This is a genomic window from Streptomyces sp. NPDC005898, from assembly GCF_040629635.1.
In the GTDB taxonomy this organism is placed as follows: Bacteria; Actinomycetota; Actinomycetes; order Streptomycetales; family Streptomycetaceae; genus Streptomyces.
On the sequence record NZ_JBEXWC010000007.1, the window covers coordinates 1 to 57,671 of the forward strand.

The 57,671-nt window shown below is 71.7% G+C and carries 46 protein-coding genes, 1 tRNA gene and 1 pseudogene (1 of these 48 running past the window's edge); 19 read left to right on the plus strand and 29 right to left on the minus strand.

The window, feature by feature from the left end; genetic code table 11:
* Positions 1–92: 92 nt before the first annotated feature.
* The 5 genes from ABZ385_RS11890 to ABZ385_RS11910 form a co-directional block, all read right to left on the minus strand.
* Positions 93–1,091: a glycoside hydrolase family 6 protein gene (locus tag ABZ385_RS11890; protein ID WP_358911165.1), complete on the minus strand. Its 999-nt coding sequence runs from the start codon at positions 1,089–1,091 to the stop codon at positions 93–95.
* Between the two features lie 542 nt (positions 1,092–1,633).
* Complete coding sequence (gene pip, locus ABZ385_RS11895; protein WP_358911167.1) at positions 1,634–2,587, minus strand: prolyl aminopeptidase; 954 nt, start codon at positions 2,585–2,587, stop codon at positions 1,634–1,636.
* Positions 2,588–2,608: 21 nt separating this feature from the next.
* On the minus strand, positions 2,609–3,796 hold the full coding sequence (locus ABZ385_RS11900; protein WP_358588000.1) for an MFS transporter: 1,188 nt from the start codon (positions 3,794–3,796) through the stop codon (positions 2,609–2,611).
* Positions 3,797–3,829: 33 nt separating this feature from the next.
* Entirely contained in the window at positions 3,830–4,552 is a 723-nt protein-coding gene (locus ABZ385_RS11905; protein WP_358911169.1) for a uracil-DNA glycosylase, read from the minus strand.
* Between the two features lie 106 nt (positions 4,553–4,658).
* Entirely contained in the window at positions 4,659–6,224 is a 1,566-nt protein-coding gene (locus ABZ385_RS11910; RefSeq protein WP_358911170.1) for a YfcC family protein, read from the minus strand.
* Between the two features lie 143 nt (positions 6,225–6,367).
* Between ABZ385_RS11910 and ABZ385_RS11915 the strand changes: the two genes are divergently transcribed.
* Complete coding sequence (locus tag ABZ385_RS11915; protein WP_358911172.1) at positions 6,368–6,865, plus strand: RNA-binding S4 domain-containing protein; 498 nt, start codon at positions 6,368–6,370, stop codon at positions 6,863–6,865.
* Between the two features lie 92 nt (positions 6,866–6,957).
* Here ABZ385_RS11915 and ABZ385_RS11920 read toward each other — a convergent pair whose 3' ends face one another.
* From ABZ385_RS11920 to ABZ385_RS11930, 3 genes are all read right to left on the minus strand, one after another.
* Positions 6,958–7,383 (minus strand): DoxX family protein, encoded by a 426-nt coding sequence (locus tag ABZ385_RS11920; protein ID WP_358911174.1) that lies wholly within the window; start codon positions 7,381–7,383, stop codon positions 6,958–6,960.
* Positions 7,384–7,824: 441 nt separating this feature from the next.
* Positions 7,825–8,484 (minus strand): response regulator transcription factor, encoded by a 660-nt coding sequence (locus ABZ385_RS11925; protein ID WP_358588010.1) that lies wholly within the window; start codon positions 8,482–8,484, stop codon positions 7,825–7,827.
* The gene (locus ABZ385_RS11930) at positions 8,481–9,650 is read right to left on the minus strand and encodes a histidine kinase (protein ID WP_358911176.1); all 1,170 of its coding nucleotides are present in this window, start codon (positions 9,648–9,650) and stop codon (positions 8,481–8,483) included. Before ABZ385_RS11930 ends, ABZ385_RS11925 begins: the two co-directional genes overlap by 4 nt.
* Before the next feature lie 132 nt (positions 9,651–9,782).
* Between ABZ385_RS11930 and ABZ385_RS11935 the strand changes: the two genes are divergently transcribed.
* Together ABZ385_RS11935 and ABZ385_RS11940 are read left to right on the plus strand one after the other, a co-directional pair.
* A complete protein-coding gene (locus ABZ385_RS11935; RefSeq protein ID WP_358697520.1) occupies positions 9,783–10,694 on the plus strand; it encodes an ATP-binding cassette domain-containing protein in 912 nt (303 codons plus the stop codon).
* Positions 10,691–11,554, plus strand: coding sequence for an ABC transporter permease (locus ABZ385_RS11940; protein WP_358697521.1), 864 nt, complete (start codon positions 10,691–10,693; stop codon positions 11,552–11,554). Before ABZ385_RS11935 ends, ABZ385_RS11940 begins: the two co-directional genes overlap by 4 nt.
* 94 nt (positions 11,555–11,648) lie before the next feature.
* On the opposite strand, the gene ABZ385_RS11945 is transcribed toward ABZ385_RS11940, so the two are convergent.
* Both ABZ385_RS11945 and ABZ385_RS11950 read right to left on the minus strand, forming a co-directional pair.
* Positions 11,649–11,795: a Tn3 family transposase gene (locus tag ABZ385_RS11945; RefSeq protein ID WP_358588020.1), complete on the minus strand. Its 147-nt coding sequence runs from the start codon at positions 11,793–11,795 to the stop codon at positions 11,649–11,651.
* Positions 11,792–12,596, minus strand: a pseudogene (locus tag ABZ385_RS11950) (Tn3 family transposase). Before ABZ385_RS11950 ends, ABZ385_RS11945 begins: the two are co-directional and overlap by 4 nt.
* Here ABZ385_RS11950 and ABZ385_RS11955 point away from each other — a divergent pair.
* Positions 12,586–12,858, plus strand: coding sequence for a DUF6343 family protein (locus ABZ385_RS11955; protein ID WP_358911178.1), 273 nt, complete (start codon positions 12,586–12,588; stop codon positions 12,856–12,858). The pseudogene ABZ385_RS11950 and the gene ABZ385_RS11955 sit on opposite strands and share 11 nt — an antisense overlap.
* Before the next feature lie 73 nt (positions 12,859–12,931).
* Here ABZ385_RS11955 and ABZ385_RS11960 read toward each other — a convergent pair whose 3' ends face one another.
* The 4 genes from ABZ385_RS11960 to rpsA all read right to left on the minus strand — a co-directional run bounded on the left by ABZ385_RS11960 (position 12,932) and on the right by rpsA (position 16,707).
* Positions 12,932–13,321, minus strand: coding sequence for a tetratricopeptide repeat protein (locus ABZ385_RS11960; protein WP_358911180.1), 390 nt, complete (start codon positions 13,319–13,321; stop codon positions 12,932–12,934).
* Between the two features lie 124 nt (positions 13,322–13,445).
* A complete protein-coding gene (gene coaE, locus ABZ385_RS11965; RefSeq protein ID WP_358911182.1) occupies positions 13,446–14,045 on the minus strand; it encodes a dephospho-CoA kinase in 600 nt (199 codons plus the stop codon).
* Between the two features lie 23 nt (positions 14,046–14,068).
* The gene (locus ABZ385_RS11970) at positions 14,069–15,007 is read right to left on the minus strand and encodes a PAC2 family protein (protein ID WP_358588029.1); all 939 of its coding nucleotides are present in this window, start codon (positions 15,005–15,007) and stop codon (positions 14,069–14,071) included.
* Positions 15,008–15,195: 188 nt separating this feature from the next.
* A complete protein-coding gene (gene rpsA / locus ABZ385_RS11975; RefSeq protein ID WP_358588030.1) occupies positions 15,196–16,707 on the minus strand; it encodes a 30S ribosomal protein S1 in 1,512 nt (503 codons plus the stop codon).
* 354 nt (positions 16,708–17,061) lie between these two features.
* Between rpsA and ABZ385_RS11980 the strand changes: the two genes are divergently transcribed.
* On the plus strand, positions 17,062–17,883 hold the full coding sequence (locus tag ABZ385_RS11980) for a class I SAM-dependent methyltransferase (RefSeq protein ID WP_358588032.1): 822 nt from the start codon (positions 17,062–17,064) through the stop codon (positions 17,881–17,883).
* Between the two features lie 4 nt (positions 17,884–17,887).
* Positions 17,888–20,458 (plus strand): ATP-dependent helicase HrpB, encoded by a 2,571-nt coding sequence (gene hrpB / locus ABZ385_RS11985; protein WP_358911184.1) that lies wholly within the window; start codon positions 17,888–17,890, stop codon positions 20,456–20,458.
* Between the two features lie 18 nt (positions 20,459–20,476).
* Here hrpB and ABZ385_RS11990 read toward each other — a convergent pair whose 3' ends face one another.
* From ABZ385_RS11990 to polA, 4 genes are all read right to left on the minus strand, one after another.
* Positions 20,477–21,475, minus strand: coding sequence for a DUF3068 domain-containing protein (locus ABZ385_RS11990; protein WP_358584755.1), 999 nt, complete (start codon positions 21,473–21,475; stop codon positions 20,477–20,479).
* Positions 21,476–21,494: 19 nt separating this feature from the next.
* Positions 21,495–21,629, minus strand: coding sequence for an SPW_0924 family protein (locus ABZ385_RS11995; protein ID WP_358584757.1), 135 nt, complete (start codon positions 21,627–21,629; stop codon positions 21,495–21,497).
* Positions 21,630–21,840: 211 nt separating this feature from the next.
* Positions 21,841–23,613, minus strand: a complete 1,773-nt coding sequence (locus tag ABZ385_RS12000; protein ID WP_358584759.1) for a lytic transglycosylase — start codon at positions 23,611–23,613, stop codon at positions 21,841–21,843.
* Between the two features lie 782 nt (positions 23,614–24,395).
* A complete protein-coding gene (polA, locus tag ABZ385_RS12005; RefSeq protein WP_358911186.1) occupies positions 24,396–27,149 on the minus strand; it encodes a DNA polymerase I in 2,754 nt (917 codons plus the stop codon).
* A 124-nt stretch (positions 27,150–27,273) separates the two neighbouring features.
* Between polA and ABZ385_RS12010 the strand changes: the two genes are divergently transcribed.
* The 9 genes from ABZ385_RS12010 to ABZ385_RS12050 all read left to right on the plus strand — a co-directional run bounded on the left by ABZ385_RS12010 (position 27,274) and on the right by ABZ385_RS12050 (position 37,259).
* Positions 27,274–29,553, plus strand: a complete 2,280-nt coding sequence (locus ABZ385_RS12010) for an FdhF/YdeP family oxidoreductase (protein ID WP_358911187.1) — start codon at positions 27,274–27,276, stop codon at positions 29,551–29,553.
* Positions 29,554–29,629: 76 nt separating this feature from the next.
* On the plus strand, positions 29,630–30,121 hold the full coding sequence (locus tag ABZ385_RS12015) for a hotdog fold thioesterase (protein WP_358584765.1): 492 nt from the start codon (positions 29,630–29,632) through the stop codon (positions 30,119–30,121).
* 111 nt (positions 30,122–30,232) lie between these two features.
* Positions 30,233–30,673: a hypothetical protein gene (locus ABZ385_RS12020; RefSeq protein WP_358911189.1), complete on the plus strand. Its 441-nt coding sequence runs from the start codon at positions 30,233–30,235 to the stop codon at positions 30,671–30,673.
* Positions 30,664–31,263 (plus strand): Tat pathway signal sequence domain protein, encoded by a 600-nt coding sequence (locus tag ABZ385_RS12025; RefSeq protein ID WP_358584769.1) that lies wholly within the window; start codon positions 30,664–30,666, stop codon positions 31,261–31,263. The genes ABZ385_RS12020 and ABZ385_RS12025 overlap by 10 nt, the downstream gene beginning before the upstream one ends.
* Before the next feature lie 291 nt (positions 31,264–31,554).
* Positions 31,555–32,802: a branched-chain amino acid ABC transporter substrate-binding protein gene (locus tag ABZ385_RS12030; RefSeq protein ID WP_358584771.1), complete on the plus strand. Its 1,248-nt coding sequence runs from the start codon at positions 31,555–31,557 to the stop codon at positions 32,800–32,802.
* A 136-nt stretch (positions 32,803–32,938) separates the two neighbouring features.
* Positions 32,939–33,868, plus strand: a complete 930-nt coding sequence (locus tag ABZ385_RS12035) for a branched-chain amino acid ABC transporter permease (RefSeq protein ID WP_358584773.1) — start codon at positions 32,939–32,941, stop codon at positions 33,866–33,868.
* Between the two features lie 5 nt (positions 33,869–33,873).
* Entirely contained in the window at positions 33,874–35,718 is a 1,845-nt protein-coding gene (locus ABZ385_RS12040; protein WP_358911190.1) for a branched-chain amino acid ABC transporter permease, read from the plus strand.
* A 3-nt stretch (positions 35,719–35,721) separates the two neighbouring features.
* A complete protein-coding gene (locus ABZ385_RS12045; protein ID WP_358584777.1) occupies positions 35,722–36,543 on the plus strand; it encodes an ABC transporter ATP-binding protein in 822 nt (273 codons plus the stop codon).
* Positions 36,543–37,259 carry an ABC transporter ATP-binding protein gene (locus ABZ385_RS12050; RefSeq protein WP_358584779.1) on the plus strand — a complete coding sequence of 239 codons (717 nt, stop codon included), beginning with the start codon at positions 36,543–36,545 and terminating at the stop codon, positions 37,257–37,259. Before ABZ385_RS12045 ends, ABZ385_RS12050 begins: the two co-directional genes overlap by 1 nt.
* Before the next feature lie 119 nt (positions 37,260–37,378).
* Here the strand turns inward: ABZ385_RS12050 and ABZ385_RS12055 are convergent, their stop codons facing one another.
* Entirely contained in the window at positions 37,379–38,038 is a 660-nt protein-coding gene (locus ABZ385_RS12055) for a response regulator (protein ID WP_358584781.1), read from the minus strand.
* Between the two features lie 101 nt (positions 38,039–38,139).
* Between ABZ385_RS12055 and ABZ385_RS12060 the strand changes: the two genes are divergently transcribed.
* Together ABZ385_RS12060 and ABZ385_RS12065 are read left to right on the plus strand one after the other, a co-directional pair.
* Positions 38,140–38,214: transfer RNA gene (locus ABZ385_RS12060), tRNA-Leu, on the plus strand.
* Positions 38,215–38,320: 106 nt separating this feature from the next.
* A complete protein-coding gene (locus ABZ385_RS12065; RefSeq protein ID WP_358911192.1) occupies positions 38,321–39,100 on the plus strand; it encodes a helix-turn-helix domain-containing protein in 780 nt (259 codons plus the stop codon).
* Between the two features lies 1 nt (position 39,101).
* Here the strand turns inward: ABZ385_RS12065 and pyk are convergent, their stop codons facing one another.
* Entirely contained in the window at positions 39,102–40,538 is a 1,437-nt protein-coding gene (pyk, locus tag ABZ385_RS12070) for a pyruvate kinase (protein WP_358584785.1), read from the minus strand.
* Positions 40,539–40,679: 141 nt separating this feature from the next.
* Entirely contained in the window at positions 40,680–41,402 is a 723-nt protein-coding gene (locus ABZ385_RS12075) for an SIMPL domain-containing protein (RefSeq protein WP_358584787.1), read from the minus strand.
* 128 nt (positions 41,403–41,530) lie between these two features.
* On the opposite strand from ABZ385_RS12075, the gene ABZ385_RS12080 reads away from it, so the two are divergent.
* Entirely contained in the window at positions 41,531–43,333 is a 1,803-nt protein-coding gene (locus tag ABZ385_RS12080; RefSeq protein WP_358911194.1) for a 5'-nucleotidase C-terminal domain-containing protein, read from the plus strand.
* Between the two features lie 15 nt (positions 43,334–43,348).
* Here the strand turns inward: ABZ385_RS12080 and ABZ385_RS12085 are convergent, their stop codons facing one another.
* From ABZ385_RS12085 to ABZ385_RS12110, 6 genes are all read right to left on the minus strand, one after another.
* Positions 43,349–44,530, minus strand: a complete 1,182-nt coding sequence (locus ABZ385_RS12085) for a GDSL-type esterase/lipase family protein (protein WP_358911196.1) — start codon at positions 44,528–44,530, stop codon at positions 43,349–43,351.
* 77 nt (positions 44,531–44,607) lie between these two features.
* Positions 44,608–46,044, minus strand: a complete 1,437-nt coding sequence (locus ABZ385_RS12090; protein ID WP_358584793.1) for a SidA/IucD/PvdA family monooxygenase — start codon at positions 46,042–46,044, stop codon at positions 44,608–44,610.
* Positions 46,041–47,456: an aminotransferase class V-fold PLP-dependent enzyme gene (locus ABZ385_RS12095; RefSeq protein WP_358911198.1), complete on the minus strand. Its 1,416-nt coding sequence runs from the start codon at positions 47,454–47,456 to the stop codon at positions 46,041–46,043. The genes ABZ385_RS12090 and ABZ385_RS12095 overlap by 4 nt, the downstream gene beginning before the upstream one ends.
* 590 nt (positions 47,457–48,046) lie before the next feature.
* Positions 48,047–50,584, minus strand: a complete 2,538-nt coding sequence (pepN, locus tag ABZ385_RS12100; protein ID WP_358911200.1) for an aminopeptidase N — start codon at positions 50,582–50,584, stop codon at positions 48,047–48,049.
* Between the two features lie 75 nt (positions 50,585–50,659).
* A complete protein-coding gene (locus ABZ385_RS12105; protein ID WP_358584800.1) occupies positions 50,660–51,016 on the minus strand; it encodes a chorismate mutase in 357 nt (118 codons plus the stop codon).
* A gap of 116 nt (positions 51,017–51,132) precedes the next feature.
* Positions 51,133–52,041: an AraC family transcriptional regulator gene (locus ABZ385_RS12110; RefSeq protein WP_358911202.1), complete on the minus strand. Its 909-nt coding sequence runs from the start codon at positions 52,039–52,041 to the stop codon at positions 51,133–51,135.
* Between the two features lie 144 nt (positions 52,042–52,185).
* Here ABZ385_RS12110 and ABZ385_RS12115 point away from each other — a divergent pair, with 144 nt between their 5' ends.
* A complete protein-coding gene (locus ABZ385_RS12115; protein ID WP_358911203.1) occupies positions 52,186–53,940 on the plus strand; it encodes a beta-galactosidase family protein in 1,755 nt (584 codons plus the stop codon).
* 43 nt (positions 53,941–53,983) lie between these two features.
* On the opposite strand, the gene ABZ385_RS12120 is transcribed toward ABZ385_RS12115, so the two are convergent.
* Both ABZ385_RS12120 and ABZ385_RS12125 read right to left on the minus strand, forming a co-directional pair.
* On the minus strand, positions 53,984–57,070 hold the full coding sequence (locus tag ABZ385_RS12120; protein ID WP_358911205.1) for an endo-alpha-N-acetylgalactosaminidase family protein: 3,087 nt from the start codon (positions 57,068–57,070) through the stop codon (positions 53,984–53,986).
* A gap of 150 nt (positions 57,071–57,220) precedes the next feature.
* On the minus strand, positions 57,221–57,671 hold the 3' portion of the coding sequence (locus ABZ385_RS12125; RefSeq protein ID WP_358577676.1) for a serine protease. It continues 347 nt past the right edge of the window; the window shows 451 of its 798 coding nt (coding positions 348–798); its start codon lies off the right edge, out of view; its stop codon occupies positions 57,221–57,223.

Sequence of the window (57,671 nt, forward strand, 5' to 3'; positions counted from 1 at the left end):
AGTATCGGGGCGACCCTCCGCCTTGCGATCGCACGCACCAGACGCCGCCAGGCCCGCCCTGCGGGCGGACGACGCTACTTTCGAAACACGCCCTAACTTCGCGCCCGGCGGGCGAGGCCCAGCGCGTACTCCGGCCACCACTGGCCGGCCTGTGGGCCGCCTCGGCAGGTGCCGTCGGACTCGCCGGGGCGTTTGATCCACAGGTACGCGTCGAGGGCGGGGTCGCCGGTCGCGGTGGTGGGCGGGGTGCCGAGCGCGCGGTCCGGCGGATTGCACCAGGCCTCGGTGCCGGTGTAGGGGCCGTTGCCGTTGCGGCTGCTGTCGACGACGAAGTGCTTGCCCCCGCCAAGCGCCGCGGCGACCCGGTGCCCGTACTCCGCGCTGACCTCGTTGGTGTGGAAGTTGGAGACGTTCAGAGCGAAGCCGTCGGCCTCGTCGATACCGGCGCTGCGCAGCGGGGCGACCAGGCGCTGCGCCTCGGGGATCCAGCCGGCGTTGCCCGCGTCGAGGTACACCTTGGTGTGCGGGCGGCTCTTGAGGCGTCGTACGGCATGGGCGAGCAGTTCGTAGCGCTCGGCGGCGTCCGCCCCGGGGCAGCCCGCCACCATGTGGGCGACGGCGTCCGGTTCCACGATGACGTACGCGTCCGAGGTGCCGAGGCCCGAGGCGAACTCCTCGATCCACCGGCGGTAGTGGGCGGCGTCGCGGGCGCCGCCCTTGGAGTAGGCGGCGCAGTCGCGGTGCGGAATGAAATAGGCGACGAAAACGGGGGTGTGCCCGGTCATGGCCGCCGCCTGCGCGTGGGCCAGTACGACGGCGCCGGGCGCGCCCTCGCCCGGCCACACGGCCTGGGGCCGCGTCGCGATGCGGTCGATGAGCAGGGCGTCGTCGAGGCGTCCGGCCGCGCGCCACTGGGCGGCCTGCCGGGCGGCGTAACTGGTCGGGTCGACCCAGAAGACGGGCGCCGCCCCGGGCGGGGCACCCGCCGCCGTGCCGCCGGTGGCGGCCGCGCCGAGGAGGAGGGCGGCGGCGACGATCAGTCGGGAGAGCGGGAATCGGGGGCGTGCGCGGTGAGAGGACGGCAGGGTCACCGGGCGGCTCCAGGCGGTCGGCGCCGGAGCTGCCCGGCGCGGTTCCCCGGAGTCTGCGGGCGCCCCGCCCCCGGCCACGGCCGAACCCCCTCCGGAACCCGAAAAAACCACTCTCCCGGCGGCGTGTCCAACACGCCGCCCGACCCAGACCGGCTCGCCTAGCCCGCCCACCGGACTGACGACCCTCGCCCGGCCGGTCGGCCGGTGGGCCGGTGGGCCGGTGGGCCGGTGGGCTCGTGGGCTGGCCCGCCCGTGGGCTGGCGGCCACATCGGCCTGGCGCCTGTCGGCCCCTGGGCCGGTGGGCTGGTGGGCCGGTGGGCCGGTGGGCCCCTGGGCCGGTGAGCCCATGGGCCGGCGGGCACGTCGGCCGGCGGACTCGTCGGCCTGACGCCTGTCGGCCTGTGGGCCGGTGGACCGGCGGGCTCCTCGGCCTGGCGGTTCGTGGGCCGGTTGGGCCGGTCGGCTAGGTCTTCGGCCGGCCGGGGCTGGTCCGTCAGCCGGCCGGCTGGTCGCGGGCCCGGAGGGCTCGTCGGCGGTGGCGTCAGTTCGGGCGGAATCGGTCCGCCGCCCTCGTCAGTTCCGCCGCGATCCCGCGCGCCCCCGCGTTGTGGCCCGCCTCGTCCACGAGGACCAACTCCGCCTCCGGCCAGTCCCGCTGGAGGCGCCACGGGGTGCCGAGGAGGTTGCCGAAGTCCAGGGTGCCCTGGACGATCACGCCGGGGGTGCCCCGCAGGGAGGCGGTGTCGCGCAGCACGATCCCGTCGCCGCCCAGCCAGTGGTCGTGGGCGAAGTAGTGCGTGACGGTACGGGCGAAACCAGCCCGGAAGGCCGCGTCCTCATAGCGGGGCACGGAACGCGGCGGCGCCGGCACGCACGCCGTCTCCCAGTCCGTCCAGGACCGCGCGGCGGCGGCCCGCACCGCCGGGTCCGGCGACTCCAGGAGCCGGTTGTAGGCGGCGGCGAGATCCCCGTCCCGGTCCTTTTCCGGCACACCCTCGCGAAAGGCCCGCCACGCCTCGGGGAAGATCTTGCCGAGGCCCCGCGTCAGGAGGGCGACCTCTGCGCGGCTGCCCGTGGCGAGCCCGGTGAGGATCAGCTCCGAGACCCGGTCCGGGTGCGTCTGCGCGTACCGCAGTCCGAGCACCGACCCGAACGACACCCCCCACACCAGCCACCGCTCGATGCCCAACTGCCGCCGCAGCAGTTCGAGGTCGGCGATCAGGTGGGGGGTGGTGTTGACGCTCATGTCCGTCGCCGGGTCGCTCGCGCGCGGCGTGGAGCGGCCGCTGCCCCGCTGGTCGAGCAGCACGATCCGGTAGGCGTCGGGGTCGAAGTACCTGCGGAAGAAGGGCGTGCAGCCGGAGCCGGGCCCGCCGTGCAGCACCACCGCCGGTTTGCCGAGCGGATTACCACAGGTCTCCCAGTACACGTGGTTGCCGTCGCCGACGTCGAGCATGCCGTGGTCGTAGGGTTCGAGGTCCGGATAGAGGCCCATCGCGGCACCCTAGGGCATGTTTCAGAGCGCCTTCGTGTTGCGCATCCGCCCGTAGGCGTAGACGCACCCGGCGAGCGCGAGGTCGGACAGCAGCATGAAGCCGATGGAGTACGAGTCCTTGGCGCTGTAGATGGCGCCCATGACCAGCGGCGGGAGGAAGCCGCCGAGGCCGCCCACGGCGCCGACGATGCCGGTGACCGAGCCGACCTGCGGTTGCGGGGTGACCTGGGAGACGAGCGCGAAGACGCTGCCGCTCGCGGTGCCGAGCCCGGCGGCCATGACGAGGAAGCAGATCGTGCCGATCGGGTACAGCTTCGGGTCGAAGGCCTGGACGACGGCGAAGAGCGCGACCACGGCGAGGGCGACCGAGGTGACGGTGGCCGGGTGGATCCGGTCGGAGAGCCAGCCGCCGACGGGCCGGAAGACGACGGTGACGAGCGCGAACCCGGCCGCCTTGGTCCCCGCGTCGGTGGGCGAGAGGTCGTACCAGGTCTTCAGATACGTCGGCAGGTACACCCCGAAGGCGACGATGCCGCCGAAGCCGATGGCGTACAGCGCCGACAGCTCCCAGGTGACCCGCAGCCTGCCTGCCTGCCCGAGCCGGGTGGTGAGCGCGCTGGTGGGCACGGGCCGGTCAGGGCGGTCGGTGATGAGCAGAGCGGCGAGCACCGCGAAGGCGGCCAGGGCGATCGCCACGACGACGAAGGGCAGGTTGTCGCCGTGCTCGGCGATGCGCGGCGTGAAGTAGCCGGAGAGCGCCACGCCGCCCATGCCCATGCCGAAGACGCCGAGCGCGAAGCCCCTGCGGGCGGGCGGGAACCAGGAGTTGACGAGCGGGATGCCGATGGCGAACGTCGTCCCGCCGAGGCCCAGCAGGAAGCCGACGCCGAGCATCGCGAGGTAGCTGTTCCGGGCGGGGATGATCAGCAGGACCGGCACGATGGTCAGCGCCGAGACGAGCGGGAACATCAGCCGGGCCCCGTAGCGGTCGGTGAGGGCGCCGACCGGCACGCGGCCCAGCGAGCCGACGATCACCGGCACGGCGACCAGCAGCGACTGCTCGAAGGAACTCAGCGCGAGGCGGTCCTTGAAGTCGCTGCCGAGCGGCGCCACGAGGTCCCACGCCCAGAAGGTGAGCGTGAAACCGACGGTCGCCACGGCGAGGTTGCGGTAGGCGGCCGGTGAGGGCTTCGCGAGAGTCTCGTCCACGTCCTCACGCTAGGAATCACCGCCCGGCACGGCTCACTGTGCTGGGCCATCCGGGTGCAGCCCCGCCTCGACGGCGGCCGAGCGCAGCACGTCGCGCAGCATCGCGGGCGTGAGCCTGCCCGTGAAGGTGTTGCGCTGGCTGACGTGGAAGCAGCCGAACAGGTCGAGGCCCTCCCCGGTGGGGCCGCCGGGCAGGACGACGTGCGCCCCGTGGCCGAACGCCGGCCGGGGCCGCGGCACCTCCCAGCCCGCCGCCGTGAAGGCGGGCAGCGCGGCCTGCCAGCCGAAGCCGCCGAGGACCACGACCGCCTTGAGCGTCGGCGCGAGCAGCTTCAGCTCGCTCACCAGCCAGGGGCGGCAGGTGTCGCGCTCCTGCGTGGTGGGCTTGTTCTCGGGCGGGGCGCAGTGCACGGGCGAGGTGATGCGGGTGCCGTGCAGCGTCAGGCCGTCGTCGGCGCTCTCGGCGGTGGGGCGCGAGGCCAGGCCGACGTCGTACAGCGCCGGGTAGAGGAACTCGCCCGAGCGGTCGCCGGTGAACATCCGGCCCGTGCGGTTGGCGCCGTGCGCGGCGGGCGCGAGGCCGATGATCAGGAGCGAGGCGTCGTGCGGACCGAAGCCGGGCACCGGGCGGCCCCAGTACGTCCAGTCCGCGAAGGCGGCGCGTTTGGTGCGCGCGACCTCCTCGCGCCAGTCGACGAGGCGGGGGCAGGCGCGGCAGCCGGTGATCCGCTCGTCCAGTTCGCTCAGGCCGTCCATGCCCTCCACCGTACGTAACGTACGTACGGTCAAGTCACGGCGCCCCCGGTGCCGGACGTACGTACGGCCAAGTCAGGGCGGCCCCCAGTGCCGGACGCACGCAGAATCAGGACAGCACGGCCCCCAACGCCAGGAATCCGCAGATCAGTACGGCCAGTACGGCGAGCAGCGGCCACACGAACCGCAGGTACCGGTCGTAGCCGACCTTCGCGAGCGCGACGCCGCCGATGGTCACCGCGGTCGTCGGCACCCACAGGTTCATCCAGCCGCTCGCCGACTGCCAGGCCGTGACGACGACGGCGCGGGGGACGCCGGCGAAGTCGGCGAGCGGGGCGAGGATCGGCATGGCCAGCGTGGCGTGACCGGAGGTGGAGGGGATCAGGAAGGCCAGCGGCAGGTTCACGAGGAAGACGATGACCGCGAACAGCCCGGACGAGGTGCCCTTGACGACACCCTCGATGGAGTGCAGCACGGTGTCCGTGATCTTCGAGTTGTTCATGATCGTCGTGACGCCGCGGGCCAGCAGGATGACCAGGGCGGGAGAGACGAAGTCGGCCGCGCCCTGGACGATCGTCGAGCTGAGCCGCTGCTCCCCCATCCGCGCGACGAGCCCGACGAGGACGGCCGCACACAGGAACAGGGCCGCCAACTGGGGGAAGGACCAGCCCAGTTCGAACCCGTACGGGGTGGCGTCCGCGTCGCCGGTGAGCGCGCTCGACCAGGGCACCACCGAGAAGATCATGAAGGCGAAGACGAGCGCGGTGACGACGAGCACGGCCTTGTGCAGCCCGGTCAGCCGCGGCACCTCGGCCGTGCCGGCGGCGCCCCGCTCGCGGTCGCGGGCGTCGTGGTCGCCCGGCAGGAAGCCGGACAGGGACCGCTCCGGGTCGCGCTGGACGCGCCGCGCGTAGCGGATGACGTACGCGACCGTGACGCCGGTCAGGACGAGCCACATGGCGCAGCGCAGCACGATGCCGTCACCGAGGGAGATGTCGGCGGCGGAGGAGGCGACGCCCGTGGCGAAGGGGTTCACCGTCGAGCACAGGACTCCGACGCCCGCGCCGAGGATGATGACGCCGACGGCGGTCATACGGTCGTAGCCGAGGGCGAGCATCAGCGGCACGATCAGCCCGTAGAAGCCGAGCGTCTCCTCGGCGAAGCCCTCGACGGTGCCGAGGACGGAGAAGACGACCATGACGCCGGCGATGAGCAGCGCCCCGCGCTCGCGCAGCCGGTGCGCGAGCCGGCCGATGCCGCGGTCCAGCGCCCCGGTCGCGAACACGACGGTGATGAAGGCGCCGATGGCGAGCACGAAGAGGAACACGCCCGCGCTGCCGTACAGCGAGCCGGCGTTGTCCGGCGCGACCAGCGAGGTCTTCTCGTCCTGGATGCCGTAGAGGCCGTTGACGGGAGAGAGGAACAGGTCGTTCAGGCGGTCGACGAAGGACTGCCCGGAGCCCACCCGGTGATAGGTGCCCTGTACCGGGGCGCCGGAGTCGCCCCGGTCGTACTGCCCGGACGGGACGAGGAAGGCGAGCAGCCACACGGCGACGGTGACGACGGCGAGGACGGTCAGCGCGCTGGGGAAGGTGAACTTCCGCCGCCCGCGCCTCCCCGAGGGGCCTTCGGCCGGGTCCCCGCCGACCGGCGTCTTGGCTTCGAAGGACGGCATGGGCAGCACCCCTGGGAGTCGTACGACACATCCGGACCGTTTTGTCGCTGTTGGTCCGGATTATCGACGGCGGTGCTCAGCGGTTTCCGGACGGCTCGCCGGGAGCCGGCCATGGCGCGCGGAAGCCGGACTAAGGTCGGGGCATGGCTTCGGAGACTTCAGGAGGCGGCACGGACCGCACGCCGGACGACGCCGGTGCGGGCAGCGCCACGGCGCCGAGCGCCCACGCGGAAGAGTCGGGCGCCCGCGCGAAGGAGCCGCCGGCGGGCGGGGGCTCGGTGCGCGTGGACAGCTGGATCTGGTCGGTCCGCCTCGTCAAGACGCGCTCGATGGGCGCCGCCGCCTGCAAGGGCGGCCATGTGCGGGTCAACGGCGACCGCGTCAAGCCCGCGTACGGCGTGCGTGTGGGCGACGAGGTACGGCTGCGGCAGGCGGGCGGCCGGGAGCGGGTCGTCGTGGTCAAGCGCCTCATCCGCAAGCGCGTGGGCGCGCCCGTCGCCGCCGAGGCGTACGTCGACAACAGCCCGCCGCCCCCGCCGCGCGAGGCCGTCGCCCCGGCCGGCATCCGCGACCGGGGCGCGGGCCGCCCCACGAAGCGGGACCGCCGCGAGATGGAACGCCTGCGGGGCGTGGAGGGCTGACAGCTCGGGCCTGGAGGGCCGGCAGCGCGGGCCCGGCGGGCCGGCAGCGCAAGCGCGGTGGGCCGGCTTCTCAGGCGCGAGGGCCGGCACCTTCAGGCGCGGAGCCGGGTGACCAGCTTCGTCGTCTCCTCGCGCCGCGCCCACGCGATCCAGGCGAGCGGCACGATCAGGACCAGCGGCGTGGCCGCGTTCTCCCCGCCGAACGCCGTCACCGTCACGATGAACGCGCCGATCATCAGGCCGATGAACGCCGTCGCGGCGAGCGAGGACAGCAGCGGGAGCAGGAGCGCGATACCGCCGAGCAGTTCGAGGGCGCCGATGGTGTACATGCCGGGCGCGCCCCAGCCGAGCTTGTCGAAGCCCTCGACGGCGGTGGGGTGCGCGATCAGCTTGGGCACGCCGCTCGCCACGGCGAAGAACACGCCGAGTACCACTTGCAGGGTGCGCAGCGTGATGCGGGCGGCGCGGCCCCGGGGAGCGGTACGGACGGCGGGGGCGGCGGTGGCTGTGGCGGCCATGGGGTCTCCTCGGTGAGCGGTCGGGCGGGCCGGCACCCCGAAAGGCCGCGGCCCGCCGCGCTGTGCTGCTGTCACCGGTATAGACAGGCCGCCCACCGGGAACTCATCGCTCTCGCACGGACTTTCGCGAAAATGTCGATCAGTCCGTGCCGCCGCCCGTCCTAGTCCCTCGCCCTTCGCCCCCCTCCGCCCCCGTCCTGGGCTCCAGCCACGGTGAGCCCAAAAGGGGCAGTGGGATGATCTTGGCGAATCAGCAGTGCGGTTCGACGAAAGCGTCCTCGGCCGGGTCGTGCTCGTCTTCGCGGCCGTCCTGATCGGTCGAGGCTCCGAAGGGTCCAGGCAGGCCGGGCTCGGCGCCGAGCAGGGGCCCCGCCCTTGAGCCGGTGCTCGCCGGGGATCAGCGGCTGCCCGCTTCGACCTGGGCCGGAATGCAACTGGCCCTCAGCGGGGCGCGACCAGGCCGATCTCGTAGGCGAGGATGACGAGCTGCACCCGGTCACGTGCGTCGAGTTTCGTGAAGAGCCGTGCGAGGTGAGCCTTGGCGGTTGCCACGCTGATGGTGAGCTCTTCGGCGATCTCGGCGTTGGACAGGCCGCGGCCGACGAGGGTCAGGACCTCTCGTTCCCGGTCGGTGATGCCGTCGACCACCGCCCGGCGGGTAGTGGCGGTGGGTTCGGGCCGTGCCGCGAACTCCTCGATGAGACGACGGGTGACGCTCGGAGCTATGAGGGCATCTCCGGCGGCGACGACCCTGACCCCGTCGAGGATGGTCTTCAGCGGCATGTCCTTGACGAGGAAGCCGCTCGCTCCGGCGCGAAGCGCGCCATAGACGTACTCGTCGTCGTCGAAGGTAGTGAGGATGAGGACGCGGGTCTTCGACTCCGGATCCGCGTTGATCCGGCGGGTCGCCCCGATGCCGTCCGTACCGGGCATGCGGATGTCCATGATGGCGACGTCCGGCCGGAGCCGTTGGACCAGCTCCACCGCCTCGGCACCGTCCCCGGCCTCCCCTGCTACCTCCAGGTCGGGGGTGTCTGCGATGAGAACGCGCAAGCCGGAACGGATCAGGGGCTGGTCATCGACCAGAACGACACGGATCATCGGCCTGCCTCCACAGACACCGGAAGCCGAGCTGCCACGCGGAAGCCGCCTTCCGGACGCGGCCCGGCGCTGAACTCGCCGTGCAGCAGACTGACCCGCTCGCGCATTCCGGCGATGCCGTATCCGGATTCTGCGACGGTGCCGCCCGAGCCGAGGTCGACGATATCGACGGCCAGTTCGTCAGGGCGGTAGTCGACCGTGACGCTGCAGTCCCGGGTGCCGGAATGCCGCACGACGTTGGTGACCGCCTCCTGGACAATACGGAAGGCCGCCAGGTCGACATCGGAGGGCAGGTCGCGACGTTCCCCCCGCCACCGGACGTCGACCCGGACCCCGGCGGCCGCGGTCTTCCCGACCAGCTCACCGAGGGCGGCCAGACCAGGGAGCGGATCCAGCGGCGCGGACTCCTGGTCGCTCCGGCGCAGCGCGCCGAGCATCCGCCGCAGGCCGGCGAGAGTCTCCCTGCTGGTGGCCTCGATGGCATCCAGCGCCTTGCGCGTCTCGGCGGGCTGGGTGTCCATGACCAGGCTGCCCACGCCGGCCTGGATTGCGATGATGCCGATGTTGTGGGCGACCATGTCGTGCAGCTCCCGGGCGATCCGCAGCCGCTCGGCCGTGACCGCCTGCTGCGTGGCCTGGGCGCGAACCGTGTCCGCGTGTGCCCGGTTCTGATGGATCGTGTTGCCTATCAGCCAGGCGATGACGACGGTCGGCGCCAGGGCGGCCGGCACCGAGAGGTTGAAGGCGTACCCGCTTCCCAGCCGCCAGACCGTATACGCGGCCAGCACGCCGACCGGGAGCAGGGCCGCGAGGACCGAGACCCGCCGTGAGCAGGTCGCCGCGGTGTAGCCCACGGTCGCGTCGGCCAACAGGAAGAGCACGACCGGCGTCGCCCGCACCTCCATCCCGAGCGAGAACACGACGCCCGCGAGCGCGATGGCCACGCCCGCCAGCGGTGCGCGGGACAGCAGCATCGCGCCCAGGGTCGTGACGACGGCGGTGACCAGCAGCGGTGCGTCCTCGATGTTGCCGTTGTACCGGAGCAGACGCTGCAGTTCGTCCGGCCGTTGGAGCGTGCGTACCAGGATGAGGGTCGACCAGAAGGCCGCCACCCACACACCCGGTGGCACACGTTTGAGCAGGGGTGGATGGGGGGTGGCGATCATCAGTCGATCCTATCGACGCGCTCCCATCGGGGCATTGGCCCACGGGCTTAGTCCCCCGGGCTACCAGCAGGGCTCACAAGTGTGATCCACCGGCCGATGCCCGCTCCTTGCCCTCCCCGGCAGCCTGGACCCATGATCGAATCCACCCGGCTGACCAAGCGGTACGGCGACACCGTCGCCGTAGACAACCTGACCTTCACTGTGGAACCGGGCAAGGTCACCGGCTTCCTCGGCCCGAACGGCGCAGGCAAGTCCACCACACTGCGGATGATCCTGGGCCTGAACGCCCCCACCAGCGGGGCCGTCACCGTGGACGGGGTTCCCTTCTCGCACCGCCCGCGCGGACTGCGTCACGTCGGCGCACTGTTGGACGCCCAGGATGTCCACGGCGGACGCACCGCACAGGCACACCTGTCCGCCCTGGCCCGCAGCAACCGCATCCCGCCGGCCCGCGTGGACGAGGTCCTCCAGGAGGTCGGGCTGGCCAAGGCGGCGCGGCGCCGGATCGGAGGGTTCTCTCTCGGGATGAAGCAGCGTCTGGGCATCGCGGGCGCCCTGCTCGGCGATCCGCCGGTGCTGCTGTTCGACGAGCCTCTGAATGGTCTGGACCCCGAGGGCGTGCTGTGGGTGCGTGGCCTCTTTCACCGGCTGGCGTCCGAGGGCCGCACCGTGTTCGTCTCCAGTCACATGATGGCCGAGATGGAGCACACCGCCGACCGGCTCATCGTCATCGGCCAGGGCCGGCTGATCGCCGACGAGAGCCTGGAGGACTTCTCAGCCCGCCATGCCTCCCTGGGCGTGACCGTGCACACACCCGACCTGGCGGCCCTGGAGGCCCTGCTGATCGCCGAGGGAGCATCGGTGCGCCGCGAGAGCGACCAGGCGGGCCGGATCACCGGTCTGACCGCAGCCCGGATCGGCGACCTCGCCCACCGGCACCGCATCGTGATGCACGAGCTCGCCACCCACACCTCGTCCCTGGAGACGGCGTTCATGTCCCTCACCGCCGACAGCGTCGAATACCTCGCAGGAGAAGCCCGATGAGCACCATGACGTTCTCCGGCACCCGGCCGTCCGCGAGCGCCACCGAACCGGTGGCCAGGTTCGTCGACCTGCTCTCCGCCGAGTGGATCAAGATGCGGTCCCTACGGTCGACCTATTGGGTGCTCGCCCTCAGCGCCGTCGTCGCCATCGCCATCAACGTGAACTCTGTCCACTCCGACCTGCCGTACATCGACCAGCCGCATCCCCCAATGTCCGGCCTCCCGCCCTTCACGTACGACCCGCTGTTCCACGGCCTGGGCAGCATCGCCGCCGACGTCATGGCACTGGCCGCGGCCAGCTTCGGCGCCATCACAGTCTTCGGCGAGTACGCCACGGGAATGATCCGCACCACGCTCGCCGCCGTCCCCGACCGGCGCGCGGTGATCACGGCCAAGGTCGCTCTCGTCACGGCGCTCACCCTCGTCCTCGGTGTGACCGTCTCCGTGACGTCGTTCTTCACCACCAACGCGATGCTCGCCTCCCGCCACGTCGGACTCTCCATCCACGACCCCGGCTGCCTGCGGGCCGTCACGGCATACGCACTGGTCATCCCGGTCTGCGCGCTCATCGGCATGGCGTTCGGCGCCGTTCTGAGACACGCCACGGCCTCCATCGTCGCCGTCATGGGGATGCTCTTCATCCTGCCCCTGCTCTTCGGTGGCGAGAGGTACCGGCTCTTGAAGGAGATCGGCAACCACCTGCCGCTGGCCGCGCAGGCCCGGCTGTCGCTGAACCCAGACGGCCACACCAGCCTGGGCGAATATCCGGCCACGATCACGGGTTCCTGGATAGCGCTCGCGGCCTGGACGCTCGTCTCGGTGGCCGTTGCTGTGATGGTCGTGCGGCACCGGGATGTCTGAGACCGGCTCAGCGGGCGGCCTCCGCCACGTCTTTGCCGAGCGCACTGAAGTCGACGTCGAGGCGGGCGTCGTAGTCGTCCGGGGTGATGCCGAGTTAGTGGGCGGAGTACTCGCCGAAACGCATGATGTGCCCGGTCAGGTACGGGGAGATCTGGGCCAGGTCGAGCGGGTCGATGACCTCGCCCTCAGCCTGCCGCTCGCGGACCACGTCCGCGATGTCCAGGGTGTTGTGGAAGATCACCAGCCGCGCTGTCCGAAGCGGACCCAGTCCGAGAAGCCGTTGAACGCCTCGACCTTGTTGGTCGCGGCCGTCACCCGGCCGACCTCGCGGAAGGCGGTGTAAGTGGCGTTGCGGCGTGAGACGGAACGAAGCCGCTTGAGCAGCAGGGTGGAGGAGATGGTGCCCTCGCGGACCGAGACCGTGGCCCGCATGAGGTCCTTGAAGTGGGTCTCGATCAGGCTCCAGTCGATGACGTTGCGGCCCACCTCGCCGAACAGCGCGTCGATGTGCTCGTAACCCGTGGTACGGCTCGGGCGGAAGAACAGCAGGTCCTTCCAGTCGCGGATTCTGGGCATCAGGTCGATGCCCAGCAAGTAGGCCAGGGAGAAGACTGGGTGTCGGCGTGGACCGTGGTCGGCTGCACCTCGGAGGTGTTCTTCAGCAGGCCCTCGATGATGTAGACGGCCTCCCAGACACCGCACGGCACGAAGTGCGTGAACAGCGCGATGTACAGGTCCGAGACGTGGTGGTACGCGATGCCGCCCACCTCCCGTACCGCACGGACGTCTCGGCGAGCAGGTTGTCCAGGTAGGTGTGCAAGTGGGTGCCGTCGGCCGCGGCGGTGGTGCCGCTGCCCCACGCACGGGACATGTCGAGCTGGGCGTGCGCGTTCACCACGTCGGTGATCGCCTCGTTGTGCCGCCGGGCGGCGATCGAAAGCTCATGGCCGGCCACCCCTGCGTTCAAAATCATCTCGCTGCCCCTTTTGGGCTCACCTTGGCTGGACCCCTCCTTATCCTGGGAGGAGGAGATGACGCTCATGATGCGCACGGGCAGTGAACCCTCGACCGCACGCAGTCCCCTGCGGATGCGTTTCTGGTTCAGCGTATGGGGCCTGGTGTGGGCCGCCTTCGGAACGGTCGCCTTCGCGCTGGCCGGGCGGGCCGGCTGGGCCGTGGCGTGCGGGGTGCTGCTGGTGGTGGTCGCGGCCGACCTGGCCTGGGTGGTGCACCGCATCCGCCAGGGCCCGCACTACCAGCCGGGCCGCGACATCCCCCCGTACGACCCGCCGGACGCTTCCTGACCCGGCCGACGGGCGCGGGCGGCCGGACCGGGCCGAGCCACGGAAGGTCCCCCAGGCCGCTCCGCGAGGCCGGTCAGCCCCGCTCCTCGAAGCGGGCCGCCGCCAGATAGTCGGGCTGGGGGTCCAGGGCCGCCGCCAGACGGAAGTGGCGCCGCGCCTGATCGGGCCGGGCGCCGCGCTCATAGGTGCGGGCCAGCGCGAAGTGCGCGAAGGCGTTGTCCGGCTCGCGCTCCAGCACGATGCTGAACTCCAGCTCGGCGGCGCGCAGCTGCGCGGCGGCGAAGAAGGCGCGCGCCCGCAGCAGCCGGGCCGCCGTGTTCTCCGGGTGGGCGGCGATGACCGTGTCGAGCAGCTTCACCGCGCCCCGGGGGTCCCGGGCGGCCAGGAGCTGCTCCGCCGCGCGGAAGTCGATGACATGGGTCTCGGGGGTCGTGTCGGGCACGCTGGGCTCCTTCCCTCGCATCCCTGTCTCAACGCCCGCCGCAGCCGCCTCTATTCCGCGCCGGGGCGGCCGCGCGGACACCCCGGGCAGGGGCCGTGCGGACACCCCGGCAGAGCGGTACGTTCTACGGCCCTACGCCCGCGCCCTACGCCCGCGCCCTGCGCACGAGGTCCGCCCAGACCGCCTCGACGCGCTCCCGCAGCCCCTCCAGCGGGCCGTCGTTGTCGATCACGACGTCCGCGATCTCCAGCCGCTTCTCCCGGGTGGCCTGCGCGGCCATGCGCGCGCGGGCGTCCTCCTCGCTCATGCCGCGCAGCCGCACGAGGCGGTCCAGCTGCGTCTCGGGGCTCGCGTCCACCACGACCACGACGTCGTACAGCGGCGCGAGGCCGTTCTCCGTGAGCAGCGGCACGTCGTGGACGACGACCGCGTCCGGCGGCGCGGAGCGTTCCAGCTCGGCGGAGCGGGCGCCGACCAGGGGATGCACGATCGAATTGAGGACGGCCAGCTGCTGCGGATCGGCGAAGACGAGCGCGCCGAGCGCGGGCCGGTCCAGGGAGCCGTCCGGCGCGAGGATCCCGCGTCCGAAGGCCTCGACCACGGCCGCCAGGCCGGGCGTGCCGGGCGCCACGACCTCGCGCGCGATCTTGTCGGCGTCGATCAGCACCGCGCCGGACGCGACGAGCAGCCGCGAGACTTCACTCTTGCCGGCGCCGATTCCGCCGGTCAGACCCACTTTCAGCATGACCGGCAGCTTAGGCCCCGCACCTACGCGTCGCCCTCCCGCTCGGCGAGAAAGCGTTCGAATTCACGGCCGATCTCGTCGGCGGACGGGATGTCGGCCGGTTCGGCGAGCATGTTGCCCCGCTCCTGGGCGCCCGCCGCCGCGTCGTACTGGTGCTCGAGGCCCTGGATGAGGGCGACCAGCTCCTCGTCGCCCTCCTGGATCTGCCGGTCGATCTCGGTCTGCGTGCGGTGCGCCTCGGTGCGCAGGCCGTGCGCGACGCCGGGCAGCACCAGGCCGGTGGCGGCGGTGATCGCCTCCAGGACCGTGAGGGCCGCGTCGGGGTAGGCGGAGCGCGCGATGTAGTGCGGCACGTGCGCGGCGACACCCAGCACGTCGTGACCGGCCTCCAGCAGGCGGTACTCGACCAGGGAGGCCGCGCTGCCGGGCACCTGCGCCTCGTCGAACGGGCTGCGGTGGCCCGGGACCAGGTCCGTGCGGTTGCCGTGCGGGGTCAGGCCGACGGGGCGGGTGTGCGGCACGCCCATGGGGATGCCGTGGAAGTTCACCGAGAGGCGCACGCCGAGCCGTTCCACGATCTGCTGCACGGCGGCCGCGAAGCGCTCCCACTCGACGTCCGGCTCGGGGCCCGACAGCAGCAGGAAGGGCGCGCCGGTGGCGTCCTGGACGAGGCGGACGTCGAGCGTCGGCACCTCGTAGTCCGTCCAGCGGTCGCGGCGGAAGGTGAGCAGGGGGCGGCGGGCGCGGTAGTCCACGAGCCGGTCGTGGTCGAACCGGGCCACCACCTGCCCGGGGAGGCTGTCCGTGAGCCGCTCGACGATCTGCTCGCCGGTCTCGCCCGCGTCGATGTATCCGTCGAAGTGGTAGAGCATGACCAGTCCGGCCGACTCCTGGGCGAGCGCCATGTCGACGACGGCGAGGCCCTTCGGCTCCCATGCGTACAAACCCTGCGGATCAAGCACTGTGACCGCTCCTCCTCGTGTTCGTAACGGAGAACGCACACAGGGCCACGGGCATTCCCGCGTTCAAACTCCTTCACGGGAGCGCCCGTCAGGGGCACTGCCGGCACCCGCCGCACAGCACTGCGGGCCCGCACTCCCGAAGGAGTGCGGGCCCGCAGTGTTCAGCTACTACCGCCTGGAGGCGAGCCTCAGCTCTGGCCGCCGGCGAGCTTCTCGCGCAGCGCGGCGAGCGCCTCGTCCGAAGCCAGCGCGCCGGAGTTGTCGTCCGACTCCGAGGAGTACGAACCGCCGCCGCCACCGCTGGACGCGGCCGGAGCGGCGCCGGCCGGAGCCGCCGCACCCTCGGCCTCGGCCTGGGCGTCGGCCTCGCGGGACTTGATGACCTGAGCCTGGTGCTGCTCGAAGCGCTGCTGCGCCTCGGCGTACTGGGTCTCCCAGGCCTCGCGCTGGGTCTCGTAGCCCTCGAGCCAGTCGTTGGTCTCGGGGTCGAAGCCCTCGGGGTAGATGTAGTTGCCCTGGTCGTCGTAGGACGCGGCCATGCCGTACAGGGTCGGGTCGAACTCGACGGCCGACGGGTCGGCGCCGAAGGACTCGTTGGCCTGCTTCAGCGACAGCGAGATCCGGCGACGCTCGAGGTCGATGTCGATGACCTTGACGAAGATCTCGTCGTTGACCTGGACGACCTGCTCCGGGATCTCCACGTGGCGCTCGGCCAGCTCGGAGATGTGGACCAGGCCCTCGATGCCCTCGTCGACGCGCACGAACGCACCGAACGGAACGAGCTTGGTGACCTTACCGGGAACGACCTGCCCGATCTGGTGCGTGCGGGCGAACTGCTGCCACGGGTCTTCCTGCGTCGCCTTGAGCGACAGGGAGACACGCTCGCGGTCCATGTCCACGTCGAGAACCTCGACGGTGACTTCCTGACCGACCTCGACGACCTCGGAGGGGTGGTCGATGTGCTTCCAGGAGAGCTCGGAGACGTGGACGAGACCGTCGACGCCGCCGAGGTCCACGAACGCACCGAAGTTGACGATCGAGGAGACGACGCCGGAGCGGACCTGGCCCTTCTGCAGGGTCGTGAGGAAGGTCTGGCGGACCTCGCTCTGGGTCTGCTCCAGCCAGGCACGGCGGGACAGGACCACGTTGTTGCGGTTCTTGTCCAGCTCGATGATCTTGGCCTCGAGCTCCTTGCCCACGTAGGGCTGGAGGTCGCGGACGCGACGCATCTCGACCAGGGAGGCCGGCAGGAAGCCACGGAGGCCGATGTCGAGGATGAGACCACCCTTGACGACCTCGATGACGGTACCGGTGACGATCCCGTCCTCTTCCTTGATCTTCTCGATCGTGCCCCAGGCACGCTCGTACTGAGCGCGCTTCTTGGACAGGATGAGACGGCCTTCCTTGTCCTCCTTCTGGAGAACAAGGGCCTCGATCTCGTCGCCGACCTTGACGACCTCGTTCGGGTCGACGTCGTGCTTGATCGAGAGCTCGCGGCTCGGGATAACGCCTTCGGTCTTGTAACCGATGTCGAGCAGGACCTCGTCCCGGTCGACCTTCACGATGACGCCGTCGACGATGTCGCCGTCGTTGAAGTACTTGATCGTCTCGTCGATCGCGGCGAGGAAGGCTTCCTCGTTACCGATGTCGTTGACCGCTACCTGCGGGGTGGTGGCGGTGGTCTCGGTGCTGCTCGTCATGTGGGTTAGGGCTCCGGTACGGACATTGAAGTCGTAGGTACTGCAACGCCGGGAGCCGATTTCGCTCTGCAGAAGCCGGACAGCCAAGGAAGCGCGGCTTCCGGCAAGGGAAGGCGCCTCGACAACCGAGGGGACATACAACAGACGCGAGCGCAGCCTGCTAGGTCTGAGGAGCGCAGGCTCGCAGCGCAACTTGTAGCATACGGGGGCGGCCGGACAGGGTCAATGCGCGAAGGCGTACACCCGGGGCGGAACGCCGCATACCCGGCACAAAACCTGTCGCCTGAGGCCACAGCGGCCGCACGGCGCCCCCTTCGCGACGAGACGCGACGCGGGATACGGAAGATTACGACGATGGAGCCGATCATCCAAGAGTCCGAGCTGCCCGAACCCGAGGCCACCCGCCGTGACGCGAATGTCACCGAGAGCAGTCGCGCCAACCGCTCCTGGTGGGACCGGAACGCCGACGAGTACCAGAATGAGCACGGCACCTTCCTCGGGGACGACCGCTTCGTGTGGGGACCCGAGGGACTGGACGAGGTGGAGGCCGAGCTGCTCGGTCCGCCGGAGGACCTCAAGGACAAGGACGTCCTGGAGATCGGCGCCGGCGCAGCCCAGTGCTCGCGCTGGCTGGTGTCGCAGGGCGCGCGGCCCGTCGCCCTCGACCTCTCGCACCGCCAGCTCCAGCACGCGCTGCGGATCGGCGGCTCGGTGCCGCTCGTACAGGCCGACGCGGGAGTGCTGCCCTTCAAGGACGCCTCCTTCGACCTGGCCTGCTCCGCCTACGGAGCGATGCCTTTCGTCGCCGACCCGGTACTGGTCCTCAAGGAGGTGCACCGGGTGCTGCGGCCCGGCGGCCGTTTCGTCTTCTCCGCGACCCACCCCATCCGCTGGGCGTTCCCGGACGAGCCCGGCCCGGAGGGGCTCACCGTGGCGGCCTCCTACTTCGACCGCACTCCCTATGTGGAGCAGGACGAGGAGGGCAACGCCGTCTACGTGGAGCACCACAGGACGATCGGCGACCGGGTGCGGGACATCGTGGCGGGCGGTTTCCGCCTCGTGGACATCGTGGAGCCGCAGTGGCCCGCCTGGAACACCCAGGAGTGGGGCGGCTGGTCCCCGCTGCGCGGAAACCTGATCCCGGGGACGGCCATCTACGTCTGCGTACGAGACTGAGCGGGTGATCCACGACCCCGCCGGCCCCGCCGCCCTGGACCTGCCCGTACGCGACGCGCTGCCCCGCCTCTCCTCCGCCCTGGAGGGGCCGGGCAGCGCCGTGCTGTGCGCACCGCCCGGCACGGGCAAGACGACGCTGGTGCCGCTGGCGCTCGCGGGCCTGATCGACGTGCCGGGCGCCTTCGAGGGCGTACGCCGGGTCGTCGTCGCCGAGCCGCGGCGCATCGCCGCGCGGGCCGCCGCCCGGCGGATGGCGTGGCTGCTCGGCGAGAAGGTGGGGCAGAGCGTCGGCTACACGGTGCGCGGGGAGCGGGTGGTGGGCCCACGCGCGCGCGTGGAGGTCGTCACGACCGGTGTCCTGCTCCAGCGGTTGCAGCGGGACCAGGAGCTGGCCGGCGTGGACGTGGTGATCCTGGACGAGTGCCATGAGCGGCACCTCGACGCGGACACCGTGGCCGCCTTCCTGGTGGACGTGCGGGCGGCCCTGCGGCCCGAGCTGCGGCTGGTGGCCGCGTCCGCGACGACCGACGCCGAGGGGTGGGCGCGGGTTCTCGGGGACGCGCCGGTGGTGGAGGCGCGCGGGACCGCGCACCCCGTGGAGGTCGTGTGGGCGCCGCCCGCCCGGCCGGTGCGGCCGCCGCACGGGATGCGGGTCGACCCGGCGCTCCTCACGCATGTGGCGTCGGTGGTGCGGCGAGCGCTGGCCGAACGGGACGGGGACGTCCTGTGCTTCCTGCCCGGCGTCGGGGAGATCGCACGCGTGGCCGGGCAGTTGGGCGCCCTCGGGGACGTGGAGGTGCTCCAGGTGCACGGGCGGGCGCCGGCCGCCGTGCAGGACGCGGTCCTCGCCGGGTCGCCGGGGCGGCGGGTCGTGCTCGCCACGTCCGTGGCCGAGTCGTCGTTGACGGTGCCCGGGGTGCGGGTGGTCGTGGACGCGGGCCTCGCGCGCGAGCCGCGGGTCGACCACGCGCGCGGGCTGAGCGCGCTGGCGACCGTGCGGGCCTCGCAGGCCGCGGGGCGGCAGCGCGCGGGCCGGGCCGGGCGTGAGGCGCCGGGGGCCGTCTACCGGTGCTGGACGGAGGCCGAGGACCGGCGGCTGCCCCGCTTCCCCGCTCCGGAGATCAAGCTGGCGGACCTCGCCGCGTTCGCCCTTCAGGTGGCGTGCTGGGGCGATCCGGACGCCTCCGGGCTCGCCCTCCTCGATCCTCCGCCGGGTGGCGCGATGGCGGCGGCGCGCGAAGTCCTGACGGCGGTCGGCGCGGTGGACGGGGCCACGGGCCGGGTGAGCGCGCGGGGCACACGGATGGCGCGGGTGGGCCTGCATCCCCGGCTGGCGCGGGCGCTGCTGGACGCGGTGCCGCGGGTGGGCGCGCGGCGGGCCGCCGAGGTCGTGGCCCTCCTGAGCGAGGAGCCGCCCCGCGAGTACGGCGACGACCTCGCCGCCGCGTGGCGCTCCGCGCGGCAAGGCGGCGACGGGTACGCGGCGCGCTGGCGCACCGAGACGCGGCGCCTGGCTTCGGCGGCGGAGGCCTCCGCCGGGCGGAGCGCTCCGGAGGCCGGGGGCGTGTCCGACGAGAAGGCGGCCGGGATCGTCGCGGCCCTGGCGTTCCCCGAACGGGTGGCCCGGGCGGTGGGCGGCGGGGTCTGCCTCATGGCCAACGGCACCCGCGCCGAGCTGCGGCCGGGCTCGTCGCTCGCGGGGGCCGAGTGGATCGCCGTGGCCGTGGCCGACCGGCCCGTGGACGCCGGGCACGCGCGCGTGCTGCTGGGCGCGCAGATCGACGAGGAGACGGCACGCGCCGCCGCCGCGCCGCTGCACTCGGAGCGGGACGAGGTGGCCTGGTCCGGCGGCGATCTGGTGGCGCGGCACGTGGAGCGCCTGGGGGCGCTGGAACTGGTGGTGCGGCCCCTGCGGAACCCGGACCCCTACCTCGTACGCGAAGGACTGCTCGCCGGGCTGCGCGAGGAGGGCACCGGGCTGCTGAAGTGGTCGCGGGGCGCCCAGGAGCTGCGGGAGCGGCTGGCGTTCCTGCACCGGCACCTCGGTGCGCCCTGGCCCGACGTGGCCGAGGACGCCCTGCACGCGCGCGTGGACGAGTGGCTGGAACCCGAGCTGTCCAAGGCGCGGCGCCGGTCCGATCTGGGCCGGATCGACGCCGGTCAGGCGCTCTCGCGGCTGCTGCCGTGGGCGACCGGCGAGGCGGCCCGTCTCGACGAGCTGGCGCCGGAGCGCCTCGAGGTGCCGAGCGGGTCCCGCATCCGGCTCGACTACTGCGACCCGGACCGGCCCGTGCTGGCGGTGAAGCTGCAGGAGATGTTCGGGCTGGCCGAGACCCCGCGGATCGCGGGCGGCCGGGTGCCGGTGCTCGTCCATCTGCTGTCCCCGGCGGGGCGCCCGGCCGCCGTCACGGCCGATCTCGCCTCCTTCTGGCGCGAGGGTTACCGCGCGGTGCGGGCGGAGCTGCGCGGCCGCTATCCGAAGCATCCGTGGCCGGAGGACCCGGCGGCGGCCGAGCCGACCCGCTACACCAAGGCCCGCCAGGCGCGCCGGGACGCGGACGCCCGGAGCGCCTGAGGCGTGGGGCCCAGGTACTCAGGGCGTGTTGGGCCGCGGGTCGGGGTCGCTCGCCGCTGTCGGGCGCGGGGTGCCCGGCCTGCGCCCGTGTGCTTCCAGCCACAGGGAGAGCGCGAGCAGGAGGAGGCCGAGGGCGAGGAAGCCCCAGGGGAGGTAGGAGGTCAGCAGGAGGACGAGGACGCGCTGGGACCTGACCTGGTCGACGGTGCTCTCGACGTAGTCCTCGCGCATCTTCACGTGCCCGGCGAAGACCGTGAGCCTGTCGCGTCCGCCGAGGAGCGAGCCGCCGCGCAGTTCGTTCTTCTGGATCTCCTCGCCGTAGACGGGGGCCCCGGTGGTCGGCTCGACCCAGAACCTGCGGACCGTGGTGTACCAGCGGGTGGTGCCGGTTTCGGCGAGGGCCTCGGGGGTGATGCCCTTGACCGGCATCGTCTTGGGGAAGGGGACCTTCGTCCAGGGGATGGTCTGCTCGAAGTAGTAGACCCGCACGCCCCGGAAGGTCCGTTCTCCTTTGTAGTGGATGGGTCGGGTGACGCGGGCCTGCGCGTCGAAGTACGCGTAGTCCCGTTTCTCCGTCAGGAAGGGCCACTTGAACTCGATGCCCTCGCGCTGGACGGGGTCCCCGTCGACGGATTCGCCGGGGGCGTGCACCGGTTGCTGGCTGTGCGCGTCGAAGATGTAGCGCTCGGGGATCTTGGAGACCATCTTGCCGTCGGAGTCCTGGACGTAGGAGAGCGCGTCCCAGACGACGACGTCGCGGTCGGTGCTCTTCTCGATCTTCTCCGAGGCCTCCACGTTGCCCTTGAGGGTCTGCACGATGGTCACTTTGTCGACCTTCTCGGCCTTCATCGAGCCGTAGTCGATGAGGGTGGGGTTCCGCGCCTCCAGGACGGCTTCCTGGTACTGGTTCGGCGGGACCTTCGTCAGGCGCGGGAAGGCGTACCAGCGCACGAGCGGGGACATGGCCGCGCAGAACACGGCGAGGGCGAGCAGGACGAGGCTGGCCTTGCGGCGCATCGCGGCGGCCTCCCTCCGTCTATGGGTGTGCGGGGACGGTGGTGAGCAGCGGCTCGGGCGACGTCTCGCCGGACGGGGCGCCGATCGCGGTGATCGTCAGGACGAGGGCGAGCGCGACGGCGAGACCTGCGGCGGCGGCGATGAGGGCGCGCATGCGGGGCCTTTCGGGTCGCTCGGCGGCGGCCGGAACTGATAGGCCGTCAGGTCGGGCACGGTAGCAACGCGCGGGCGAGATGAGAACACGTCGCGCGGCGGGCGATCGGGCCGCCCGCCGCGCACCGTCGCGGCGCACGACAGCAAACCGCCCCCGCGCCATGGTTGGCGCGGGGGCGGTCCTGGGGAGCCCTGGAGGGCTCCGGGGCCGGTCAGGCGGCCGGAGTGCTCGGCGTGGCCGGGGTGGTGGGGGTCGCGGGGGTGGTGGGGGTCGTCGGGGTGGTCGGGGTCGTCGGCGTGGTGGCCGCGGCGGTCACCTTCAGCTCGACGGTGAGGGTGGCCCCGCCGACCGTGACGACGCGCAGCAGATACGTGCCCTCCGCGTCACCCGCGTACAGCCTCGGCAGGGTCAGCCGGCCGTTCGCGTCGGTCTTCAGGCCCTTGAGGGTGCGGACCGGATTGCCGTTCGCGTCCTTGAAGAAGGGGCCCTTGTCGTTGGCCGTCGTGTCCGTCGCGGACTTGACCAGGGTGGCGCCGGCCACGACACCGGCGGCGGCCCGGCCCTTGTACGTGGCCTTGACCGCGACCCGGTCGGCGAACTCCTTGCCCTGCTCGCAGACCAGCGGCTCGTCGCCGATCCTGGCCAGCGCGTCGGCCTGGCGCTCGGTGACCTTCGCGCCGAAGTCCAGGCCGGTCAGCGTGCGGCCCACGACGGTGGCGCGCACGGTGAACTGGCCTGTCTTCTCGCCCGCCTTGATGACCGGGGCGGTGGCGCGGCCGGTGGCGGACGTCGTCACGACGACGCTCCTCGCGCCGCCGTCGAAGCGGGCGTCCGTGTCACCGGCGATCCTGAACTTCACCTTGACCTTGGCGACGGCCGAGCCCGACTTGGCCTCCGCGCGCACCTGGACGCGCTGGGCGAAGGTCTCGCCGGCCGTCGTGGCCAGTGTGCCGGTGCCGGCATCCTTCAGGCGGGCGACCCGCTCGGTGGGCGTGGGGGGCTCGGGGTCGGGCTTGTGGCCGCCGTTGCCCGGCCTGCCGCCACCGCCGTTGTCCGGCTTGTCGCCGTTGCCGGGCCGGTAGGTGCCCGTCATGTCCCTGTTGCCGGACGGGTCCTTGGCGGAACCGGTGCTGCCGGGCGTCAGGACCGGGTTGAGACCCGGGCCGCGGCCGTCGCTGCGGTCGTCCGGCAGGACGCCCTTGCCGTCGGGGACCTCGTGGGTGCCCTGGCGGTAGTACTCCAGCCACGACAGGACCGTGTTCAGGTACTCCGTGGAGTGGTTGTAGCTGAGGATCGCCTGGTGGAGGTCGTCCTCGACCGCGAGGTCACGGTCCGTGCCGCAGAGGTAGTGGCCGGCGGCGAGCGCCGCGTCGTAGATGTTGTTGGGGTCCTTCTCGCCGTCGTTGTTGCCGTCCTGCCCCGAGGTGGCCCACGTCGAGGGGATGAACTGCATCGGGCCGACCGCGCGGTCGTGCGTGCGGTCGCCGTCGTAGGCGCCCTGGTCCGTGTCGGTGATCTTCGCGAAGCCGTTGCCGTTCAGGACCGGGCCGAGGATCGGCTTGAGCGTCGTGCCGTTCGCGTCGACGCGGCCGCCGCGGGCCTGGCCCGACTCCACCTTGCCGATGGCGGCGAGCAGTTGCCAGGGGAGGTTGCAGCCGGGTCTGGTCTCGGCCAGCGCCGACTCGGCCTTCTTGTAGGCGTCCAGGACGGTGGCCGGCAGACCCGCCTCCACGTCCTTGTCGCCGCCGTTGGGGGCGAACGGCGGCACGGGGCTCTTGAGGGACGGCAGATCGGTGTAGTACGGCGAGTCGCCGGTGGCGGACTCACCCGCGGGCGGGGTGTCCGACGCACCCGCCGTCTGCCCGTCGCGCGGTACGTCCGTCACGCCCGGGGCCTGCGATGCGGCCAGCGCCGCGACGGCCGCCGCGGCCACCGCGCTGGTCACCGCCCCTCTGCGCAGTCGCCTGCCGATTACCGGTGCCATGACCGAGCCACCCCTCCCCTTATGCAGCTTATGCAGCTTATGCAGCCTGTTGCGAGCCGTCTCCGCCTCCGTACGCGGTCGCTTTCGTACGCGCGTACTCCCCGGCGGGATGGCTCTGGCGACACTACGACAACTTGCGGTGCCCGGGCACCTGTTCGTGCCCGGTTTTTACCGGTTGGCCAACAGGCCGCGACAGGGCTGTTACGCCAGGGGCCTCCGGCCGGGCGTCCGGCCCCTCGAAGTCGCCCTGGGGCGGGGCGCACCGTCCGCTGTGCGGGTGCGTCGTGGTTGCTCGCGCCGTTCCCCGCGCCCCTTCAGGGGGTCTGCCGTGCGGCGGGCGGCTTCGCTCAGGGCGCTTGCCGTGCGGCGGCCCTCGTTCCGGATGTCTCCGCGGGTGCGACGTGGTTGCTCGCGCAGTTCCCCGCGCCCCTTCAGGGGGTCTGCCGTGCGACGGGCGGCTTCGCTCAGGGCGCTTGCCGTGCGGCGGCCCTCGTTCCGGATGTCTCCGCGGGTGCGACGTGGTTGCTCGCGCCGTTCCCCGCGCCCCTTCAGGGCGCGCCCCCGACCCCGGGTCAGGGGCGCGAGGAACTGCGCGCCCAGCCCCCACCCAGCCGCACGAAGCGAAATCCCCCAGCCCCCCGGGGGCGCGAGGAACTGCGCGACCAGCCACGTCCGACCCGCACGAGACCCGAGACCCGAACCGACACCCCCCAAGGGGCGCGGGGAACTGCGCGGCTAGCCCCCACCCAGCCGCACGAACACCGATCCCCGGCCCGGGAGGGCTAGTGCGCGGCGGATTCCCAGTTCGGGCCCACGCCTACCGAGACGTCCAGCGGGGCCCGCAAGGCCACCGCGCCGGCCATCTCCCGGCGGACCAGCTCCTCCACCTTCGCCCGCTCCCCCGGAGCGATCTCCAGGACGATTTCGTCGTGCACCTGGAGCAGCATCCGGGAGTCGAGCCCCGCCTCGGTCAGCGCGCGGTGCACGTTCAGCATGGCGATCTTGACGATGTCGGCGGCCGTGCCCTGGATCGGGGCGTTCAGCGCCATCCGCTCGGCCATCTCGCGGCGCTGGCGGTTGTCGCTGTTGAGGTCGGGGAGGTAACGCCGGCGGCCCAGCATCGTCTCCGTGTACCCCGTGGCACGCGCCTCGTCGACCGCGCGGCGCAGATAGTCCCGCACCCCGCCGAACCGCTCGAAGTACGTGTCCATCAGGGCCCGCGCCTCGCCCGCGTCGATGTTCAGCTGCTGGGAGAGGCCGAACGCGGACAGGCCGTAGGCCAGGCCGTACGACATCGCCTTGATCTTGCGCCGCATCTCCGCGTCCACGGCGTCGCGCGCCACGGAGAAGACCTGCGAGGCGACGGTGGTGTGCAGGTCCTCGCCGGAGGTGAACGCCTCCAGGAGGCCCTCGTCCTCGGAGAGGTGCGCCATCACGCGCAGCTCGATCTGGCTGTAGTCCGCCGTCATCAGCGACTCGAAGCCCTCGCCGACGACGAACCCGCGGCGGATCGCCCGGCCCTCGTCGGTGCGGACCGGGATGTTCTGGAGGTTGGGGTCGGTCGAGGAGAGCCGGCCCGTGGCGGCCACCGTCTGGTTGAACGTGGTGTGGATGCGGCCGTCCGCGGCGATCGACTTGATCAGGCCCTCGACGGTGACGCGCAGCTTCGCCTGCTCGCGGTGGCGGAGCATGATGACGGGCAGTTCGTTCTCCGTCTGGGCGGCGAGCCAGGCCAGCGCGTCGGCGTCCGTGGTGTAGCCGGTCTTGGTCTTCTTCGTCTTGGGGAGGTTCAGCTCGCCGAAGAGGACTTCCTGGAGCTGCTTGGGTGAGCCGAGGTTGAACTCGTGGCCCGCCGCCGCGTGCGCCGCCTTCACGGCCTGCTGCACGGCGCCCGCGAACTGCTGCTCCATCGCCTCCAGATGGGCGCGGTCGGCCGCGATGCCGTGCCGCTCCAGGCGGGCCAGGAGCGTGGACGTCGGCAGTTCGACGTCCGTCAACAGGTCGCTCGCGCCGACCTCCTGGAGCTTCTCGCCGAAGGCGGCGCCCAGGTCGAGGACGGTGCGGGCCTGCGACATCAGGTGGTCGGCCTCGGCCCGGTCGTCCTCCTCCGTGCCGAAGGCGAGCTGGCCGTCCCCGGCGGAGGCGGGCGCCAGCTCGCGGCCCAGGTACTCCAGGGAGAGCGCGTCCAGGGCGAAGGAGCGGCGGCCCGGCTTGACCAGGTACGCGGCCAGGGCGGTGTCCATGGTGACGCCGGCCACGCTCCAGCCGTGCTCGGGGAAGACCCGCATCACGGACTTGGCGTTGTGCAGGACCTTCGGCTTGTCGGCGTCGGCGATCCACGCCGCGAACGCGTTCTCGTCGGCCTCGTCCAGGGTGGTCGGGTCGAACCAGGCGGCCGCTCCGCCGGCCGCGGCGAGCGCGACCTCGGTGACGGTGCCCGAACCGAGCCGCCAGGTGTCGACCGTGGCCATGCCGAGGACCGCCTTGCCGTGCTCGGCGAGCCAGGGGGCCAGCTCGCCCGCGCCGAGCACCGCGCCGTCCAGCTCGACACCGGGCGCCGCCGGGGCCTGCTCGGCCTCCTCGGCTCCCGGGTCGACGGCGAGGAGCCGCTCGCGCAGCGAGGGGTTACGGATCTCCAGGGTGTCCAGGACCATGGCGAGCGCCGTGCGGTCGTAGGGAGCGCGCGCCAGGTCGGCGACCGTCTTGGGCAGCTCGACGTCGCGGACCATCTCCGTGAGGCGGCGGTTGAGCTTGACCGACTCCAGGTGATCGCGGAAGTTCTGCCCGGCCTTGCCCTTGACCTCGTCGGCGCGCTCGACCAGGTCGGCGAACGAACCGAACTGGTTGATCCACTTCGCGGCGGTCTTCTCGCCGACGCCGGGGATGCCCGGGAGGTTGTCCGACGGGTCGCCGCGCAACGCCGCGAAGTCGGGGTACTGGGCGGGGGTGAGGCCGTACTTCTCCGTGACCTTCTCCGGCGTGAAACGCGTCAGCTCCGAGACGCCCTTCGTCGGATAGAGCACCGTCACGTGGTCGGTGATCAGCTGGAAGGAGTCGCGGTCACCCGTGACGATCAGCACGTCGAAGCCGGCCGCCTCCGCCTGTGTGGCGAGCGTGGCGATGACGTCGTCCGCCTCGAAGCCGTCGACGGCGAAGCGCACCGCGTGCATCGCGTCGAGCAGCTCGCCGATCAGCTCGACCTGGCCCTTGAACTCGTCCGGGGTCTTGGAGCGGTTCGCCTTGTAGTCCGGGAACTCCTGGGAGCGCCACGTCTTGCGGGAGACGTCGAACGCCACCGCGAAGTGCGTGGGCGCCTCGTCACGCAGGGTGTTCGCCAGCATCGAGGCGAAGCCGTAGATCGCGTTCGTCGGCTGGCCCGTCGCGGTCGTGAAATTCTCCGCGGGCAGCGCGAAGAACGCCCGGTAGGCCAGGGAGTGCCCGTCCATGAGGAGCAGGCGCGGGCGCTGCTCGCCTCCCGCCCCGCCGGCCTGGGTCGCCGCGGACTCGGACTTCTTCTTCGATGCTGTTTCTGCCACGTCCCCGATCCTGCCACGCCGCACCGACAGTCCCGCCCCGTCCCGGCCCACGGCCGGGCATTGTCACCGGCGCGTGGGAGGATCGATGACGTAGCTCACGTACGTGCTCGAAGGGGAGCCGACCATGGCAAGCAAGCCGCCCAAGGGCGATCCGGTCCAGGACGCGCCGCAGGTCGCCGAGGCCCGGCACGCGGCGGCGGGGCTGCCCGCCATCGGTCACACGCTGCGGATGGCACAGCAGCAGATGGGGGTGCGCCGCACCGCGCTGACCCTGCTGCGGGTCAATCAGAAGGACGGCTTCGACTGCCCCGGCTGTGCCTGGCCGGAGCCGGAGCACCGCCACAAGGCGGAGTTCTGCGAGAACGGCGCGAAGGCGGTCGCCGAGGAGGCCACGCTGCGCCGCGTGACGCCCGACTTCTTCGCCGCGCACCCCGTCGCCGACCTCGCCACCCGCAGTGGTTACTGGCTGGGGCAGCAGGGCCGCCTCACCCACCCCATGTATCTGGCGGAGGGCGCCGAGCGCTACGAGCCGGTCAGCTGGGAGCGGGCCTTCGACATCGTCGCCGAGGAGCTGGCGGCCCTGGAGAGCCCCGACGAGTCCGTGTTCTACACCTCGGGCCGCACCAGCAACGAAGCGGCGTTCCTCTACCAGCTCTTCGCCCGCGAGCTGGGCACGAACAACCTCCCCGACTGTTCGAACATGTGCCATGAGTCGTCCGGCTCCGCGCTGACCGAGACGATCGGCGTCGGCAAGGGCAGCGTCCTCCTGGAGGACCTGTACCAGTCGGACCTGATCATCGTCGCCGGGCAGAACCCCGGCACGAACCACCCGCGCATGCTCTCCGCCCTGGAGAAGGCCAAGAACAACGGCGCGAGGATCATCACGGTCAATCCGCTGCCCGAAGCGGGCATGGAGCGCTTCAAGAACCCGCAGACCCCCCAGGGCATGCTCAAGGGCACCGCCCTCACCGACCTCTTCCTGCAGATCCGCCTCGGCGGCGACCAGGCCCTCTTCCGCCTCCTCAACAAGCTGATCCTCCAGACCGAGGGCGCGGTCGACGAGACGTTCGTACGCGAACACACCCACGGGTACGAGGAGTTCGCCGCCGCCGCTCGCGACGCCGACTGGGACGACACCCTCCGGGCCACCGGCCTGGACCGGGCCCGCATCGAGGAGGCCCTCGCCATGGTCCTCGCCTCGAAGCGCACCGTCGTGTGCTGGGCGATGGGCCTGACCCAGCACAAGCACTCCGTGCCGACCATCCGCGAAGTCGTCAACTTCCTTCTGCTGCGCGGCAACATCGGCCGCCCCGGCGCCGGCGTCTGCCCCGTGCGCGGCCACTCGAACGTGCAGGGCGACCGCACGATGGGCATCTTCGAGCGGCCCGCGCCCGCCTTCCTCGACGCCCTGGAGAAGGAGTTCGGCTTCGCGCCGCCCCGCCGGCACGGCCTGGACGTCGTGCGCGCCATCCGCGCCCTGCGCGACGGCGAGGCGAAGGTGTTCTTCGCCATGGGCGGCAACTTCGTGTCGGCCTCCCCCGACACCGAGGTCACCGAGGCGGCCATGCGCAAGGCGCGCCTGACCGTGCACGTCTCCACCAAGCTGAACCGCTCGCACGCCGTCACCGGCGCGCGCGCCCTGATCCTGCCCACCCTCGGGCGCACCGAGCGCGATGTGCGGGCCGGCGGCGAGCAGTTCGTCACCGTCGAGGACTCCATGGGCATGGTGCACGCCTCCCGGGGCCGCCTGGAGCCCGCGAGCGAGCAGCTGCTGTCCGAGCCCGCCATCGTGTGCCGCCTCGCGCGCCGCGTCCTCGGCCCCGGCTCGCGCACCCCCTGGGAGGAGTTCGAGAGGGACTACGCCTCCGTCCGCGACCGCATCGCCCGCGTCATCCCCGGCTTCGAGGACTTCAACGCGCGCGTGGCGCACCCCGGCGGCTTCGCCCTGCCGCACGCCCCGCGCGACGAGCGCCGCTTCCCCACCGCCACCGGCAAGGCCAACTTCACGGCCGCGCCCGTCGAGTACCCGGCCCTGCCCGAGGGGCGGCTGCTGCTGCAGACCCTGCGCTCCCACGACCAGTACAACACCACCATCTACGGCCTGGACGACCGCTACCGCGGCATCAAGAACGGCCGCCGCGTCGTCCTGGTCAACCCCGAGGACGCCGGGAGGCTGGGCTTCGCCGACGGGACGTACGCCGACCTGGTCGGCGAGTGGCAGGACGGCGTGGAGCGCCGCGCCCCCGGCTTCCGCGTCGTGCACTACCCGACGGCCCGCGGGTGCGCCGCCGCCTACTACCCCGAGACCAACGTGCTGGTGCCGCTGGACGCCACCGCCGACACCAGCAACACCCCTGCCAGCAAGTCCGTCGTCGTACGCCTGGAACAATCGGCGCTCGACTGAGCGTTCGCTCAGCGACAGGTCGAGCAACAGCAGTCGAGCGACACCGGGTGTCGACGAACGAACGGAGCCGGGCCCCATGGGTGAGCAGCACAGCGTGAAGTTCCCGCAGGAGGTCATCGACGAGTACGCCTCGCTCGGTGTCGACCTGCCCTCCCTGTTCTCGGCGGGCCACCTCGGCACCCGCATGGGGGTCCAGATCCTGGAGGCCTCGGCGGAGCGAGTCGTCGCCACCATGCCGGTCGAGGGCAACACCCAGCCGTACGGCCTGCTGCACGGCGGCGCCTCCGCGGTCCTCGCCGAGACCCTCGGCTCGGTCGGCGCGATGCTGCACGGCGGCAGCAAGAAGCTCGCCGTCGGCGTCGACCTGAACTGCACGCACCACCGCGGTGCCCGCTCCGGTCTGGTCACCGGCGTGGCGACGCCCGTGCACCGCGGCCGCTCCACGGCCACGTACGAGATCGTGATCAGCGACGAGCAGGGCAGGCGGGTGTGCAGCGCGCGGCTGACCTGCATGCTGCGGGACGTCCCCGCCGAAGGCGCGCCGGAGCCGGCCGGCGCCGACGGCTGATTCCCCGACGGGCGGACCCGCACGGGCCGTCGGGATGTGCGCCGTCGGGATGTGCGCGGTCGGCGCGGCGGCGGTCTGGCGCGGGCGCGGGCCGCGGTCTAGCGTCGGCGCATGCGGCACCGGATGCGGCTCAGCGCGCTCGCCCTCGCGCTCCCGTTGACCCTCGGCACGGGCTGCGGCGGCCCCGCCGCGGAAGGCGCCGGGAGCACGGGGAGCGCCGGGAGCACCACCAGTTCCGTCGGCGGCGGCCCCTCCCCCGGCGCCACCTCCCCCGCCGCGTTGTGCACCGCGCTCGTCACCGAGTGGGCCCGGCAGCTCTACGCCGCGGACGGCTCGGGCGGCCCGAGTGGCTCGGGGGGCTACGGCGACTACCAGTCGATGGGCCTGTCGAACGGGCAGTACGCGATCCTGCGCGACGTCCTGGACGCCGCCCGCGCCGAGCGCCGACGGCAATCCGCCGCCGCGGGACGGAAGTTGATCGACCGGCAGGCGCGGAAGCGGTGTGCCGAGCGCCACCGCGACGGCGGGCCGAGCGGCGGGCCGTGGACGTGAACGCCATCGGCCCGGTCGAGCCGGGCGAGGACACCTACGACCACGAGACGGTCGCCCCCGAGCCGGCGCCGCCCGATCCGCGCCGGCGCCGCAACCGCCGCCGGGCGTTCGCCGCCACCGCGGCCGTGGCCCTCACCGGGGTCGGGATCGGCCTCTACGTGACACGTCCGCAGCCGCCGCCCGCCCCGCCCCCGCCCTGGCCGTCGCAGAGCGTGTCGGTGACGTACACCGACGAGATGTCCCGCCCCCGGGCCGGTGAGCGGGCCTTCACCTTCGCCGTCCGGGTCACCCAGTGGTCCGGGCCCCCGGTGTCCCTGCTGAGGGTCGCCCAGCCCTCGGCGGCGCTTTCGGTACGCACATCGCCCGGCACCCCATTCACGGTGAAAACGGGAACACCCCGGAAGTTGATCATCACGGTGCACATTCGCGAATGCGGAGAAGTGCCACGGAATGTCAGGCTCCCTTTCCTGGAGGTAACGCTGCGTAATGCGCGGGCAAAGCAGCGGCAGAGTTACATCCTGGGTCCGGAATACGCCAATGATCTTTCCGGGGCGCTGAGTGCCGCATGCCCGCGAACACGCACGTCATGAGCCAAACACCTTTACGGTCCTGCCGCCTGTCCTGGAGATTCTCACCATGTGGATACGCCGAGATCCACCGAACAGGGTCGTATTCGTCCTCAACCGCCCCCTGCGTTCCAGCCCGGAATACTCCGTGGCATAACAAGAGCGTCACAGCCTGGGTCCGACCACTCCACTGGGCACAAAGGCGCCCTTAGAGTCACGGCCAGTCACCGCGCCCACCGGATTCCCGTCAGTTCGGTTCCGCGCTCGACTCGGCGTTCCAGCAAGGGACAGCCGTGCCAGGGGAAAGGACTGATCGTGCGTCAACGTTCGCTCATAGCCATCACCGCTGCACTCACCGCCGGGGCTCTGACCCTGACCGCCTGTGGCTCGCGCGACGACAAGGACAAGGAGAGCGCCGGAGGCGGCGGCACCACCGTGGTCATCGGCGTCGACGCGCCGCTGACCGGTGACCTCTCCGCGCTGGGCCTCGGCATCCGCAACTCCGTCGAGCTCGCCGCCAAGCAGGCCAACGCCAAGAAGTACGTCGATGGCATCACCTTCAAGGTGCAGTCCGCGGACGACCAGGGCCAGCCCTCGTCCGGCCAGACGAACGCCACCAAGTTCGTCGCCAACAAGGAGCTCCTCGGCGCCGTCGGCCCGCTGAACTCCTCCGTCGGCGAGTCCATGCAGAAGGTCTTCGACGACGCCAAACTCGTCCAGGTCTCCCCCGCCAACACCAACCCGGCCATGACCCAGGGCCAGGACTGGAACGGCGGCAAGAAGGTCCGCCCGTACAAGGCCTACTTCCGCACCGCCACCACGGACGCCATCCAGGGTCCCTTCGCGGCGCAGTACCTGTACAACAAGGCCAAGAAGAAGCGGGTCTACGTCATCGACGACAAGAAGACCTACGGCGCCGGCCTCGCCGCCACCTTCAAGGACGAGTTCACCAAGCTCGGCGGCAAGGTCGCCGGCACCGAGCACGTCAACCCGGACACCAAGGACTTCGGCGCCGTCGCCACCAAGATCAAGAACTCGAACGCCGACGTCGTCTACTACGGCGGCGAGTACCCGGCCGCCGGCCCGCTCAGCAAGCAGATGAAGAAGGCCGGGGCCAAGATCCCGCTCGTCGGCGGCGACGGCCTCTACAGCGCCGACTACATCAAGCTCGCCGGCAAGGACGGCAAGGGCGACTACGCCACCTCCGTCGGCCAGCCCGTCGAGCAGCTGCCCTCCGCCAAGGAGTTCATCGCCAACTACAAGAAGGCCGGCTACAAGGAGGCCTACGAGGCCTACGGCGGCTACTCCTACGACAGCGCCTGGGCCATCATCGAGGCCGTCAAGAAGGTCGTCGAGGACAACGACGGCAAGCTGCCCTCCGACGCCCGCGCCAAGATCGTCGACGCCATGCAGGACGTCTCCTTCGACGGCGTGACCGGCAAGGTCGCCTTCGACGAGTACGGCGACGCCACCAACAAGCAGCTCACGGTCTACCAGGTCAAGGACACCGCCGACCCGGCCAAGGGCTGGAAGCCCGTCGAGTCCGGCACCTACACCGGCTGACCCACCCCCGCAGCACGACACCGCCGCGCGGAGCGCTGCCCGACAGCGCCCCGCGCGGCGTCGCATCCGACGCCGCGACGACGACCGTCGCAGCGGTGCCGTACCCGTCGCTTTCGAAAGACTCGGAGGACCTGCGGTGCACGAACTGCCGCAACAGCTGGTCAATGGCCTGCTACTGGGATCCATGTACGGCCTGATCGCCATCGGCTACACAATGGTCTACGGCATCGTCCAGCTCATCAACTTCGCCCACGGCGAGATCTTCATGGTCGGCGGCTTCGGCGCCCTCACCGTCTGGCTCTGGCTCCCCGGCTCCACGACCATGTGGGTGGCCATCCCCCTCATGCTCCTGGGCGCCGTCATCGTCTCCACCACCATCGCCATCGGAGCCGAACGCTTCGCCTACCGGCCCCTGCGCGGCGCCCCGCGGCTCGCCCCGCTCATCACCGCCATCGGCCTCTCGCTCGCCCTCCAGCAAGCCGTCTGGGCCTGGTACCCGAACGCCAAGTCCTCCCGCACGTTCCCCGAGATCCCCGGCGACTCCATCCACCTCGGCAGCGTCACCATCCAGCCCGGCGACCTCTTCCTCGTCGCCGCCGCACCGATCTGCATGTTCGCCCTCGGCTGGTTCGTCATGAAGACCCGCGTCGGCCGCGGCATGCAGGCCACCGCCCAGGACCCCGACACCGCCAAACTCATGGGCGTCAACACCGACCGCGTCATCGTCGTCGCCTTCGCCCTCGGCGCCGCCTTCGCCGGCATCGCCGCCGTCGCCTACGGCTTCCGCTACGGCGAGGTCAACTTCCGCATGGGCTTCCTGTGGGGCCTCAAGGCCTTCACCGCCGCCGTCCTCGGCGGCATCGGCAACATCTACGGCGCCATGATCGGCGGACTCGTCCTCGGCGTCGCCGAAGCCCTCGCCACCGCCTACATGAACAACATCCCCGGAATGGACAAGCTCGGCGGCCAGTCCTGGGCCGACGTCTGGGCGTTCGTACTCCTCATCGTCGTCCTCCTCGTCAGACCCCAGGGCCTGCTCGGCGAGCGCGTCGCGGACAGGGCGTGACCACCATGACCACACAGACCACAGCGGCCGGCGCCCCCCGCCCCCGCGAGGAGAACGCCCCCACGGGCCTCATCCCGCTGCCCGCCGGACCCGCCCGCGCCATGGCCACCGGCGGCGGCGCCCTCACCGTCGTCTCCGCCTTCCTCGCCTGGACGTGGACCGCCGCCTTCCCCGGCGACCTCACCGTCTACGGCTACCCCGGCGGCCTCCAGTGGCTCGTCCTCATCACGGGCGCCCTCACCACCCTCATCGGCCTCGCCTCCTACGGGATCAGGGGCGTCCGCGCCCTCACCCCCGGCAACGCCGACGCCGCGCTCAAATACGCGGCCCTCGCCGCCTTCACCACCGCCTGGTACACGGTCCTCGCCATCAGCACCAAGCTCGGCGGACTCGCCAACCTCGAACCCGGCGGCTGGATCGTGGCCCTCGCCACCCTCACCGCCCTCACCGGCGCCCTCGCCCTGCCCTTCGAACGGCCCCAGACCTACCCGGTCGACCCCGAGGACACCGGCTGGGTCCAGTTCAAGCACCGCCTGCGCAACGGCCTGACCATCGCCAAGGGAGCCTTCGCCGCCGAAGCGCCCCCCACCCCGCGCAAGCTCCCCTCGTACCTCGAGATCCTGGTCATCGTCGCCGCCCTCGCCACCGGCCTCCTGGTCTTCACCTACGGCATCGGCACCGAGTACGACGAACTCTTCATCGGCTTCCTCCTCTCGGTCGCCCTCGGCTTCGCCGCCCTCACCAAGGCCGGCCTCGTCGCCCAGGTCTCCGTGTACACCGCGCGCCACCGCAACGTCACCATGATCGGCGCGTTCCTCGCCGCCGCCGCCTTCCCGTTCACACAGAACGACGACCAGTACGCCACCATCGGCGTCTACATCCTCATCTTCGCCACCGTCGCCCTCGGCCTGAACATCGTCGTCGGCCTCGCCGGCCTCCTCGACCTCGGATACGTCGCCTTCCTCGGCGTCGGCGCCTACGCCGCCTCCATGGTCTCCGGAGCCCCCAGCTCCCCCTTCGGCATCCACCTCCCCTTCTGGGGAGCGATCCTCGTCGGCGCCGCCGCCTCCCTCGTCTTCGGCGTCCTCATCGGCGCCCCCACCCTGCGGCTGCGCGGCGACTACCTCGCCATCGTCACCCTCGGCTTCGGCGAGATCTTCCGCATCGTCGCCATGAACAGCGACGGCACCTCCGGACCCGACATCACCAACGGGTCCAACGGCATCTCCTCCATCCCGAACCTGAAGATCCTCGGCTTCGACCTCGGCCTGGAACACAGCATCGGCGGCTTCACCATCGGCCGCTTCGCCAACTACTTCTTCCTGATGCTGCTCATCACCCTCGTCGTCGTCCTCGTCTTCCGGCGCAGCGGCGACTCCCGCATCGGACGGGCCTGGGTCGCCATCCGCGAGGACGAGACCGCCGCCCTCGCCATGGGCATCAACGGCTTCCGCGTCAAGCTCATCGCCTTCGCCCTCGGCGCCTCGCTCGCCGGCCTCGCCGGCACCGTCCAGGCCCACGTGACCTACACCGTCACCCCCGAGCAGTACCAGTTCGCCAACACCGTGCCGCCCAACTCCGCCTTCCTGCTCGCCGCCGTCGTCCTCGGCGGCATGGGCACCATCAGCGGACCCCTGGTCGGCGCGGCACTGCTCTACCTCATCCCCAACAAGCTCGCCTTCCTCGGCGACTACCAGCTCTTCGCCTTCGGCCTCGCCCTCGTGCTCCTCATGCGCTTCCGCCCCGAAGGCCTCATCCCCAACCGCCGCCGCCAACTCGAGTTCCACGAAGCCGAACTCGCGCCCGGCGAGACGCCGCCGCCCGCAGTCCTCAGCAAGACAGGGGCCTGAGCCATGACCACCGACACCACCGAAAAGGGCCAGGCCCCCGACACCCCGGCCGGCCGGACCGTCCTCGACGCCCGCGGCGTCACCATGCGCTTCGGCGGCCTCACCGCCGTACGCTCCGTCGACCTCACCGTCAACAGCGGCGAGATCGTCGGCCTCATCGGCCCCAACGGCGCCGGCAAGACCACCTTCTTCAACTGCCTCACCGGCCTCTACGTCCCCACCGAGGGCGAGGTCCGCTACCAGGGCCGGGTCCTGCCCGCCAAGTCCTTCAAGGTCACCGCCGCCGGCATCGCCCGCACCTTCCAGAACATCCGGCTCTTCGCCAACATGACCGTCCTGGAGAACGTCCTCGTCGGCCGGCACACCCGTACGAAGGAAGGCCTCTGGTCGGCGCTCCTGCGCGGCCCCGGCTTCCACCGGGCCGAAGCCGCCTCCAAGGCCCGCGCCATGGAACTCCTCGACTTCGTCGGCCTCGCCGACAAGGCCGAACACCTCTCGCGCAACCTCCCCTACGGCGAGCAGCGCAAGCTGGAGATCGCGCGGGCGCTGGCCAGCGAACCCGGCCTGCTCCTCCTGGACGAGCCCACCGCCGGCATGAACCCCCAGGAGACCCGCGCGACCGAAGAGCTCGTCTTCGCCATCCGCGACATGGGCATCGCCGTCCTCGTCATCGAGCACGACATGCGCTTCATCTTCAACCTCTGCGACCGCGTAGCCGTCCTCGTGCAGGGCGAGAAACTCATCGAAGGAAGCAGCGAAACGGTCCGCCAGGACGACCGCGTCATCGCCGCCTACCTCGGCGAACCCTTCGAGGAGAACAACTGATGACCGCACTCCTTGAGGTCGAGGACCTCCGCGTCGCCTACGGCAAGATCGAAGCCGTCAAAGGCATCTCCTTCACCGTCGAGGCCGGCAAAGTCGTCACCCTCATCGGCACCAACGGCGCCGGAAAGACCACGACGCTGCGCACGCTCTCCGGACTGCTCAAGCCGGTCGGCGGCACCATCAAATTCGACGGTAAAACACTGCGGAAATACCGGGCGGACCAAATCGTCTCCCTGGGCCTCGCCCACTCCCCCGAGGGCCGGCACATTTTCCCCCGCATGACCATCGAGAACAATCTCCGCCTCGGCGCCTACCTCCGCTCCGACAAACCGGGCATCGAAAAGGACATCGCCCGCGCCTACGACCTCTTCCCCATCCTCGGGGAACGCCGGAAGCAGGCCGCGGGCACCCTCTCCGGCGGCGAACAGCAAATGCTCGCCATGGGGCGCGCCCTCATGTCCCAGCCGAAACTCCTCATGCTCGACGAGCCCTCCATGGGCCTCTCGCCGATCATGATGCAGAAGATCATGGCGACCATCGCCGAGCTGAAGGCCGGCGGCACGACGATCCTCCTCGTCGAGCAGAACGCGCAGGCCGCGCTCTCTCTGGCCGACGAGGGCCACGTCATGGAGGTCGGAAAGATCGTCCTGTCCGGCACAGGCGCCGACCTCCTGCACGACGAGTCCGTACGAAAGGCCTACCTGGGCGAGGACTGACCCCGCCCTCCCCCCCGTGGGGGGAGATCCACGAGGAGAGGCCCGCACCCCCGATCCGGGGCGCGGGCCTCTCCTCACACCTTCATGCGTGCGCACTCTCGTGCGTCCGCCGCTGCGGGCTAGCCCTTCGCCGCCTTCTTCTCCTCGGCGTCCTCGATGACCGCCTCCGCGACCTGCTGCATCGAGAGCCTGCGGTCCATCGACGTCTTCTGGATCCAGCGGAACGCGGCGGGCTCGGTCAGGCCGTACTCCGTCTGGAGGATCGACTTCGCCCGGTCCACCAGCTTCCGCGTCTCCAGCCGCTGGGAGAGGTCGGCGACCTCCTTCTCCAGCGTCTTCAGCTCCGCGAAGCGCGAGACGGCCATCTCGATCGCCGGCACGACGTCGCTCTTGCTGAACGGCTTCACCAGGTACGCCATCGCGCCCGCGTCCCTCGCCCGCTCGACGAGGTCGCGCTGCGAGAACGCGGTCAGCATCAGCACCGGGGCGATGGACTCCTCGGCGATCTTCTCGGCCGCGGAGATGCCGTCGAGGACGGGCATCTTCACGTCCAGGATCACGAGGTCCGGCCGGTGCTCGCGGGCCAGCTCGACGGCCTTCTCGCCGTCACCGGCCTCGCCCACGACGCTGTACCCCTCTTCCTCCAGCATCTCTTTGAGGTCGAGCCGGATCAGGGCCTCGTCCTCGGCGATGACGACGCGGGTCGTCAGCGGAGGCACGTGCGACTTGTCGTCGTCGGACACGTCGTCTACGGGCTGGGGCGACTCGGGGGCGGTCACGGGGGGCTCCTTGATCAGGGCAGGGGTACAGCTCCCAAGAGCCTACCTAGCTGCGGTATGGTGGTTGGGCAGCGGGTCGGGGGGAACCTTTGATTCGTTGGGCCCCGGTAGTCCAATTGGCAGCAGACGAAGGTCTCAAACACCTTACAGTGTGGGTTCGAGTCCCACCCGGGGCACTTTTCCTTCGTTCTCAAGGTCACTATCAACAAGCGGATGTTCTCGTTCTCGTGAATATCCGCTTTTTGCTGCTTGCACGCATTCGCGCATATGGACAGTGTGCGTATGAACTTCCATGGCACAGAGGTACGCCGGCGAGCACTCGCCCTGCTACGTGACGGCGCCAAGAACGCGGATGTCGCCCGTCGCCTGAGTGTCCCTCTGGGCACCATCAGCTATTGGAAGCATGAAGATCGCGTCAGGCGCGGAGAACCGGTGTCGAAGCGGCCATCGCTTCTCTGTCCTCGGTGCGACAGATGCCCGCTCGACGAAGCGGCGTACTCCTACCTGCTCGGTCTCTACCTCGGAGACGGCCACATCAGCCACTACGCCAAGCACAAGGCTCCCAGCCTCATGATCGCTCTGGATGACAGCTGGCCCGGCATCCAGGACCAAACCGAGTCCGCGCTCAGGGCGGTCTTTCCGCACAATGCCACGTGCCGCGTACGCGCGAAGGGCGCCCACAGCATCAAGGTCTACTCCAAGCATCTGCCCTGCCTCTTCCCCCAGCACGGCCCCGGCAAGAAGCACGACCGCGAGATCGCCCTCGAACCCTGGCAACAGGAGATCGTCGACGCCTATCCCTGGGATTTCGTCCGAGGGCTCATCCACTCCGACGGGTGCCGCGTCACCAACTGGACGACGCGGCTCATCGGCGGTGAGCGCAAGCGGTACGAATACCCCCGGTACTTCTTCACCAATGTCTCGCAGGACATCGTCCGGCTCTACACCGACACCCTGGACCGACTCGGCGTCCAGTGGACGCAGGCGAACGCACGGAACATCTCCGTGGCCCGCAAGGCGTCCGTGGCCCTCATGGACGCCCACGTCGGCCCCAAGCACTGAGCTATTCGTGGTCGTCGCTCTCGCCGATGCGGTGGACCCGGACCAGGTTGGTGGAGCCGGAGACGCCGGGTGGGGAGCCCGCCGTGATGACGACGACGTCGCCCTTCTCGCAGCGGCCGATCTTCAGGAGCAGCTCGTCGACCTGTTCGACCATCGCGTCGGTGGAGTCGACGTGCGGGCCGAGGAAGGTCTCCACGCCCCAGGTGAGGTTCAGCTGGGAGCGCGTCGCCGTGTCGGGGGTGAAGGCGAGGAGCGGGATGGGCGAGCGGTAGCGGGAGAGGCGGCGGACGGTGTCGCCGGACTGGGTGAAGGCGACGAGGAACTTGGCGCCGAGGAAGTCGCCCATCTCGGCGGCGGCGCGGGCGACGGCGCCGCCCTGGGTGCGGGGCTTGTTCCGCTCGGTGAGGGGCGGCAGGCCCTTGGCGAGGATGTCCTCCTCCGCGGCCTCGACGATGCGGCCCATGGTGCGGACCGTCTCGACGGGGTATTTGCCGACGCTGGTCTCGCCGGAGAGCATCACGGCGTCGGTGCCGTCGATGACGGCGTTGGCGACGTCGGACGCCTCGGCGCGCGTGGGCCGGGAGTTGTCGATCATCGAGTCGAGCATCTGGGTGGCGACGATGACCGGCTTGGCGTTGCGCTTGGCGAGTTTGACGGCGCGCTTTTGGACGATCGGGACCTGTTCGAGGGGCATTTCGACGCCGAGGTCGCCGCGGGCGACCATGATGCCGTCGAAGGCGGCGACGATGTCCTCGATGTTGTCGACCGCCTGCGGCTTCTCGATCTTGGCGATGACGGGGAGGCGGCGGCCCTCTTCGTCCATGATGCGGTGGACGTCCTCGATGTCGCGTCCGCTGCGGACGAAGGAGAGGGCGATGACGTCGCATCCGGTGCGCAGGGCCCAGCGGAGGTCTTCCTCGTCCTTGTCGGACAGGGCGGGGACGGAGACGGCGACGCCGGGGAGGTTGAGGCCCTTGTGGTCGGAGACCATGCCGCCTTCGACGACGGTGGTGGTGACGCGGGGGCCGTCGACGGCGGTGACCTCGAGGGTGACCTTGCCGTCGTCGACGAGGATGCGTTCGCCGGTGGTGACGTCCTGGGCGAGGCCGCCGTAGGTGGTGCCGCAGTGCTGGCGGTCGCCCTGGACGTCCTCTTCGACGGTGATGGTGAAGGTGTCACCGCGTTCAAGGAGTACAGGGCCTTCGCGGAAGCGGCCGAGGCGGATCTTCGGACCTTGAAGGTCGGCGAGGATGCCGATGCTGCGACCGCTCTCCTCGGAGGCCTTGCGCACGCGCTGGTAGCGCTCCTCGTGTGCGGCGTGGGTGCCGTGGCTGAGGTTGAAGCGGGCCACGTCCATTCCGGCGTGGACCAGGGCTTTGATCTGCTCGTACGAGTCGGTGGCGGGACCCAGGGTGCAGACGATTTTCGCTCGGCGCATGGTTCGAGCCTAGGGCTTACCGGCGAGTAGGGAATTGGTCGGGCGTGACTACTCAACAACCTTTGGGTGAAGGGGTGTTGACAAGCGTTGAAGTGTGCGGGCGTTCGCTCCGATGAGCGGTTTACGGGGGCGGGCGGTGCCTCAGGCGCCCAGTTCGGGCGGGACCATGGTGAAGCGGGCGTTGACCTGTGCGTAGACGTGCTGGCGTTGCGGTTCGAGGTCGAGGGGCGCGGCTTCGGGGGTGAAATCGGCGGCGCCGCCGTAGGCGATGGAGCGCATGGCGCCGGCGGGGGCGCCGCCGTAGCCGGGGAGGGGGGTGTTCTCCGCGCCGATGTCGGCGAGTTCGATGAGGGCGGCGAGGCGGGTGCCGAGCGCTTCGGCGTACTCGCGGGCGCGTTGGACGGCTTCGTGGACGGCCTGCCGGCGGGCCGTGCCGTGGGTGGGCGAGTCGGGGCGCAGGGCCCACCAGGGGCCTTCGACGTGGGTGAGGTCGAGGTCGGCGAGGCGGGTGGTGAGTTCGCCGAGGGCGGTGAAGTCGGTGAGTTCGGCGGTGAGGTGGACGCGGCCGTGGTAGGCGCGGATGCGTTCGCCGCGGCCGTGCCTGGTGAGTTCGGGGGTGATGGAGAAGGCGCCGGTCTCCAGTTTCTCGACGGCGTCGCCGTAGGTCTTGATGAGGTCGAGGGCGGTGGTGTTGCGTTGGGTGAGGTCGTTCAGGGCGTCGCGGCGGTCGGTGCCGCGGGCGGTGAGGGTGATGCCGATGCGGGCGATCTCGGGGTCGACTTCGAGGTGGGCTTCGCCGCGGACGGCGACGCGGGGGGCGTCGGGGGTGCCGTAGGGGGTGTGCGGGGGCGGTGTGGTTTCCATGCGGCCACTCTCCCAGCAGGTGGGGGCACCGGACAGTCACCGGATCGCAACCTGTGGGGTCTGTTGCGGGTGTGGCTCGCGGGGTCAGAATCTACGCGCGTTACCACGGTCGACCGAGGAGTACAGAAATGCCGCTGAACCGCAGGAAGTTCCTGGGCACGTCCGCCGTCACCGGCGCGGGTGTGGCCCTGACCGGGGCGGCCGTGGCGCCGTCCGCCGCGCAGGCGAAGGGGGAGCCCGGTCGGCGGGAGAAGCGGTACTCCTTCACGGTGCTGGGCACGACGGACCTGCACGGCAATGTCTTCAACTGGGACTACTTCACGGACAAGGAGTTCGACGACAAGGACCACAACGACGTGGGCCTGGCGAAGATCTCTACGCTGGTGAACGAGGTCCGCGCGGCGAAGGGCCGCCACAACACGCTGCTCATCGACGCGGGCGACACCATTCAGGGCACGCAGCTGTCGTATTACTACGCGAAGGTGGATCCGATCACCGCCGCGCGCGGCCCGGTGCATCCGATGGCTCAGGCGATGAACGCGATCGGGTACGACGCGGCGGCGCTCGGCAACCACGAGTTCAACTACGGGATTCCGGTGCTGCGCAAGTTCGAGGAGCAGTGCGACTTTCCGCTGCTCGGGGCGAACGCGCTGGACGCGAAGACGCAGCGGCCCGCTTTTGCGCCCTATGTCATGAAGCGGCTGCGGACCCCGCACGGCCGTGATGTGAAGGTGGCGGTGCTCGGGCTGACCAATCCGGGGATCGCGATCTGGGACAAGGCGAATGTGCAGGGGAAGATGACGTTCCCGGGCCTTGAGGAGCAGGCCGCGAAGTGGGTGCCGAGGCTGCGCTCGATGGGCGCGGACGTGGTGATCGTGTCGGCGCACTCGGGTTCCAGTGGCACGTCGTCGTACGGTGATCAGCTGCCGTACGTGGAGAACGCGGCGGGGCTCGTGGCCGAGCAGGTGCCGGGGATCGACGCGATCCTGGTGGGGCACGCGCACACGGAGATCCCCGAGTACTTCGTGGAGAACAAGGCGACCGGCAAGAAGGTCGTGCTGTCGGAGCCGCTGAAGTGGGGGCAGCGGCTGACGCTGTTCGACTTCGATCTGGTGTGGGCCAAGGGCCGGTGGACGGTGGCGAAGGTCGGCGCGAAGGTCCTGAACTCCAACACGGCGGCCGAGGACAGGAAGATCACGGGGCTGCTGGCCGACGAGCACAGGAAGGTCGTCGCCTACGTCAATCAGGTCATCGGCACCTCGACGGCGGCGATGAGCACGGCCGAGGGCCCGTACAAGGACGTGCCGATCATCGATCTGATCAATGAGGTGCAGCGGGAGACGGTGACGCAGGCGCTGCGGGGCGGGGCGTACGCGGCGCTGCCGGTGCTGTCGCAGGCGTCGTGTTTCTCGCGGACGGCGCGGATTCCGGCGGGTGAGGTGACGATCAAGGACGCGGCGGGGCTGTATCCGTTCGAGAACACGCTGGAGGCGCGGCTGCTCACGGGTGCGCAGCTCAAGGACTATCTGGAGTTCTCCGCGCGCTATTACGTGCAGACGCCGGCGGGGGCGCCGGTCGATCCGGCGAAGCTGACGAACGCCGACAAGATCCCGGATTACAACTATGACGCGGTGTACGGGGTGACGTACGAGATCGACGTCGCGAAGCCGGTGGGCTCGCGCATCGTGAAGTTGTCGTTCGAGGGCAAGGACATCGATCCGCGGGCCCAGTTCGTGCTGGCGGTGAACAATTACCGGGCGAGCGGCGGCGGCAATTTCCCGCACGTGGCGGGCGCGAAGCAGGTGTGGGCGAATTCGGAGGAGATCCGGAACACGATCATCGGCTGGGTGAAGGCGAAGGGGACGATCGACCCGGGCCAGTTCGCGTCGGTGGACTGGCGGCTGACCCGGGACGGGGTGCCGGTGTTCTGAGGGGGTGCCGGTGTTCTAGAGGTCCAGGGCGGCGAGGTCGACGGAGTCGGCGAGGGCCTGGGCGCCCGCGTCGTTGACGTGCAGGCCGTCGCCGCAGTCGTAGTCGTCGCGGATGCGGTCGGGGTCGGCCGGGTCCGCGACGGCGGCGGCGAAGTCGGCGTAGCTGTCGAAGGGGCTGTCGGCGCCGCGGATCCAGTCGTTGACCTCGCGGGCGACGGCGACGCCTTCGGGGGTGGAGTAGCCCTCGTACACAGTGTCCTTGTAGGGGCCGACGGTGGTGGCGACGGCGGTGAGGCCGGCGGCGTGGATGCGGTCGGCGAGTGTGGTGAGGCCCGTGATGAGGTCGGCGGCCGTGGGGATGGGCGCGGTGGCCGGATAGGCCTCCTGGCCCGGGAGGCCGAGGTCGTTGAGGCCGAAGTGGATCAGTACGTGGGTGACGCCGGGCACGTCGAGGGCGTCGCGTTGGAGGCGGGCCAGGGCGTGTTCGCCGATCTCGTCGGTGAGCAGGCGGTTGGCGGAGATGCCCTGGTTGACGACCCAGCCGCGGCGGCCGGCGTCCCGCAGGCGCCGGTTGAGCAGGTCGGGGAAGCGGTGGTCGGTGTCGGTCGTGGTGCCGGCGCCCTCGAACCAGGAGTCGCCGAAGGCGACCGCGACGGCGGTGCCGGCGGGGGCGAGGACGTCGGCGCCGGTGAGGAAGTGCCGGGTGGCGAGTTCCTCCAGGCCTTCGGTGCCGGCGAGGGTGGGTGCGGTGAGGGCGTTGCCGGGGACGGCGTAGCCGGTGCGCAGGGGGACGGCGGAGTAGGTGGCGGGGCCGGTGTGCTCGGGGAGCCAGAGGGTGATCGCCAGTTCGTCGCCGGCGGCGACGGGCCGTTCGAGGGGGTCGGTGATGACTTCCTCGCCGGCGGGGACGGTGAAGTCCGTCGCGCCGTCGAGGCGCAGGGGAGTGTCGCTGTCGGGGTCGATGGCGCTGTCTTGGGTGCGTATGGCGAGGTGGGCGCCGCCGACGCGGAGGGGTTCCTTGCCGTAGCGGTTGCTCAGGCGCACGCGCAGGGCGCTGCCGCCGCCGTCGAGGCGGATGACCTGGCGGAGGGTCTGCGCGGCGAAGGAGCGCGGCTCGAAGAGGTCGAGGCTCTCGTGGGGGCTGACGACGGCGGAGCGGAAGGCTGCGGTCCAGGAGGCCTGCGAGTCGATGGTCATGATCGTCTGAACGGGCCGGGAGGGGCGGGTATTTCGTCGTGGGGTGGTTTTCTCGGCCAATGTGCGGCGGCCGGGGGTCAGTTCTTGAGGGGTACGAGGTGTGAGCGCTGTTCCTGGTCGCGGCCGGCCGGGTGGGAGCGGTCCTCGGGGGTGTGGAGGCCGAAGCTGGTGAAGGCGGTGCGCCGCGGCAGCGGGTAGGGGTTTTTGCCGGTGAGGCTGTTGAGGATGGTGGCGCTGCGCCAGGCGGCGAGGCCGAGGTCGGGGGCGCCGACGCCGTGGGTGTGGCGTTCGGCGTTCTGTACGTAGATGTTGCTGCCGGTGCCGGTGATGGAGGGGTCGAGGACGAGGCGGTACTGCTCGTCGACGCGGGGGCGGGCGGAGGAGTCCTTGCGGATGTAGGGGTCGAGGCCGGCGAGGAGCTGGTCGAGGGGGCGTTCGCGGTAGCCGGTGGCGAGGACGACGGCGTCGGTGGTGAGGCGGGAGCGGGTGCCTTGCTGGAGGTGTTCGAGGTGGAGTTCGACGCGGGTGGTGGCGACGCGTCCGGCGGTGCGCACGCGGACGCCGGGGGTCAGTACGGCGTCGGGCCAGCCGCCGTGCAGGGTGCGCTGGTACAGCTCGTCGTGGATGGCGGCGATGGTGTCGGCGTCGATGCCCTTGTGCAGTTGCCACTGGTGGGGGACGAGGCCGTCGCGGACGGCTTCGGGCAGGGCGTGGAAGTAGCGGGTGTAGTCGGGGGTGAAGTGTTCGAGGCCGAGCTTGGAGTACTCCATGGGGGCGAAGGCCTCGGTGCGGGCGAGCCAGTGGATCTTCTCGTGTCCGGTGGGGCGGGCGCGCAGCAGGTCGAGGAAGATCTCGGCGCCTGACTGGCCGGAGCCGATGACGGTGATGTGTTCGGCGGCGAGTAGCCGTTCGCGGTGGTCGAGGTAGTGGGCGGAGTGGATGACGGGGACGCCGGGGGCTTCGGCGAGGGGTTTGAGGGGGTCGGGGACGTAGGGGGCGGTGCCGACGCCGAGGGCGATGTTCCTGGTGTGGGTGCGGCCGAGGGCCTCGGCTTCGCCGTCGGCGTCGAGTTGGGTGTAGTCGACCTCGAAGAGGTCGTGTTCGGGGTTCCAGCGCACGGCGTCGACCTGGTGGCCGAAGTGGAGTCCGGTGAGGTTGTCGCTGACCCAGCGGCAGTAGGCGTCGTATTCGGCGCGGCGGATGTGGAAGCGCTCGGCGAAGTAGAAGGGGAAGAGGCGTTCGCGTGCCTTGAGGTAGTTGAGGAAGGTCCAGGGGCTCGCGGGGTCGGCGAGGGTGACGAGGTCGGCGAGGAAGGGGACTTGGAGGGTGGCGCCGTCGATGAGGAGGCCGGGGTGCCAGTGGAAGGCGGGCCGCTGGTCGTAGAAGGCGGTGTCGAGTTCGCCGAGGGGCTGGGCGAGGGCGGCGAGGGAGAGGTTGAAGGGGCCGATGCCGATGCCGACGAGGTCGCGGGGGTCTTCGGGGGTGGTGCGTGCGGGTTCGGGGGTGGCGGTCATCGGGGGGTGGTTCCTTCCGGGCGTTCGGGTGCGGGGGTGGCGAGGTCGAGGAGCGCGGCGAGGTCGTCGGCCCGGGTGTGCGGGTTGAGGAGGGTGGCCTTGAGCCATCTGCGGCCGCCGAGGTCGGCGCGGCCGAGGACGGCGGTGCCGTCGGTGAGCAGCTTCCTGCGCAGGTGGGCGATGTCGGTGTCGTCGGCGTCGCGGGGGCGGAACAGGACGGTGCTGATGGCGGGTGTGTCGTACAGCTGGAAGCGGGGGTGGGCCCGGACGAGGTCGGCGAACCGCCGCGCCTGGTCGCAGACCTGGTCGACGAGGGCGCCGATGCCGTGGCGGCCGAGGGCCTTGAGGGTGACGGCGATCTTCAGGACGTCGGGGCGCCGTGTGGTGCGCAGGGAGCGGCCGAGGAGGTCGGGCAGGCCCGCGTCGGTGTCGTCGTCGGCGTTGAGGTAGTCGGCGCGGTGGGTGAGGGCGGCGAGGTCGCGGGGGTCGCGGACGGCGAGCAGTCCGGCGGCGGCGGGCTGCCAGCCGAGTTTGTGCAGGTCGAGGGTGACGGTGTGGGCGCGTTCGATGCCGCGCAGGAGGGTGCGGCGGCTGTCGCTGAACAGGAGTCCGGCGCCGTAGGCGGCGTCGACGTGCAGGCGGGCGCCGTGGGTCGCGCACAGGTCGGCGATGGTGTCGAGGGGGTCGATGAGTCCGGCGTCGGTGGTGCCGGCGGTGGCGGCGACGAGGACGGTGTGCCCGGCGGCGGTGAGGTCGGTGAGGGTGTGGCCGAGTGCCGTGGGGTCGAGGGTGCCGCTGGGGGCGGGGACGGTGACCGGTGCGGGCAGGCCGAGGAGCCAGGCGGCGCGGGCGAGGGAGTGGTGGGCGTTCACGCCGACGACCAGGCGCGGGGGGCCGCCGGAGCCGGTGGGGGCGCGGGTCTCGCGGGCGAGGAGGAGGGCGAGCTGGTTGGACTCGGTGCCGCCGGTGGTGACGAGGGCGTCGGCCTCGGGGTGGACGAGAGCGGCGAGGGCGCGGGTGACGAGTGCTTCGAGGGCGGAGGCGGCGGGTGCCTGGTCCCAGGAGTCCATGGAGGGGTTGAGCGCGGAGGCGGCCAGGTCGGCGGCGGTGGCGACGGCGAGCGGCGGGCAGTGCAGATGGGCGGCGCACAGGGGGTCGGCGGGGTCGGCGGCACCTTCGGCGAGGGCGTGGACGAGGGTGCGCAGGGCCGTTTCGGGGCCGGTGCCCCGCTCGGGCAGGAGGGGTTCGGCGGCGGCGCGCAGGCGGTCGGTGACGGCCGCGGGGCCGCCGGCGGGCAGCGGGCCGTTGCGGGCGGCCGCGCCGTCGCGCAGGGCGTCGAGCGTGGCCGCGAGCAACGGCCGCAGGGCGTCGGGGCCTTGGGCGCCCCCGGCGAGGGGAGGCGGGCTGCTCATGGCGGTGTCCTTCGGGTGTGCGCGTACGGGATCACCAGCCTGTACGCCACTTGGGCGGCGCGAGCGCATACTTCGGCGAACCGAACCCGAAAGTGGTACTGCCGTGCGGAGAGGACGTGGTGGCGCGGGATGGGGTGCTAGGCGGCGTCCGCGCTGTCACGCCCCGCCCGGGCTCGTCCAGAGCCCGGACGGATGCCACGCGTCAGGCCTCCGCCCGTAGACCCGCGTCAGGCCCCGCCCGTAGACCTGCGTCAGGCCCACGCCCTGGACCGCCTCAGGCCCATGCCTGTGGACCCGCCTCAGGCCCGCACCCGTAGACCCGCCTCAGGCCCCGCCCGTAGACCCGCGTCAGGCCCGCGCCCTGGACCGCCTCAGGCCCCCACCCGTGGACCCGCGTCAGGCCACGCCCGCAGACCCGTGTCAGCCCACGCCCATAAACCCGCGTCAGGCCCACGCCCTGGGCCGCCTCAAGCCCACACCCGCAGACCCGCGTCAGGCCCCCGCCCGCAGACCCGTGGCAGGCCCACGCCCTGGGCCGCCTCAGGCCCCCACCCGTGGACCCCGCCTCAGGCCACGCCCGCAGACCCGTGTCAGGACTGGGGCGGCCCCTGGCGGACGCGCAGGGCCCGCGCGAGGTCGTCCAGTTGGTCGGTGAGTTTGCGGCGCAGGGCGGGGACGGGGTCCGCGTCGCGCAGGCAGCGCTCGCCCAGGCGCAGGGTGTCGGCCTCGACGAACAGGCCGGGGAAGGCCCACTGGCCCACCACCTCGGCGACGGCGGGGCCGCGCCGGGCGGCGACGGCGACGGCGTCCTCGTAGTAGCGCGGGACGTACTCCCGTACCAGCTCGGCCTGTTCGGGCTGCCAGAAGCCCTGGGCGGTGGCCTTGAGGAGGTGGTTGGACAGCTCGTCGGAGCAGAACATGGCCTCCCAGGCGGCGCGCTTGGCGGCGGCGTCCGGCAGCGCGGCCCGGCAGCGGGCGGCGCCCTCCTGGCCGGTGGCGCTCGGGTCCCGGGCCAGCTCGGCGGCGATGGCCGCCTCGTCGGTCGCGTCGAGGGCGGCGAGCCGGGCGAGGACGCGCCAGCGCAGCTCCGGGTCGAGTTCGGGGCCGCCGGGCACGGTGCCCTCGTCCAGCCAGGCCTGGAGGGGGCCCGGCTGGGTGGTGACGTCGACGGCGGTGCGGACGGCGGTCAGGCGCAGCCCCGGGTGGGAGCCGTCCTCGGTGCGCCGGATCAGGTCGCGGCAGAGTTCGCCGAGGGTGGTGAGGGCGGCGGGCCGGTCCTGGGGGCGGGTGTAGCGGGCGAGGACATGGGCGGTGGCGAAGGCGAGGACGCCCTGGACGACGGCGAGGTCGCTCTCCTCGGGGAGGTGGGCGCGGGCCGCCGCCAGGTAGGCGCCGCCGTCGAGTTCGCCGTCGCGGACCAGGTCGCGCAGGGTGTTCCACAGCACGGCGCGGGTCAGCGCGTCGGGGACGCCGGACAGGTCGCGCAGGGCGGTGTCCCGGGAGGCGTCGTCGAGGCGGATCTTGGCGTAGGTGAGGTCCTGGTCGTTGGGGACGATCAATGCGGGGCGGCCGCCGTCGCGGGGCGCGGCGGGTTCGGCGGAGGGGATGTCGGTCTCGTAGCGCTCGCGCAGGACGAGGCCGGGGCCGCCGGAGAGGTCGCGGTCGTAGACGCCGACGACGACGCGGTGGGGGCGCCCTTCACCGTGGGCGCCGGGGCCCGCGTCGCGGTCGAGGGTGAGGGTCCATTCGCGTCCGGCGTGGACGACCTTGGAGGTGAGGGTGTCGACGCCGGTGGTGCGCAGCCAGGCCTCGGCCCAGGCGTGGACGTCCCGGTCGGTGGCGTGGGCGAGGGAGTCGATGAAGTCGGCGAGGGTGGCGTTGGCGAACTTGTGGCGCGCGAAGTGGGTGTTGATGCCGGCGAGGAAGTCCTTCTCGCCGAGCCAGGCGACGAGCTGGCGCAGGGCGCTCGCCCCCTTGGCGTAGGAGATGCCGTCGAAGTTGAGCATCGCGGAGGCGGTGTCGGGCACGGCGTCGGGGGCGGGGGCGACGGGGTGGGTGGAGGGGCGCTGGTCGGCGTCGTACCCCCAGGATTTGCGGGCGACGGCGAAGTCGGTCCAGGGGTCCTTGAAGCGGGTGGCCTCGGCGGTGGTCTGGAAGCCCATGTACTCGGCGAAGGACTCGTTGAGCCAGATGTCGTCCCACCAGGCGAGGGTGACGAGGTCGCCGAACCACATGTGGGCCATCTCGTGGGCGATGACCATGGCGCGGGTCTGCCGCTCGGTGTCGGTGACGGCGGAGCGGAAGACGAACTCGTCGCGGAAGGTGACGAGGCCGGGGTTTTCCATCGCGCCCGTGTTGAACTCGGGGACGAACGCCTGGTCGTAGGAGTCGAAGGGGTAGGGCTCCTCGAACTTCTCGTGGTAGCGGTCGAAACAGGCCCGGGTGATGTCGAGGATCTCCTCGGCGTCGGCGTCCAGGAAGGGGGCGAGGGAGCGGCGGCAGTGGATGCCGAAGGGCAGCCCGCGGTGCTCGGTGCGCACGGAGTGGTAGGGGCCCGCGGCGACGGCGACGAGGTAGGTGGGGATGCGCGGGGTGGCGGCCGCGCGCCAGGTGCCGCCGCCGAGGTGTTCGGTGATGCCGTTGGCGAGGACGGTCCACTCCTCGGGGGCGGTGACGCTCATCTCGAAGACGGCCTTCAGGTCGGGCTGGTCGAAGGCGGCGAAGACGCGCTGCACGTCCTCCATGAACAGCTGGCTGTAGGTGTACGTCAGACCGTCGCTGGGGTCGGTGAAGCGGTGCATGCCCTCGCCGGTGCGGGAGTAGCGCATCGCGGCGTCCACGCGCAGCTCGTGCTCGCCGGCGGTGAGATTCTCGAGCGGGAGGCGGCCCTCGGTCAGGGCCGCCGGGTCGAGGGGCCGCCCGTCGAGGGTGGCGGAGCGCAGCTCGGCGGGCTTGAGCTCGACGAAGGTGGCGCCGTCGGCGCGGGCGCTGAACCGGATGACGGTGCGCGAGTCGAAGGTGTCGCCGGTGGCGTCGGCCGCCCGGCTCAGGTCGAGCTCGACGGTGTACCGGTGGACGTCGATGAGCTGGGCTCGGGTCTGCGCTTCGTCGCGCGTCAGTGCGGGCATGGGCCCATGCTGCCCGATGGCGGGGGCATCGGTGAAGGTCAGGGCCGTGTGCGCCGTGCCGGCGGGGGGGGTGCCTCAGGAGGACTTGGCGATCGTCTCGTGGTGGCGGATCACCTCGGCGATGATGAAGTTGAGCAGCTTCTCGGCGAAGGCGGGGTCGAGTTTGGCGTTCTCGGCGAGCTGGCGCAGGCGGGCGATCTGGCGGGCCTCGCGGGCCGGGTCGGCGGGCGGCAGGTGGTGGTTGGCCTTGAGGTGGCCGACCTGCTGGGTGCACTTGAAGCGCTCGGCGAGCATGTGGACGACGGCGGCGTCGATGTTGTCGATGCTGTCGCGCAGCCGGGACAGTTCGGCGCGCACGGCCTCGTCCGCGCCGGCGTTCGCGCCCGCGTGCGCCTGCGCGCCCGTCTGGTGTCCGCCCGGCTGTCCGACCATCTGTCCGTCCGGCTGTCCATCCGGCTGTCCGTCCGGCTGTCCGTCCGGCTGCGCGCCCCGCTGGCCGCTCGGGTCGTTCGCGTCGCTGGTGTGACTGGTGTTCATGGGCCACGAGCCTACGTTGCCTCTTCGGCGCCCTCGGCCGGAGAGGAGCGCAGCATCGGCGGGTGGTCGGGGTGCGGGATCTGCTGGGACCAGCCGCCGGGGACGGTGCGGCCCTGCTGGCGGCGGAAGCGTATGGGGGCGGTGCCGACGCGGCGGGTGAAGAGGCGGGAGAAGTAGGCGGGGTCGTCGTAGCCGACGCGGCGGGCGACGGCGGCGACGGGCAGTTCGGTGGCGGCGAGGAGTTCCTTGGCGCGGCCGAGGCGGATGCCGAGGAGGTAGTCCTTGGGGCTGCAGCCGGCGCCGCGGCGCACGGCGGTGCGCAGTTCGGCGGGGGTCATGCCGTGGCGTGCGGCGTGTTCGGCGACCGACAGGGGCCGGAAGGCGTCGCGGGCGAGGGCCTGCAGGACGGGGTCGCCGTCGGGGGCGATGTCGGCGCGGGCGCGGCGCAGGGCGACGAGGAGTTCGTGGACGGCGGCGCCCGTCTCGACTTCGAGGAGGGGGTTGCCGCGGCGGGCGGCGCGGGCGATGCGGCCGACGGCGGCGCGGGCGCCCGCGGCGTCGGAGAGCGGGACGACCGGGCGGGTGGGCTCGATGTAGCCGAGTTCGGTGTACGTGGTGGTGGCGGGGCCGGTGAAGTCGACGAAGCACTCGTCCCAGCCGGTGCCGGCGTCGGGTCCGTAGTGGTGGCGTACGCCGGGGGTGAGCCAGATCAGGGCGGGCGCGGTGACCGTCGTGCGGCTGCCGTCGGGGCCGCGGAACCAGCCGCCGCCCGCGCTGATGACGACGGCCACGTGGTGGTCGAGGGTGCGGGGGCCGACGGTGGGCAGGAGGCCGTGCTGGAGGCCGACGCCGAGGCAGACGAGGCCGAGTCGGTGGTGGGCCGGGCTGGGAGTGAAATACCGCATCCACGTGTGGTACATCCGCGTGCCCCTTCCGGTGCGGGCCGGGTCCGGGGCCCGGCCGGGGTGTCTCGCTGCGTCCAACCGGACCCGATCTTTGTCCATGGACCCCGCCGCCCGCCAGAGGTGATCGTGGTCGGGCGTCGGGTGAGGGGGGAGGCCACGGTGGACGGGTTCGGGGTCGGCGAGGACTGTTTCGAGGTGGACGGGCGGCCGGTGCGGCTGCTGTCGGGCGCGCTGCACTACTTCCGGGTGCACGAGGAGCAGTGGGGGCACCGCCTCGCGATGCTGCGGGCGATGGGGCTCAACTGCGTCGAGACGTACGTCCCGTGGAATCTGCACGAGCCGCGTCCCGGCGCGTTCCGCGACGTCGAGGCGGTCGGCCGCTTCCTGGACGCGGTGCGCGAGGCGGGCCTGTGGGCGATCGTGCGGCCGGGTCCGTACATCTGCGCGGAGTGGGAGAACGGCGGTCTGCCGCACTGGCTGACGGGTCCGCTCGGGGCCCGGGTGCGGACCCGGGACGAGGCGTATCTGGGGCCGGTGGAGCGGTGGTTCCACCGGCTTCTCGCGCAGGTCGTGCCGCGTCAGTACGGGGGTCCCGGCGGCGGCCCGGTGATCATGGTGCAGGTCGAGAACGAGTACGGCAGCTACGGCTCGGACCAGGTGTATCTGCGCCGCCTCGCCGCTGTGCTGCGCTCGGAGGGCGTCACGGTCCCGCTGTTCACCTCGGACGGCCCCGAGGACCACATGCTGACCGGCGGCTCGCTCCCCGGGGTGCCGGCGACGGTGAACTTCGGCTCCCGGGCGCGCTCCGGCTTCGCGAGGCTGCGCGCGCACCGCCCGACGGGCCCGCTGATGTGCATGGAGTTCTGGTGCGGCTGGTTCGACCACTGGGGCGCGGACCCCGTCGTACGGGAGGTGGACGACGCCGTGGCGGCGCTGCGGGAGATCCTGGAGTGCGGGGCGTCGGTGAACCTGTACATGGCGCACGGGGGCACGAGCTTCGCGGGCTGGGCGGGGGCCAACCGGGGTGGCGGCGCGCTGCACGACGGGCCGCTGGAGCCGGACGTCACGTCGTACGACTATGACGCGCCGATCGACGAGCGGGGCCGGCCCACGGAGAAGTTCCGGCGCTTCCGGGAGGTCCTCGCGCGGTACGCGGCCGAGCCCCCGCCCGAGCCGCCGCCGCCCCCGCCGGTCCTCGGCTCCCCCGCCGCGGCGGCCCTGACGGACTGGTCGTCGCTGGACACGGTCCTGGACCACCTCGGCACCCCGGAGAGCGACCATGCCGTGCCGCCCACCTTCGAGGAGCTGGACGTGGACCGGGGCCTGGTGCGCTACACCGTGACGGTGCCGGGGCCGCGCGAGCCGTATCCATTGGGCGTGCGGGGGCTGCGCGATCTCGCGGTGGTGTACGTGGACGGGGAGCGCGCCGGTGTCCTGAGCGAGGAGGAGCCGGTCCTCGCCGGGCCCGTGGCGGGGCACGCGCGCGTGGAGCTGTGGGTGGAGTCCCTCGGCCGGGTCAACTACGGGCCGCGCCTGGGCGAGAGCAAGGGGATCACGGGCGGCATCCTGCACGAGCGGCAGTATCTGCACGGAGTGCGGGCGCGGGGCCTGCGGCTCGACGCGTTCGACGTGCCGTCGGCGGTGGGGGCGGTTCCCGTCTCGGGCGCCGGGGAGGGCCGCCCCGGCCTGTACCGGGGCACGGTCGAGGTCACCGGCCCCGGCGACGCGTCCCTGGAACTCCCGGGCTGGACCCGGGGGTTCGCGTGGATCAACGGCTTCAACTTGGGCCGCTACTGGTCGATCGGCCCGCAGCGGTCGCTGTACGTGCCGGGCCCCGTGCTGCGCGAGGGCGCCAACGAGGTGTGGGTGCTGGAGCTGGAGGGGGCGGACAGGTCGGAGATCACCCTGTCCTGAGCCGCCCGCCCCGCCCCCCTCAGACCTCGGCACCCGGCCCCGCTCAGACCTCCGTCACCTCGAAGGCGTCCAGGACGAACTCCGCCGTGCCGTCGTCGCCGGTCTTGCTCAGGCCGACCCAGGCCTCCCCCTCGGCGGGGGCGGTGAACTCGTAGGTGAGGGTGGTGGGCGCGGTGGCGACGGGGAGCTCCTCGCGGTCGGTCTCGCGGGGTGCCGGTGCGTCGACGGCGGTGATCCAGGCGTACTGGCCGGCCTTCTCGTTCTCGTAGCGGAAGGTGACGCGGTAGCGCTTTCCGGGGGCGAAGCGGACGGTGTGGGGCACGGTGCGGTAGACGAGGCCGGTGTTCTCGCCGCGCGACTTCAGGGATTCTGTGCCGTCGATGACGTCTTCGATCGCCTTGCCGTTCCAGCCGCGCTGCGTATAGGGCGCGTGGCGCCGGGCGATGTGGGTGCGCGGGTCGGTGACGCCGCCCGCGTCGCCCTTCACGAACGGGCCCCAGCCCTGCGGGACGTGTTCGAAGTCCTCGTGGACGAGGGTGGCGCGGGGCCGCTCGGCGGGGCGCCGGGCCGCCACGACACGTACGTTGTCGAAGCGCACCCGGGCCCGGCCCGCCTCCGCGCGCAGGGTCAGCTCGGCGGTGCCGCCGCCCTCGGGGACGGTGAAGAAGGTGAACATGCGCTGGAAGCGGGTGCCGTGCTTGCGGTCGGCGGCGACGAAGTTGCCCGCGGTGGAGGTCTCGGTGAAGTTGGCGGCGACGACGCCGTCGGCGGTGCGGACCTCCAGGGAGGCCTTGCGCCGCTCCCCCGCTCGCTCACCGACCTCGACCTGCACGGAGGCCGCGTAGGTCCCGGCCCGCAGCCGGGCCAGGCGCTGGGTGACCCGGGCCTCGGCGCCCGCGCCGATGACCAGCTCGTGGTCGCCGAGGGCGCTGCGCCGCACGGTGGCGGGCCCGGTGACCCGCCGGCCCGTGAGGGAGCCGGAGTGGAAGCCCGGGTCGTACAGGGGTGTGCCCTGGCCCCACTTGGGGTCCGGCGGGGCCGCCGCCCGTTCGCGGTAGAGGACGTAGGGCTGCTTCGGCTCGGCCCGGAGGGTGACTTCTCCGTCCGTCACGGGGACGTACGACTCGAAGACGCGGCCCTGGTCGGTGAGCCGGTACAGGGCGACGCGGGAGCGGCTCGCCCAGGCGCGCGGGAGGTGCCATGTGCCGGTCCCCCCGTCCGGGTTGTAGTGGTACAGCTTGGCGGGGTCCGTGGCCTCGCGGGGCTCCCAGGGCAGCAGGTAGCGGCCGTCGTCGTAGACGAGGTGCCCGTCGGTGGTGATGCGCCGTTTTCCCTCGTCGGCGTCGGAGACGGTCGTCCGCGTGGGGCCGAAGAAGGTGATCTCGTGGTCGTCCCAGGTCTTGATGGGGTACGCCTGGAGGTACTTGGCGGGCAGCGAGTGGGTCCAGATCAGGTCGTGGAAGGCGTGCCAGTCGGTCTTGCCGACCCAGCCCTCGAAGTTGCCCATGCGGGCGATGCCGAGGAGGGTGGGCCACTTGTCGGCGAAGACGTCCTTCTGGTGGTTGCGCACGAAGCGGATCAGGCGGGAGTTGATGCCGCGTGAGGTGTCGCCGCCGTAGTCGGTCTCGGTGGCCCAGTGCGACCAGACGGCGGAGCGTTCGAGGCCGTGGCCCCACTCGGTGGTGAGCGTCCAGCCCTGTGCGCGCAGCGCCCGCTGGAGGCGGTCGGAGGTCCAGCCGGACTCGCGGAACACGTCGATGTACAGGGTGTTCAAGCCCTCGTCGGTCTGGGCGCGCAGGTCGGCGAAGCGCTTGACGATGTTCCCGGAGACCAGGTCGCGGCGCTGGTCGATGCGGTAGCTCTGGTCGAGCCAGTCCCACTGCTCGTCGTTCTCGTCGACCAGCTTCTCGGAGAAGGCGTGGGCCACGGGGTAGGACTCGGTGGCGTTGACGTGCACACCGAAGTCGCTGTTCCACTTCCTGCCCTCGCGGACCAGGGTATTGAGGTCGTCCAGGCCGCCGGCGCGGGTGTTGTAGTGGCCGGCGTAGTCGGGGTGGGCGGAGTCGTGGCCCTCGGACTGGTAGCCCTTCAGGAGTGTGTACTGGCGCAGCCCGTCGGTGGCGAGGTGGATCCGCTTGACCTCGTCGAGGGTGGCCAGGAACGGGTTGGTGGCCTGGGAGGCGAAGTTGAACGGGATGTGCGGGACGACCCGCAGGTGCTGCTCGTCGGCGCCGAGCGGCGTCACCATGATGTCGCGGAAGGCGATCGCGGCGTCCTGCCAGTCGACCACCCCGTCGCCGTTGCGGTCGCCGGTGATCACGACGGTGGCGTACGGCAGGGGCTCGGTGGCGTCCAGGGGCGCGGTGGCGGCGCGGTGGGTCCACTGCCCCGGCGTCAGCCGGGCCTCCACGCGACCGTCGACGTGTGCCGTCTCGTGCCACAGGCGGCCGTTCTCCCAGGTGGTGCCCGCCGCCGAGGCCGGCCTGTCGTAGCAGGTGTTCGTCTCGACGGCCCCGCCGAGCCGGTCGTGCGCGACGACGGCGTACGCGCATCCGCCGGGCGCTCGGGCGGGCGTGTCCCGGGCCGGCCGGACCAGGGTGTCGCCGCTCCCGGCCCGGTCGAGCCGCACCTGGGCGGCGAGGAGGGCGGCGCCGGGCTGGTCGTCGCGCACGGACAGCAGGGCGAGGCCGGGGATCCGCAGGGTGTTCACCCGCAGGGCGTCGGTGTCCGCGATCCGCGTGACGCGCCAGTGGACCCGGTGTCCCTCGACGGCGATCTCCACGTCGATGCGGGTGCCGCCGGCGAAGGCGAGCGTGTAGGAGACGCGGGATCGGCCCACCGACGCGGTGACCTGAGGGGTGTGCTCGCTCTCGTCGATGAGGACGGCGGTGACGGCGTCGGCCCGGCCGTGCAGGACGGCGCCGCCGGCGCGGTCGGTGTAGGAGACGACACGGGGGAAGTCGCGGGCGACGCGCACGTCCAGGTGGTCGGAGCGCAGGACCACTTCGGCGGCGGGCGGCCCGGCGGCGAAGGCAGCGGCGCCCGGGGCGAGTGCGGCTCCCACCCCCGCGAGCGCCCCGGTGGCGACGACGGCTCGGCGGCTCGGGCCTGACGTGTCCGACGGCGGCATGCGGCACCCCTGTCATGGGTCGGAATCGGTGCCGATCACGATGCGCCGGGCGGGGCGGACAAGCCCATGGACTGAGGAGGGACAGGACTTGGACTTACGTACGTGCGGGGCGCCCGCGGTGGACGCCCCGCATGTCGGTGCGGCGGAAGGTCACAGACCCGCGGCCGCGCTCTCTATGTTCGCGGCGAAGGTGGAGACCTCGGTGTAGACACCGGGGAAGTTCGGCCGCGCGCAGCCGTTGCCCCAGCTGACGATGCCGACCTGGACGTAGGCGCCGGTCTCGTCCTTGCGGAACATGGGGCCGCCCGAGTCGCCCTGGCAGGTGTCGACGCCGCCCTGGGCGAGGTAGCCGGCGCAGATCTCCTCGCCGGGGGTGAGTTCGGCGCCGTACGCGGCCTTGCAGTCGGCGTCGCTGACGAAGGGGACGGTCGCCTTGAGGAGGTAGCGCTGCTGGGCGCCGCCTTCCCGGGCGGCGCCCCAGCCCGCGACGGTGAAGTTGCCGTTGTTGTACCGGGTGTCCTTGGCGATCTTCAGCGTGGGCAGGTCGATCGGCTTGGCCAGCTTGATGAGCGCCCAGTCCTTGCCCTTGCCGTTGTAGCCG

Bases quoted from the DNA above. Each gene is read 5' to 3' on its own strand.
- pip (WP_358911167.1), bottom strand. From the start codon at position 2,587: ATGGGCCTCTATCCGGACCTCGAACCCTACGACCACGGCATGCTCGAC.
- ABZ385_RS11905 (WP_358911169.1), bottom strand. From the start codon at position 4,552: ATGGACGGCCTGAGCGAACTGGACGAGCGGATCACCGGCTGCCGCGCC.
- ABZ385_RS11910 (WP_358911170.1), bottom strand. From the start codon at position 6,224: ATGCCGTCCTTCGAAGCCAAGACGCCGGTCGGCGGGGACCCGGCCGAA.
- ABZ385_RS11915 (WP_358911172.1), top strand. From the start codon at position 6,368: ATGGCTTCGGAGACTTCAGGAGGCGGCACGGACCGCACGCCGGACGAC.
- ABZ385_RS11920 (WP_358911174.1), bottom strand. From the start codon at position 7,383: ATGGCCGCCACAGCCACCGCCGCCCCCGCCGTCCGTACCGCTCCCCGG.
- ABZ385_RS11925 (WP_358588010.1), bottom strand. From the start codon at position 8,484: ATGATCCGTGTCGTTCTGGTCGATGACCAGCCCCTGATCCGTTCCGGC.
- ABZ385_RS11930 (WP_358911176.1), bottom strand. From the start codon at position 9,650: ATGATCGCCACCCCCCATCCACCCCTGCTCAAACGTGTGCCACCGGGT.
- ABZ385_RS11935 (WP_358697520.1), top strand. From the start codon at position 9,783: ATGATCGAATCCACCCGGCTGACCAAGCGGTACGGCGACACCGTCGCC.
- ABZ385_RS11940 (WP_358697521.1), top strand. From the start codon at position 10,691: ATGAGCACCATGACGTTCTCCGGCACCCGGCCGTCCGCGAGCGCCACC.
- ABZ385_RS11955 (WP_358911178.1), top strand. From the start codon at position 12,586: ATGACGCTCATGATGCGCACGGGCAGTGAACCCTCGACCGCACGCAGT.
- ABZ385_RS11960 (WP_358911180.1), bottom strand. From the start codon at position 13,321: ATGCGAGGGAAGGAGCCCAGCGTGCCCGACACGACCCCCGAGACCCAT.
- coaE (WP_358911182.1), bottom strand. From the start codon at position 14,045: ATGCTGAAAGTGGGTCTGACCGGCGGAATCGGCGCCGGCAAGAGTGAA.
- rpsA (WP_358588030.1), bottom strand. From the start codon at position 16,707: ATGACGAGCAGCACCGAGACCACCGCCACCACCCCGCAGGTAGCGGTC.
- ABZ385_RS11980 (WP_358588032.1), top strand. From the start codon at position 17,062: ATGGAGCCGATCATCCAAGAGTCCGAGCTGCCCGAACCCGAGGCCACC.
- ABZ385_RS11990 (WP_358584755.1), bottom strand. From the start codon at position 21,475: ATGCGCCGCAAGGCCAGCCTCGTCCTGCTCGCCCTCGCCGTGTTCTGC.
- ABZ385_RS11995 (WP_358584757.1), bottom strand. From the start codon at position 21,629: ATGCGCGCCCTCATCGCCGCCGCCGCAGGTCTCGCCGTCGCGCTCGCC.
- ABZ385_RS12000 (WP_358584759.1), bottom strand. From the start codon at position 23,613: ATGGCACCGGTAATCGGCAGGCGACTGCGCAGAGGGGCGGTGACCAGC.
- ABZ385_RS12010 (WP_358911187.1), top strand. From the start codon at position 27,274: ATGGCAAGCAAGCCGCCCAAGGGCGATCCGGTCCAGGACGCGCCGCAG.
- ABZ385_RS12015 (WP_358584765.1), top strand. From the start codon at position 29,630: ATGGGTGAGCAGCACAGCGTGAAGTTCCCGCAGGAGGTCATCGACGAG.
- ABZ385_RS12020 (WP_358911189.1), top strand. From the start codon at position 30,233: ATGCGGCACCGGATGCGGCTCAGCGCGCTCGCCCTCGCGCTCCCGTTG.
- ABZ385_RS12040 (WP_358911190.1), top strand. From the start codon at position 33,874: ATGACCACACAGACCACAGCGGCCGGCGCCCCCCGCCCCCGCGAGGAG.
- ABZ385_RS12045 (WP_358584777.1), top strand. From the start codon at position 35,722: ATGACCACCGACACCACCGAAAAGGGCCAGGCCCCCGACACCCCGGCC.
- ABZ385_RS12050 (WP_358584779.1), top strand. From the start codon at position 36,543: ATGACCGCACTCCTTGAGGTCGAGGACCTCCGCGTCGCCTACGGCAAG.
- ABZ385_RS12065 (WP_358911192.1), top strand. From the start codon at position 38,321: ATGAACTTCCATGGCACAGAGGTACGCCGGCGAGCACTCGCCCTGCTA.
- pyk (WP_358584785.1), bottom strand. From the start codon at position 40,538: ATGCGCCGAGCGAAAATCGTCTGCACCCTGGGTCCCGCCACCGACTCG.
- ABZ385_RS12075 (WP_358584787.1), bottom strand. From the start codon at position 41,402: ATGGAAACCACACCGCCCCCGCACACCCCCTACGGCACCCCCGACGCC.
- ABZ385_RS12080 (WP_358911194.1), top strand. From the start codon at position 41,531: ATGCCGCTGAACCGCAGGAAGTTCCTGGGCACGTCCGCCGTCACCGGC.
- ABZ385_RS12085 (WP_358911196.1), bottom strand. From the start codon at position 44,530: ATGACCATCGACTCGCAGGCCTCCTGGACCGCAGCCTTCCGCTCCGCC.
- ABZ385_RS12090 (WP_358584793.1), bottom strand. From the start codon at position 46,044: ATGACCGCCACCCCCGAACCCGCACGCACCACCCCCGAAGACCCCCGC.
- ABZ385_RS12095 (WP_358911198.1), bottom strand. From the start codon at position 47,456: ATGAGCAGCCCGCCTCCCCTCGCCGGGGGCGCCCAAGGCCCCGACGCC.
- pepN (WP_358911200.1), bottom strand. From the start codon at position 50,584: ATGCCCGCACTGACGCGCGACGAAGCGCAGACCCGAGCCCAGCTCATC.
- ABZ385_RS12105 (WP_358584800.1), bottom strand. From the start codon at position 51,016: ATGGTCGGACAGCCGGGCGGACACCAGACGGGCGCGCAGGCGCACGCG.
- ABZ385_RS12110 (WP_358911202.1), bottom strand. From the start codon at position 52,041: ATGTACCACACGTGGATGCGGTATTTCACTCCCAGCCCGGCCCACCAC.
- ABZ385_RS12120 (WP_358911205.1), bottom strand. From the start codon at position 57,070: ATGCCGCCGTCGGACACGTCAGGCCCGAGCCGCCGAGCCGTCGTCGCC.